At 59.1% G+C, this 57671-nt stretch carries 51 protein-coding genes (1 of these 51 running past the window's edge); 24 read left to right on the top strand and 27 right to left on the bottom strand.

Going from position 1 to position 57671, the window contains the following annotated elements:
• On the bottom strand, positions 1-1649 hold the 5' portion of the coding sequence (locus tag CFB02_RS12650; RefSeq protein WP_088558254.1) for an EAL domain-containing protein. The gene continues 796 nt to the left of window position 1, outside the view; the window shows 1649 of its 2445 coding nt (coding positions 1-1649); its start codon is at positions 1647-1649; the stop codon falls past the left edge of the window.
• Between the two features lie 109 nt (positions 1650-1758).
• Between CFB02_RS12650 and CFB02_RS12645 the strand changes: the two genes are divergently transcribed.
• The 7 genes from CFB02_RS12645 (at position 1759) to CFB02_RS12615 (ending at position 10352) form a co-directional block, all read left to right on the top strand.
• Positions 1759-4617: a class I adenylate cyclase gene (locus tag CFB02_RS12645; protein ID WP_088558253.1), complete on the top strand. Its 2859-nt coding sequence runs from the start codon at positions 1759-1761 to the stop codon at positions 4615-4617.
• 66 nt (positions 4618-4683) lie between these two features.
• Positions 4684-4845, top strand: a complete 162-nt coding sequence (lptM, locus tag CFB02_RS12640; protein ID WP_227519207.1) for an LPS translocon maturation chaperone LptM — start codon at positions 4684-4686, stop codon at positions 4843-4845.
• A gap of 41 nt (positions 4846-4886) precedes the next feature.
• Positions 4887-6137 (top strand): diaminopimelate decarboxylase, encoded by a 1251-nt coding sequence (gene lysA / locus CFB02_RS12635; RefSeq protein WP_088558252.1) that lies wholly within the window; start codon positions 4887-4889, stop codon positions 6135-6137.
• A gap of 14 nt (positions 6138-6151) precedes the next feature.
• Positions 6152-7066, top strand: a complete 915-nt coding sequence (gene dapF, locus CFB02_RS12630; protein WP_008173211.1) for a diaminopimelate epimerase — start codon at positions 6152-6154, stop codon at positions 7064-7066.
• 16 nt (positions 7067-7082) lie between these two features.
• On the top strand, positions 7083-7829 hold the full coding sequence (locus CFB02_RS12625; RefSeq protein WP_088558251.1) for a DUF484 family protein: 747 nt from the start codon (positions 7083-7085) through the stop codon (positions 7827-7829).
• Between the two features lie 28 nt (positions 7830-7857).
• Positions 7858-8790, top strand: coding sequence for a tyrosine recombinase XerC (gene xerC / locus CFB02_RS12620; RefSeq protein ID WP_088559247.1), 933 nt, complete (start codon positions 7858-7860; stop codon positions 8788-8790).
• A 68-nt stretch (positions 8791-8858) separates the two neighbouring features.
• Positions 8859-10352: a GGDEF domain-containing protein gene (locus CFB02_RS12615; protein WP_088558250.1), complete on the top strand. Its 1494-nt coding sequence runs from the start codon at positions 8859-8861 to the stop codon at positions 10350-10352.
• Here the strand turns inward: CFB02_RS12615 and CFB02_RS12610 are convergent.
• The gene (locus CFB02_RS12610) at positions 10346-10579 is read right to left on the bottom strand and encodes a DUF2789 domain-containing protein (RefSeq protein ID WP_008173223.1); all 234 of its coding nucleotides are present in this window, start codon (positions 10577-10579) and stop codon (positions 10346-10348) included. The genes CFB02_RS12615 and CFB02_RS12610 overlap by 7 nt on opposite strands.
• A gap of 96 nt (positions 10580-10675) precedes the next feature.
• On the opposite strand from CFB02_RS12610, the gene CFB02_RS12605 reads away from it, so the two are divergent.
• The gene (locus CFB02_RS12605) at positions 10676-13477 is read left to right on the top strand and encodes an ATP-binding protein (RefSeq protein WP_088558249.1); all 2802 of its coding nucleotides are present in this window, start codon (positions 10676-10678) and stop codon (positions 13475-13477) included.
• Between the two features lie 12 nt (positions 13478-13489).
• Here the strand turns inward: CFB02_RS12605 and CFB02_RS12600 are convergent, their stop codons facing one another.
• On the bottom strand, positions 13490-13855 hold the full coding sequence (locus CFB02_RS12600) for a hypothetical protein (RefSeq protein ID WP_088558248.1): 366 nt from the start codon (positions 13853-13855) through the stop codon (positions 13490-13492).
• A 218-nt stretch (positions 13856-14073) separates the two neighbouring features.
• Here CFB02_RS12600 and CFB02_RS12595 point away from each other — a divergent pair, with 218 nt between their 5' ends.
• Positions 14074-14679, top strand: a complete 606-nt coding sequence (locus CFB02_RS12595; protein WP_088558247.1) for a hypothetical protein — start codon at positions 14074-14076, stop codon at positions 14677-14679.
• Between the two features lie 7 nt (positions 14680-14686).
• On the top strand, positions 14687-16903 hold the full coding sequence (locus CFB02_RS12590; RefSeq protein ID WP_088558246.1) for a patatin-like phospholipase family protein: 2217 nt from the start codon (positions 14687-14689) through the stop codon (positions 16901-16903).
• A gap of 6 nt (positions 16904-16909) precedes the next feature.
• Here the strand turns inward: CFB02_RS12590 and CFB02_RS12585 are convergent, their stop codons facing one another.
• The 3 genes from CFB02_RS12585 to CFB02_RS12575 all read right to left on the bottom strand — a co-directional run bounded on the left by CFB02_RS12585 (position 16910) and on the right by CFB02_RS12575 (position 20177).
• A complete protein-coding gene (locus CFB02_RS12585; RefSeq protein ID WP_088558245.1) occupies positions 16910-17587 on the bottom strand; it encodes a GntR family transcriptional regulator in 678 nt (225 codons plus the stop codon).
• Positions 17588-17670: 83 nt separating this feature from the next.
• Positions 17671-19101, bottom strand: coding sequence for a cardiolipin synthase (cls, locus tag CFB02_RS12580; RefSeq protein ID WP_088558244.1), 1431 nt, complete (start codon positions 19099-19101; stop codon positions 17671-17673).
• A complete protein-coding gene (locus CFB02_RS12575) occupies positions 19101-20177 on the bottom strand; it encodes an AraC family transcriptional regulator (RefSeq protein ID WP_088558243.1) in 1077 nt (358 codons plus the stop codon). The genes cls and CFB02_RS12575 overlap by 1 nt, the downstream gene beginning before the upstream one ends.
• Positions 20178-20566: 389 nt before the next feature.
• Between CFB02_RS12575 and CFB02_RS12570 the strand changes: the two genes are divergently transcribed.
• From CFB02_RS12570 to CFB02_RS12555, 4 genes are all read left to right on the top strand, one after another.
• On the top strand, positions 20567-21364 hold the full coding sequence (locus CFB02_RS12570; protein ID WP_088558242.1) for an alpha/beta fold hydrolase: 798 nt from the start codon (positions 20567-20569) through the stop codon (positions 21362-21364).
• 101 nt (positions 21365-21465) lie between these two features.
• Complete coding sequence (locus CFB02_RS12565) at positions 21466-22551, top strand: SMP-30/gluconolactonase/LRE family protein (protein ID WP_088558241.1); 1086 nt, start codon at positions 21466-21468, stop codon at positions 22549-22551.
• Positions 22551-23012 (top strand): acyl-CoA thioesterase, encoded by a 462-nt coding sequence (locus CFB02_RS12560; protein WP_088558240.1) that lies wholly within the window; start codon positions 22551-22553, stop codon positions 23010-23012. Before CFB02_RS12565 ends, CFB02_RS12560 begins: the two co-directional genes overlap by 1 nt.
• A gap of 81 nt (positions 23013-23093) precedes the next feature.
• Positions 23094-24077 carry an NADP-dependent oxidoreductase gene (locus tag CFB02_RS12555; protein ID WP_088558239.1) on the top strand — a complete coding sequence of 328 codons (984 nt, stop codon included), beginning with the start codon at positions 23094-23096 and terminating at the stop codon, positions 24075-24077.
• Here the strand turns inward: CFB02_RS12555 and CFB02_RS12550 are convergent.
• The 3 genes from CFB02_RS12550 to CFB02_RS12540 form a co-directional block, all read right to left on the bottom strand.
• A complete protein-coding gene (locus CFB02_RS12550; RefSeq protein WP_088558238.1) occupies positions 24063-25940 on the bottom strand; it encodes a cation:proton antiporter in 1878 nt (625 codons plus the stop codon). The genes CFB02_RS12555 and CFB02_RS12550 overlap by 15 nt on opposite strands.
• 21 nt (positions 25941-25961) lie before the next feature.
• Positions 25962-26753 carry a tRNA cyclic N6-threonylcarbamoyladenosine(37) synthase TcdA gene (gene tcdA / locus CFB02_RS12545; protein WP_172835869.1) on the bottom strand — a complete coding sequence of 264 codons (792 nt, stop codon included), beginning with the start codon at positions 26751-26753 and terminating at the stop codon, positions 25962-25964.
• A gap of 272 nt (positions 26754-27025) precedes the next feature.
• Entirely contained in the window at positions 27026-28801 is a 1776-nt protein-coding gene (locus CFB02_RS12540) for an acyl-CoA dehydrogenase C-terminal domain-containing protein (protein WP_088558237.1), read from the bottom strand.
• Between the two features lie 170 nt (positions 28802-28971).
• Here CFB02_RS12540 and CFB02_RS12535 point away from each other — a divergent pair, with 170 nt between their 5' ends.
• Positions 28972-29715: an SDR family oxidoreductase gene (locus CFB02_RS12535; protein ID WP_088558236.1), complete on the top strand. Its 744-nt coding sequence runs from the start codon at positions 28972-28974 to the stop codon at positions 29713-29715.
• Between the two features lie 79 nt (positions 29716-29794).
• On the opposite strand, the gene CFB02_RS12530 is transcribed toward CFB02_RS12535, so the two are convergent.
• Positions 29795-30433: a ChrR family anti-sigma-E factor gene (locus CFB02_RS12530; protein WP_088558235.1), complete on the bottom strand. Its 639-nt coding sequence runs from the start codon at positions 30431-30433 to the stop codon at positions 29795-29797.
• Complete coding sequence (locus CFB02_RS12525) at positions 30430-31029, bottom strand: sigma-70 family RNA polymerase sigma factor (RefSeq protein ID WP_039881993.1); 600 nt, start codon at positions 31027-31029, stop codon at positions 30430-30432. The genes CFB02_RS12530 and CFB02_RS12525 overlap by 4 nt, the downstream gene beginning before the upstream one ends.
• A gap of 239 nt (positions 31030-31268) precedes the next feature.
• On the opposite strand from CFB02_RS12525, the gene CFB02_RS12520 reads away from it, so the two are divergent.
• Positions 31269-32306: an AraC family transcriptional regulator gene (locus CFB02_RS12520; protein WP_088558234.1), complete on the top strand. Its 1038-nt coding sequence runs from the start codon at positions 31269-31271 to the stop codon at positions 32304-32306.
• A 6-nt stretch (positions 32307-32312) separates the two neighbouring features.
• On the opposite strand, the gene speA is transcribed toward CFB02_RS12520, so the two are convergent.
• Entirely contained in the window at positions 32313-34223 is a 1911-nt protein-coding gene (gene speA, locus CFB02_RS12515) for a biosynthetic arginine decarboxylase (RefSeq protein WP_088558233.1), read from the bottom strand.
• Between the two features lie 178 nt (positions 34224-34401).
• Between speA and speE the strand changes: the two genes are divergently transcribed.
• Positions 34402-35283 carry a polyamine aminopropyltransferase gene (gene speE, locus CFB02_RS12510; protein ID WP_088558232.1) on the top strand — a complete coding sequence of 294 codons (882 nt, stop codon included), beginning with the start codon at positions 34402-34404 and terminating at the stop codon, positions 35281-35283.
• Positions 35284-35363: 80 nt separating this feature from the next.
• Here the strand turns inward: speE and CFB02_RS12505 are convergent, their stop codons facing one another.
• A complete protein-coding gene (locus CFB02_RS12505; RefSeq protein ID WP_088558231.1) occupies positions 35364-36644 on the bottom strand; it encodes an ammonium transporter in 1281 nt (426 codons plus the stop codon).
• 73 nt (positions 36645-36717) lie between these two features.
• A complete protein-coding gene (glnK, locus tag CFB02_RS12500; RefSeq protein ID WP_008173268.1) occupies positions 36718-37056 on the bottom strand; it encodes a P-II family nitrogen regulator in 339 nt (112 codons plus the stop codon).
• A 381-nt stretch (positions 37057-37437) separates the two neighbouring features.
• On the opposite strand from glnK, the gene CFB02_RS12495 reads away from it, so the two are divergent.
• The 3 genes from CFB02_RS12495 to trmB all read left to right on the top strand — a co-directional run bounded on the left by CFB02_RS12495 (position 37438) and on the right by trmB (position 40092).
• The gene (locus tag CFB02_RS12495; protein WP_014575880.1) at positions 37438-37692 is read left to right on the top strand and encodes an accessory factor UbiK family protein; all 255 of its coding nucleotides are present in this window, start codon (positions 37438-37440) and stop codon (positions 37690-37692) included.
• 63 nt (positions 37693-37755) lie between these two features.
• Positions 37756-39288, top strand: coding sequence for a YifB family Mg chelatase-like AAA ATPase (locus CFB02_RS12490; protein ID WP_088559245.1), 1533 nt, complete (start codon positions 37756-37758; stop codon positions 39286-39288).
• Between the two features lie 72 nt (positions 39289-39360).
• Entirely contained in the window at positions 39361-40092 is a 732-nt protein-coding gene (gene trmB / locus CFB02_RS12485) for a tRNA (guanosine(46)-N7)-methyltransferase TrmB (protein ID WP_088558230.1), read from the top strand.
• 17 nt (positions 40093-40109) lie between these two features.
• On the opposite strand, the gene CFB02_RS12480 is transcribed toward trmB, so the two are convergent.
• From CFB02_RS12480 to CFB02_RS12435, 10 genes are all read right to left on the bottom strand, one after another.
• Positions 40110-40643, bottom strand: a complete 534-nt coding sequence (locus CFB02_RS12480; protein WP_088558229.1) for a hypothetical protein — start codon at positions 40641-40643, stop codon at positions 40110-40112.
• Positions 40643-41809, bottom strand: coding sequence for a radical SAM family heme chaperone HemW (hemW, locus tag CFB02_RS12475; RefSeq protein ID WP_088558228.1), 1167 nt, complete (start codon positions 41807-41809; stop codon positions 40643-40645). Before hemW ends, CFB02_RS12480 begins: the two co-directional genes overlap by 1 nt.
• 5 nt (positions 41810-41814) lie before the next feature.
• Positions 41815-42414, bottom strand: a complete 600-nt coding sequence (gene rdgB / locus CFB02_RS12470; RefSeq protein ID WP_088558227.1) for an RdgB/HAM1 family non-canonical purine NTP pyrophosphatase — start codon at positions 42412-42414, stop codon at positions 41815-41817.
• 6 nt (positions 42415-42420) lie between these two features.
• Positions 42421-42876: a DUF4426 domain-containing protein gene (locus CFB02_RS12465; protein ID WP_088558226.1), complete on the bottom strand. Its 456-nt coding sequence runs from the start codon at positions 42874-42876 to the stop codon at positions 42421-42423.
• A gap of 2 nt (positions 42877-42878) precedes the next feature.
• Positions 42879-43478: a methionine biosynthesis protein MetW gene (gene metW, locus CFB02_RS12460; protein ID WP_008174176.1), complete on the bottom strand. Its 600-nt coding sequence runs from the start codon at positions 43476-43478 to the stop codon at positions 42879-42881.
• Entirely contained in the window at positions 43475-44623 is a 1149-nt protein-coding gene (gene metX, locus CFB02_RS12455) for a homoserine O-succinyltransferase MetX (protein ID WP_088558225.1), read from the bottom strand. The genes metW and metX overlap by 4 nt, the downstream gene beginning before the upstream one ends.
• 393 nt (positions 44624-45016) lie before the next feature.
• The gene (locus tag CFB02_RS12450) at positions 45017-46981 is read right to left on the bottom strand and encodes a dynamin family protein (protein ID WP_088558224.1); all 1965 of its coding nucleotides are present in this window, start codon (positions 46979-46981) and stop codon (positions 45017-45019) included.
• 243 nt (positions 46982-47224) lie between these two features.
• Complete coding sequence (locus tag CFB02_RS12445; protein WP_088558223.1) at positions 47225-47809, bottom strand: YggT family protein; 585 nt, start codon at positions 47807-47809, stop codon at positions 47225-47227.
• Positions 47810-47831: 22 nt separating this feature from the next.
• Positions 47832-48665 carry a pyrroline-5-carboxylate reductase gene (proC, locus tag CFB02_RS12440; RefSeq protein WP_014575886.1) on the bottom strand — a complete coding sequence of 278 codons (834 nt, stop codon included), beginning with the start codon at positions 48663-48665 and terminating at the stop codon, positions 47832-47834.
• 61 nt (positions 48666-48726) lie between these two features.
• Positions 48727-49431: a YggS family pyridoxal phosphate-dependent enzyme gene (locus tag CFB02_RS12435; protein ID WP_088558222.1), complete on the bottom strand. Its 705-nt coding sequence runs from the start codon at positions 49429-49431 to the stop codon at positions 48727-48729.
• A 140-nt stretch (positions 49432-49571) separates the two neighbouring features.
• On the opposite strand from CFB02_RS12435, the gene CFB02_RS12430 reads away from it, so the two are divergent.
• From CFB02_RS12430 to CFB02_RS12420, 3 genes are all read left to right on the top strand, one after another.
• A complete protein-coding gene (locus tag CFB02_RS12430) occupies positions 49572-50606 on the top strand; it encodes a type IV pilus twitching motility protein PilT (protein WP_008174189.1) in 1035 nt (344 codons plus the stop codon).
• Between the two features lie 42 nt (positions 50607-50648).
• Entirely contained in the window at positions 50649-51770 is a 1122-nt protein-coding gene (locus tag CFB02_RS12425) for a PilT/PilU family type 4a pilus ATPase (protein WP_088558221.1), read from the top strand.
• A 239-nt stretch (positions 51771-52009) separates the two neighbouring features.
• Entirely contained in the window at positions 52010-53293 is a 1284-nt protein-coding gene (locus tag CFB02_RS12420) for an OmpP1/FadL family transporter (protein WP_264753965.1), read from the top strand.
• Positions 53294-53324: 31 nt separating this feature from the next.
• Here CFB02_RS12420 and CFB02_RS12415 read toward each other — a convergent pair whose 3' ends face one another.
• Both CFB02_RS12415 and polA read right to left on the bottom strand, forming a co-directional pair.
• A complete protein-coding gene (locus CFB02_RS12415; protein ID WP_088558220.1) occupies positions 53325-53699 on the bottom strand; it encodes a hypothetical protein in 375 nt (124 codons plus the stop codon).
• Positions 53700-53933: 234 nt separating this feature from the next.
• Positions 53934-56666, bottom strand: coding sequence for a DNA polymerase I (gene polA / locus CFB02_RS12410; protein WP_088558219.1), 2733 nt, complete (start codon positions 56664-56666; stop codon positions 53934-53936).
• Between the two features lie 87 nt (positions 56667-56753).
• Between polA and CFB02_RS12405 the strand changes: the two genes are divergently transcribed.
• Positions 56754-57092, top strand: coding sequence for a DUF2782 domain-containing protein (locus CFB02_RS12405; RefSeq protein WP_008174197.1), 339 nt, complete (start codon positions 56754-56756; stop codon positions 57090-57092).
• Between the two features lie 7 nt (positions 57093-57099).
• Here the strand turns inward: CFB02_RS12405 and CFB02_RS12400 are convergent, their stop codons facing one another.
• Positions 57100-57483 carry a fibronectin type III domain-containing protein gene (locus CFB02_RS12400; protein ID WP_088559243.1) on the bottom strand — a complete coding sequence of 128 codons (384 nt, stop codon included), beginning with the start codon at positions 57481-57483 and terminating at the stop codon, positions 57100-57102.
• Between the last annotated feature and the right edge of the window lie 188 nt (positions 57484-57671).

The raw sequence follows: 57671 nt of genomic DNA, 5'->3' as shown, positions 1-57671 counted from the left end.
ACCGAATCGTCCGTCTGGTTGGCAATGGCCCTGGCCGCGTGAACCCGGTTGCGTCCGGAGGTTTTGGCGGTGTGGCACAGATCCGCAGCCTGGCCCAGAAGCTGCTCCGGATCCGCGGGGACGTCGTTGTCCAGGATCAACAGGCCGCCCGATGCGGTGGTCTGGAGGTTGTGGCCCTGCCAGTCGAAGACAAAGTCGCCGATCAGATCAAGGGTTTCCTGGGCAATCTTGCGGGCCCGCGCTTCCGGGCAGTTCTCGATCAGCAGGGCGAAGGTGTCGCCAGCGAGGCGGGCGAGGGCGTCACGCTGCCGGACGCGCACGCCGAGGTTGCCGGCCAGCTCCCTGAGGTAGCGGTCACAGGTGCCGCTGCCAGCACGATCGTTAAAACGCTCGAATTCATCCAGATCCAGGTAGAGCAGGCTGTCGCAGGATTCCCGATGGGTTTTCTGCTCCAGGGTTCTTAATACCCGAGCGATGAAAGCCTTTCGGTTCATCAGGCCGGTAACCGGATCGTGACGTATCCGGTATTCCTCGCTGGAGGCATGATTCAGCCTGGGCTCAATGCGACGGGCCACGTGCACCGCGCCGCTGATTTCGCCCTGGTCGTTGGTCAAGCGCTGGTAATGGAACTCATGCACTGGTAGCTGGCGCGACTGCTGGGCCATGGGCATCTCGACCACGAAGTTGTCACGTTCAAAGGCCCGGTGCCAGAGCCGTTCCATCAGCCTGCGTTCGTTCGGGAACTCCAGAAGCAGGTCGCTCAGGTTGTCGCCTGCCTCCGGGCGCCCGCCAAAGGTTTCGGCAAACTGCCTGGTCCAGGCGTCATTGAAGTGGAGCAGGTTGAACGAGAGATCGACCGCCACAACCAGATCGGAGCTGGCGCTGGTGATCGCTGCGAGCATGGTGTTTGCGTGCTGGCGAGCCCTGTCGAGTTTCATATCGGCGGTCCGGTCTACCAGGGTGCCGCCGAGCCCGGTAATCCGACCGCCCTGTTTCAGGGCTCGACAACTGAGCGTCACCCGCCGATGGTTCTGTTGCGAGGTGACGATATCGAGGTTGAGGGAGAATGCGTCTCCGGTTCGGAGGCAGCGGCGGAACATGGCCCGGACCCTGGCCTGGCCGGTCTGGCAGTAGAAAAGCGCCTGTTCGGGCGTGATTTCGGCGCCCGGTCTCAGCTCGAGAAGCTGGAACATTCCCTCGGTCCAGGTCATTTCATTCGTGCGGGTGTCCAGTTCCCAGATCCCGAAACCGGCACTGCTCTCCGCTGCTCGCAACAGACGGGAATCCCTGCTTGAGCTGTCGCACAGGGCAATCGTGGCACTCGCCGCCTTGTCAGAATCCCGAACGTCGAGTCGCAGGCTCAGGCAGGCGGTGTAGAAGAAACCTTCCTTGTGCCGGAAGGTCACCAGGACGTTCTGGCCACGCTCGATCCGGTGGCGGTTTGCCGGTGCAAAGGGATCATCCTGGCGAGATGCCAGGATCCGGTGCACCGGCTGGCCTTCCAGTTCACTGCTCTCATAGCCGAGCACCGCCTCGGCCCGTTGGTCAGCGAACAGTACTTTTCCTTCATCGTCGATGCGTAAAACGGTTTGGCGCCCGGAGGTCTCGGACTGGTCCGAACGGTAGCGGCGAATGATGAATTCTTTCACAGCGGGTAAGCCTCGCGTGTCCTGCAGCTTTTATTTTTTTAAAGGTTTTGCCACGATGCCGACATCATACTCATACTGATGCTGAAAAGAACCTCTCTGCGGAGCCGCCTTGACCGCCCACGTTGCCCCGATTTCCCTCGACTTTGAGGAGGGAATAGATCGCAAGACCCTCCGTCGCCTGAGGGACCGGTTTCTGCTGGTCAATCAGCAGCGCTGGAATCGTGCCCACTCGGCCCTGTCCTATCGCCAGCAAATGGTGCTGGAGATTCTGCCTCTGGTTTTTCATCTCAACCATCCGGCCCTGCCCGGTTACCTGGACAGCGATTGCCCCTATGGCCTGAGCAACTATCAGCCGTCACCGGCCACCATCAATGCGGCTCGTCGGCTGGCCCGGACTTTTTCGCTGAAGGATGAAGGCAAGCGCAAACCGGATCTGGACGCCATGTTCCTGATGGGCAGCCCGGGAACCCTTGGCCATTCCGTAGCCAGTGACCTCGACGTCTGGCTCTGTCACCGCAGTGACCTGCCCGAGCGGGGCATCCGCTGTCTTGAGCGCAAAGCCGCGAAGCTGGCCCGCTGGGCGGAATCTTTCGGTGTCGAACTGCACGTATTCGTCTTCTGTGCTTCGGATTGGCGTGCCGGTCGGCAACGGGTAGAGGTGACCGGCGAGAACTGTGGCAGCGCCCAGCATTTCCTGCTGCTGGACGAATTCTACCGGACCAGCATCCATCTGGCCGGTGCCTGGCCCATGTGGTGGCTGATTCCTGCGGAGCGGGAGGAAACCTACGATGACTGCATGCGCAAGCTGGTGGACTACCGGTTTGTGCGCGCCGAGGACTACATCGATTTTGGCCCGGTGCCGGCGATTCCCGAGGAAGAATTCCTTGGTGCGGGCGTCTGGCAGTTGTACAAGGGGATTGATGCGCCCTGGAAATCGATTCTGAAACTGCTTCTGATCGAATGTTATGCGCGGACCACCGGTGAGGCTCTGTTGTCCAGCCAGTTCAAGCGGGCCGTGTTCCGCGGCGAAACCGATGCCGACCGTCTGGACCCTTACGTCATGCTCTACAATCGGCTGGAGGGCTGGCTGACCGGGCCGGAAGTGGCGTCGAGGCTGGACCTGATTCGCCGGAGCCTGTATCTGAAAGCCGGTTTGCCACTGACGCGGTCCGAGGTCTCCGGTGAACAGTGGCGTGCCCGCCTGCTGCGCCAACTGGTGACAGGTTGGGGCTGGAGTGAAAACACGCTGGCGGAGCTGGATGATCGTCAACGCTGGCGGGCAGAGGATGTCACCACCCTGCGTCGCACCATCGTCAACGAATTGACCCACGGTTACCGCCTGCTGTCGAAAATGGCCAGGGAGCATGGCCAACGCGCCGCCATCAGCGCCAACGATATCAATCTCCTCGGCCGCAAGCTTTATGCCGCGTTTCAGCGCAAGGCGGGCAAGATCGAGCAGATCAATCCCGGGCTGGCCCCGTCGCTGGCGGAGGAAAACCTGGCATTTCATCATCAGTCCGAGCAGGGCGGCGACGCCGATGGCTGGCTGCTGTACCGGGACCTCGAAGACCCGGCAGACGCTTTCTGGCAGCCGGTTATCCGTCGCTCCGGCAATCTGGCGGAACTGATGGTCTGGTGTTATTGCAACGGTCTGCTGACCCGCTCGACTCGACTGAATGTGCGGTCGGGCACCAGTATTGCCTCTGTCAGCGAGTTGCGTGAAATGCTTGATGCACTGTCTGCGTTCCTGCCATTTCCGATTGCACCCGCGGAACGGGAAGCGTTGTCCCGGGGTGTGCGGCCATTGAGGAATCTGCTGTTGGTGAACGTCGGCATTGACCCTCAGGCCCACCTCACGGAAAAGGGCCTTCACAAGCTCAGTTCCCGGCACGATTCTCTGGGCTTTAGCGGGGGGCGGGAGAATCTGGTCATCAGTATCGACCAGATTACCTTCAACAGCTGGCATGAAGTCAGTCTCCAGCATTACGCAGCGGGCGATACACTGATCCAGTGCCTGAAGAATGTTCTCGCCTCTGTGGCAGCCAATCCCGACGAATTGCCGGCCGTTCAGGTGCACTGCCACAACCGTGGTCATGGCTCTGCCATTGCCCGCCGGGTTCAGGAGCTGTTTGCCGATGTCCTCCGGCCCTTTTTTGCCGGAGGTGCCGGCCCGCATCCGCTGCGCTATGTGATTGAAATGGATCGTCGCTACTTTCTGCTCCAGTTCAACGGCCTGGAACCGGGGTTTGTGGCGCTCGACAGCTTTGAGGCGCTGATGGAGCATCTGGCGCTGCCCCAGGAGCGGTACCTGCCGGTGGTGTTCGACCGCTACGCGTTGCAGGAGGAGCCGGCCTTGCGGGCGGTTTGCCTGGCCAGCGAACCGGACAACATCCAGGTGTTTTATCGTATTCTCGGCGATCAGGCCCGGCTCTGGGTCGTTGACGAACTGGGTTCTGTGTTCAGCTGGGAACAGGCGGTGACCAGTCGACGGCATTTGCTGGTGCCGGTACTGCGTTTCCTGGATAACCTGATTGAGCGGCGATTGCTGCGCCATACCGATGCCGCCGGCGTTGTGGCCGGTGTCCAGTGCTACGAGATTGTCCGGCGTGGCGGTGCCTGGCGGGCCGAGTACCGGCCGGAGTCGGATTCGGGTGTGCCTCTCCCCGGGTTTGAGGTGCAGGCCGTGGGCATCCACGAGGGCGACAGTCGCCTGCGCTTCGACATTTTCTGTGGTGACCAGGAATTCAGCGTCCAGGAGTACGGTGACCAGTTGATTCCGGCGGTGGCCCACTACATCCGCTCCCTCCGACATAGCGATGAGGTCTACCCGGTGTACCTGACCGATATCCACCTGCCCCACGACCTCGACCCCCGGGTGTACCAGCAGGATATCCAGACCAGCCAATACCTGTATTACCGATCTGTGCTGGAAGATTCCCTGAACCGCCATCTCGCGAGGCCTCGCTGACCTCGCGGCCCGGGGCGGGTGTCAGGTATACTGCTCCCATAGTGAACTCAGGGGTAGGTAGCCGATATGCGAGCGTGGACTCTGTCGATCATGACGTTGATGCTGGCTCTGGTTGTGAGCGGTTGCGGTCAGAAAGGTCCGTTGTACCGTGACAGTCAGGCCGCTTCGATAACGTCCGGGCCGGATTCGGCCCAGAAACAGCCCGATCGCGAAGAAACCCGCGACTAGCGCCATGGCCTCCCGGCCCCGTTAAACGAATCAGGAAACTCATGGATCATTTCAACTACCGCGACGGCGAGCTGTACGCCGAGGATATCCCTGTCTCTGCCATTGCCGATCGTTTTGGCACACCGGCCTACGTGTATTCGCGCGCCACGTTTGAGCGGCATTACCGGGCCTATGATGACGCCCTTCGGGAGCACCCGCATCTGGTGTGCTATGCCGTAAAAGCCAACAGCAATCTGGCGGTGCTGAACGTTCTTGCGCGGCTTGGTGCCGGCTTTGATATCGTGTCGGCCGGGGAGCTGGAGCGGGTACTGCGGGCCGGTGGTGATCCGTCGCGGGTGGTCTTCTCCGGCGTTGGCAAGCAGGAGTGGGAAATGAAGCGGGCCCTTGAAGTGGGCGTGCGCTGCTTCAACGTCGAATCCGATACCGAACTGGACAGGCTCAATGCGGTGGCGGGAGAACTCGGCGTAAAGGCGCCGATCTCTCTGCGGGTGAACCCGGATGTTGATGCCGGTACCCATCCCTATATTTCCACGGGTCTGAAAGAGAACAAGTTCGGGATTGATATTGCCGAAGCGCCGCAGGTCTATGCCCGTGCGGCAGGTATGCCGAATCTTGACGTGAAGGGTGTGGATTGTCACATCGGCTCACAGCTGACGAGCGTGTCCCCGTTCCTCGACGCACTGGACCGGGTGCTGGCCCTGATTGATTCCCTGGCGGACCAGGGCATCCACATCCATCACCTGGATATGGGCGGTGGCCTGGGCGTCACCTACAACCAGGAGCAGCCACCACAGCCGTCGGATTACGTGAAGGCGCTGGCCGAGCGCCTGGGTGACCGAAAACTGGAGCTGATTCTGGAGCCCGGCCGATCCATTGCTGCCAACGCTGGCATTCTGGTTACCAGAGTCGAATTCCTGAAGTGCACCGAGCACCGGAACTTTGCCATCATTGATGCCGCCATGAATGATCTGATCCGGCCGGCCCTTTACAGCGCCTGGCAGGCGATTATCCCGGTCAAGCCACATCAGAATGGTGAGGAAAAGGCCTGGGATCTGGTTGGTCCGGTCTGTGAAACCGGCGACTTCCTGGGCAAGGACCGTCACCTGCGCCTGCAGGCCGGGGATCTGCTTGCGGTTCGCTCTGCCGGAGCCTATGGCTTTGTCATGAGCTCAAACTACAACACGCGGAACCGGCCGCCGGAACTGATGGTCGATGGCGACCAGGTGCATGTGGTCCGCCGCCGTGAAACCCTCGAAGACCAGCTCGCACCCGAGAGCTGCCTTCCGGAATGAGCGGGAGCGAGGAGATGACACAGCAACGACGGACCCAGGGCCCCATGCTTCGATTCACCAAGATGCATGGGCTGGGAAATGATTTTATGGTGGTGGATGCCATCAGCCAGCCTTTTCGTCTGCGCCCCGAGATGATCCGCGAACTGGCCAACCGGAATTTCGGAATTGGCTTTGATCAGTTGCTGGTGGTGGAGCCGCCCGGGCTGCCGGATGTCGATTTCCGCTACCGCATTTTCAATGCGGACGGCTCCGAGGTGGAGCAGTGCGGCAACGGTGCCCGTTGCTTCGCCCGGTTTGTCCGGGACCAGCGACTGACCAATAAAAAGGTCATCCGCGTCCAGACCGCCAAGGGCGTGATCGAGCTCCGTGTCGGCCGGGAAGGCATGGTGATGGTCAATATGGGCGTGCCCGAGTTCAATCCGCCGGCCATTCCGTTCGCCGCAGACCGTCGAAAGGATGTCTACACCGTGGATGTGGACGGCCAGACAGTGGAGCTGAGCGCCTTGTCCATGGGTAACCCCCACGGTGTGCTGCTGGTTGAGGATGTAGACCAGGCGCCGGTAGAAACGCTGGGACCCAAGCTCGAGCGGCATCCCCGCTTCCCGGCACGGGCCAACATCGGGTTTCTCCAGATTCTGGATCGTACCCATGTCCGCCTGCGGGTGTTTGAGCGTGGCTCGGGCGAGACTCTCGCCTGCGGCAGTGGTGCCTGTGCCGCCGTGGTGGCCGGCTGCCTGCGAGGCCTGCTGGATGCCCGCGTGGAAGTGGAATTGCGGGGTGGCCCTCTGGTCATTGAATGGCAGGGTGAAGGGACCCCTGTTATGATGGAAGGGCCCGCAACCAGCGTATTTGAGGGGCAGTTGAGGCTGCCGGGTGATTCTGGTGGTCGTCGACGCAGGAGCGCTCGCCCCCATAAACAACGATCCTGACAGCCAGGAGTACTCCATGACAGAACAAACGGCCCGCCAGAAGGTCGGTGAGCTCACCCGGGAAGAGGTGGCAGATTACCTGCGCGCCAACCCCGATTTCTTTATCGACCAGGACGAGCTGCTGCGCAGCCTGACCCTGCCCCACGACAGTGGCCGGGCCATTTCGCTGGTCGAACGTCAGGTGCATCTGTTCCGGGAGCAGCGGGACACCCTGCGCAGGGAGTTGGTAGAGCTTGTATCCATCGCCCGCCACAACGACCGGTTGTTCGAGAAGAGCAAGCGTTTGCTGATGCAGGTGATTGAAGCGCGGACGCTCAACGATATGGCTGCTGCCATTGATGACAGTATCCGTGGTGATTTCGGTCTCGACGCCGCTTCTGTGTTGTTGTTTACCGATGTTGAGCTGCCTGAGGCCTCGCAGGGCGCCCTGCATGTGGTCAGTCCTTCTGCGGCCCGTGAGCGCCTGGGCAGCCTGCTGGAAGGCGAGAGGGCTGTGTGCGGTCAGTTCCGTGACAGCGAACGGGAGTTCCTGTTTCCGGACCGTGAAGAACCCATTGCCTCGGTAGCCCTGGTGCCGCTGAGGCATGACGAGCTGGTGGGCGTGTTTGCGGTCGGTAGCTGCCAGCCGGGGTACTTTGACCAGAGCATGGGGTCCCTGTTCCTGAGCTACATCAGCGACACACTCAGCCGCCTGCTGCCGCCCATGGTGCAGCGCCACACCGCGGCTGCTCCGGTCACCGACATGGCGACGGAGTCCCGCTAACGTGTCAGAAGTCCCGGAGAGTCCGGCAGTGCCCAATGAGCTGACCGGGCCGCTGACGGAGTTTATCCGGCACCTGGCTTCTGAAAAACGCCATTCTCCAAGAACCTGCGACAGCTACCAGCGGGACCTGCTGCGTCTGGCGGACTGGCTGGGCCGCAGTGGATTCGTTGCCTGGCAACGGGTGACCAACCATGACCTGCGCCGCTATGTGGCGACGCTCAGCCGTGAGGGCCTTTCAGGGCGAAGCATTGCCCGTCATCTCTCGGCGACCCGTCGTTTCTACCAGTTCCTGCTCAGAGAGAAGCTGGCATCGGATAATCCGGCGCTGGATATCCGGGCCCCCAAGAGTGGCCGCCGTCTGCCCCGCGTTGCAGATGTGGATCAACTGAATCATCTCCTGGACGGGCAGCCGGACGATCCCCTGGAAGTGCGGGATCTATGTATGTTCGAGCTGATGTACTCTTCCGGGTTGCGGCTGGCGGAGCTGGCAAGCCTGGATCTGGATACCGTCGATCTGCGCAGTGGTGAGGTTCGCGTGGTGGGTAAGGGTGGCAAGGAGCGCCTGCTGCCCGTCGGACGCAAAGCCATTGCAGCCATTCAGGCCTGGCTGCCGTACAGAGGGGCGCTGGCCAATGACGGTGAGGCTGCCCTGTTTGTCAGCCAGCGGGGCGAGCGGCTCAGCCACCGAAGTATCCAGGCCCGCCTTGGCCGCTGGGGAATCAGCCGTGGTGCCGATCAGAAACTCCATCCACACCTGCTGCGACATTCGTTTGCCAGCCACATGCTTGAATCCAGTGGTGACCTTCGTGCAGTGCAGGAACTTCTGGGGCATGCCGACATTGCCACGACTCAGGTCTATACTCATCTTGATTTTCAACATTTGGCCCGGGTTTATGACCAGAGTCACCCCAGAGCACGACGCGATCGGTATCATGGTAAAACCAGTGACGAGAGTTCCTGAGACCAGCAAGGGTCATCTAGGGGTTTTTCACACATCAACAGTACAGCAAGGCTAGGCGGGAGCGCTCCATGGCATCGGATCAGTCCTGGAAGGAAAAATACCTTCAGGAACTCGAGTCTGCAGACAATCGGGAAAAGCAGTGGAGGGCGGAGCGGAATACCCTTGAACGCATGCTGGTGCGCACCAGTCTCGCCTCCGAAGGCCAGACCCCGGAGCTGGACCGTTTACTGGCTCGCATCCGGAAGGACCTGCGGAAGAACCGGGTAGATGTGGACGCCTGGAAGGACTTGCAGGATCAGATTGATCGCCAGGTTGCCCTTCTTGACGAACGCCAGTCTGCCAACGACCGGAAGCCTTCCTTTTTCTCCCGTCTGGCGCGAGAGCCAGAGCAAGAGCCCCAGCAACAGCAGCAACAGGTCAGCGCGGAACCTTTACCGGAAAGCAGCGAGCAGCCGGAGTCTCTTCCGGATAATGAACAGGATATCGAGGACAACGCCCAGCGTTTGCGCATTGCCCGCCGTGTGGGCCAGCTGTTGGGTCAGATGCTTACCCAGGTCTCCCTTGAGCCTGCCGCCGAGGCCCGGGCCCGGGCGCTGCAGCAATCTCTGCTCGCCAGTAACGACTGGAACGAATTGCGCGAAGGCCTCAACCACGTGGCTGAGCTGGTCATCGCTGCGGTTACCCGGAGCAAGCGCGAGTTCGAAGCCTTTCTCAAACGCCTTGATGAACGTCTGGAGCTGTTGAGGGAACACTTCTCGGCCCAGTCCTCGGCCCAGTCCGGCAGACTGGACGCCTCAGAGCACCTTGATCGTGAGATCCGCGAGGAAATTGAGCGGGTCGGGCAACGTTTGCAGGAGAGCGATGACCTTCAGGATCTCAAACAATCGGTCAGTCGTCATCTTGAGTCCATTGGTCAGGCGGTAGGCCGTTTCCGTACCCAGGAATCCGAGCGCGAGCGTGCGCTCTCCGAGCAGCTTGAGGCCATGCAGGAGAAAGTGGCGGTCATGGAGGCCCATTCCGAGCAGATGCAGGAACAGGTCCGCAAGGAGCGGCTCCGGGCCATGACCGACCTGCTTACCGAGCTGCCCAATCGCGAAGCCTGGCAGGAGCGACTGTCATTCGAGTACAACCGCTGGCAACGCTACAGCCATCCATTGACCATCGGTGTGCTTGATATCGATTTTTTCAAACGGATCAACGACTCCTATGGTCACAAGGCCGGTGACAGGGTGCTGCAGCTGGTTGCGAGGGAGTTCAGGGATCGCTTGCGCACCACGGACTTTGTGGCTCGTTTTGGCGGCGAGGAATTCGTGGTGTTGTTCCCGGAAACCGAACCTTCGGACGCGCGAGCAGTGGTGGACAAGTTGCGGGAACATGTCGGCAGGCTGCCGTTCCACTTCCGCAGCGAGCCGGTCACTGTAACCTTCTCAGCTGGCCTGGCGGGATTCATTGCCGGCGACACCCAGGAGTCGGTGTTTGACCGGGCCGACCGGGCCCTGTATCAGGCCAAGGACGCCGGCCGGGATCAGGTGGTGATCAGCGACAGTGCCGAGGTTCAGTGACGCATCATTGCGTCCAGCTCGTCGATCACCTCCGCCCAGTCGCTGTCTTCCTCCAGGCCTTCTTCCAGGAAGTGAGACTGGCTTTCGGACCAGATGGGAGCATCCTGGATGGCAACCTCGCTCGGCAGGGGCGAGTACCTGGCGACAAAATCCTCAATGCTTTTGGCGTCGGACGCCAAGCCTAGTTGCTCGAACAGAGTACTGAGGGTGTGTTTGCTGGTGTCCATGGACATTCGTCTCCCGTTGGCCGTTTGCCTGAATGAAATCAATGGCGTTTGCAGGTATTGTTCCCTGAAATGTAGCGGAACCCTTAAGGATATCCAGTGAAGGTTACCCTTGCCTTTCTACTATGCTGCCTGTTGGCGCTGTTTCAATCCCCCCTGCGGGCGGAACCGCCGCAAGCGTCACCGGCCCCCGTGCTAGGCAAAGAGGAGCTGACCTGGCTGGAAGGGCAGAACCGGTTTCGTATCGGTCTTCGCAGCGATCAGGTGCCGCTGGTTTTCGATACCGGCAATGGCGTGCTTGCGGGCACCTACATTGATTACCTTGCCCGGCTCTCCGACAAGCTGGGCGTCGCCATGGAGCCCATCGTCCTGGCGACCGGGCAGGATAGCGGCCCGGTCAGAAGTGAGTTGGCAACCGATGCGGTTCTGACCACTCGAATGCCGGGGATGCCGGTGGTGCCAGGCAAGCGTTTCACCGATCCCCTGATGTCTCTTACCTATGGCGTGTTCGTCAGCGCCGGCGACGCGGCTATCCGGACCCTTGCCGATCTTGAGGGCAGGCGGATTGCGGTTATTGCCGGTGACCCCAACCAGTATCCCATGCTGGACTCCGTCGAGAAGTTTACGCCGGTGCCGGTCAGCAACGTCAGCGAAGCCGTCGGCCAGATTCTTTCGGGGCAGGCCGATGCGTTTCTTGCGCCGGTCCCAGTGGTGTCCGATTACCTCCAGTCGGCGATGGTGAATGGTATTGGTCTGTCGGTACTGCTCGATAACAGCCCGGTAGATGTGGTGTTGCGGGTGGATACCGATCGGGACCTGCTTTACCAGGTCTTGAACAAGGCCATTGCCGCAATCGGCCATAACGAGCACCGCACCATCCGCCAGTCGTGGCTGCAGGCCGATCAGCCGTCCCTCGAACGAAGTGGCCTGGAATTGTCAGGATCGGATATGGAGTGGCTCAAGCAGCATCCGGATCTGAAAGTCGCGTTTCGCGCGGACTGGCCGCCGTTCGAATACACCCAGGATGGCCGGCCCACCGGCCTGGTTCCGGATTTGCTGACCCGGCTGGAAACCGAGCTGAACGTGCGGTTTACGCGCTCTGTCGCTGGAAGCCGCATGGATGCTGAAGAGAAGCTGCGTTCGGGCGAGGTGGATATTCTTCCCGGGTTGTCCCGGACGCCGCGCACCGAAGAGGCATTTCTGTTTACCAGGGCCTATCTGACCGTGCCCATCGCCCTTGCCATCCGGGACGACGGTCGCTTTATCGGCGATCTCCGGGAACTCCGCACGGAACGGGTGGGTGTGGTGAACCGGCATGCGGCCCACGATTACCTGTTAATCAATCATCCGAACCTGGATCTTTACCCGATGGACACGGTGGAGGAGGGGCTTCTGGCGCTATCCAACGGCGACCTGGATGTCATGGTTACCCATATTCCGGCGGTCAGTTACACAGTCGCCCGGCTGGGACTGTCGAACCTAAGGATTACCAGCATCACTCCCTACCAGTACGACCTGCGACTGGCCGTACGCAAGGACAACCCTGAGCTGCACCGGGTGCTGAACAAGGCGCTGGGCAGCCTCGAAGCCAGCGAGACAGAATCCATCTACAACAGGTGGATTCACCTGGATATCGAGCAGGAGACCGATTACACCGTGGTGCGGCGGGTGGTGCTGATCGCGATCCTGGTCGTGCTGATCTTCCTGTACTGGAACCGCAAGTTGTCGCGGGAGGTGGATGAGCGTATCCGTTCGGAGAATGCCCTGCGCCGGAGCGAAGACGAGTTGCGGGCCGCCAAGCTCGAAGCCGAGAGGTTGGCCCGGGAGGCGGAGGCCGCCAGCCTGGCCAAGAGTGAGTTCCTGGCCAATATGTCCCACGAAATACGAACGCCGATGAACGCGGTGATCGGCTACAGCGATCTGCTCAGCAACAGTGTTACCGACCCGCAGCAGCGCAATTACCTGGACGCCATCCGGGCGGGAAGTCGAAGTCTGCTGATGCTGATCAACGACATTCTGGACCTGTCCCGAATCGAGGCGGGAAAAATGCGATTGGACTATTCCGCCGTATCGGTCCGTCGTCTCCTGGATGATGTTCGCCACATTTTCGATCTGCGGGCCCGGGAACAGGGCATAACCCTGGAAGTGAGTGTCGACTCGCGAATGCCCGGCGCCATGATGCTGGATGAAACCCGTCTTCGGCAGGTTCTGTTCAATCTGGTCGGCAACGCCATCAAGTTCACCCATGACGGTGGTGTAACAGTTCGGGCAACCGCGAAGCCGCTCAAGAAGCTGTCGGCAGAAGCGGAACAGAACCCGGAAGCGTCAGAACGCCAGTATTACACGTTAACTGTCACGGTCAGCGATAGCGGTATCGGCATCCCGCCGGATCAGGTGGAGCGGATTTTCGATGCCTTTGAGCAGCAAGAGGGGCAGAACACGCGGCGCTACGGTGGAACTGGTCTTGGGCTGGCCATCAGCCGGAAGTTGGCCCGGATGATGGGTGGCGAGCTGGAAGTGGAAAGTGAACCGGGCAATGGTTCGGTGTTCACGGTAACGCTGCCCCGGGTGGAGGCTACCGGTGAGCAGGCGGAAGACGAGGGAGCGCCAAAGGAATCGGAGCGCCTCCTGGCTCAGACCCTTAGCATGCAGGAACGGGGCTGGCTGAGGGAGCAGCTGGCGGCGGACTTCGGTGATGAATGGCGGACGGTGAGAGAAAGTGGTGACCCAGAGCAGATGAAAGACTTTGCACGCCGGGTGCTGGCCTGGGGCCAGCGATTCCGGTCACGCTCCGTTACCCGTTACGGAGAGAACTTGCTTGCGGATGTCGAGGCATTCAACCTGGACTCGGTCAACAGTGCTCTTGAGGCCTTCCCGAAGCTGCTCGGCCGCGAAGAGTAAGAGCCAGGCGGGTTACAGACAATCGAACTGCGAGCGACGGTCGAAAGCGACCGAGACCATGTCGTAACCGGAATCCGAGAGTTGGCGGATCAGGTCGCGGTCTTTCAGCAGAGTCATGCAGACCTTGTGCACACTGGCCTGAAGCTGTTCAGATGCCATGTCGTTAGAAGCCATGCGGAAATCCACGATCAGGTATTTGCGCTCGACCGCCGCGCTGGCGGGGATATCCTGTCGCTCAACGCTTTCGTACCCGATATAGGTCGCCTGGGCTTCCGGAAATACCTGACTCATCAGGATATCAAGATTTTCGGCATGAACAGGCGGTGCCGACAGCAGAAGGGCTGTGGCAGCGAGGCGAAGTGAGCGTGTGATCGTCATTGGAGGCCACTCCCTGGTGACATTCCGGTTAATCTGTAACCAAGTGTAAAGTTTGGTTACTTTTGATTATCGCAGAGTCTGTCGCATTTTGCGTGATATGTGACATTAATTTTTCAATTGTTTGCAGTCTCGATACAGTGACGACCGGGCTTTCGGGCTCCCGGTCCGGTGCACGATCAACTATGATGTGGGTAAGACGGACTTAGAGAGGAAAACGCATGTTTCAGCTTGTCTTTAAAGGGGAATGCGTTCCCGGCACGGATCTGGAAACGGCGCGCAACAATGCCAGAACCCTGTTCAAGGCTTCTCTTGATCAGGTTGATCGCATGTTCAGTGGTCAGCCGGTGGTTATTCGCAACAAGCTGGAAGAGGTTCAGGCTGAAAAATACCGGGCGGTATTGAAAAAGCACGGCCTGGTAGCGTATGTCCAGCCGATGGCTGACGCCCGGCCTGCTGCCAGTGCGGCACCACAGCCAGCCCCGTCGGCCCCCGCAAGTCAGCCCCGTCCGCAGCCGACGCCCTCTGCCCCGCCGGAGGAAGAGCAGCGCCGTGGGGTTCCTGAAACCGAGCCTGGCGATCGTCTGCCGGTGGCGGGCGAGAAGGTGGATACGATACTTTCCGGCTCCGGTCTGAGTCTGGATCCGGTCGGGGTCAACCTGACAGAGAAGACCGAAGTGGAGCCACCGATGTTCCAGCATCTGGACGAGTGGAGCCTGGCTCCAGCTGGCAGTGATCTGGGTGTCGAGCGTGACCTGCCGCCGCCGATGATACCTGACGTATCCCACCTGTCACTGGCGGACGACGACTCCTCCGAGCGGAAATAACTCAATTGTGAGCCAGTGCAACCCCTGGGGCCGGAATGTCCCTCGACTGATCGCTGTCATCATGATTCTTCTGGCACCAATGGCTTCGGCTGAGGAGCGTCCCAAGGTAGGGCTGGTTCTGAGTGGCGGCGGCGCCAAGGGTATGGCCCATGTTGGCGTGCTGCGGGTTCTGGAGGAAATGCGGGTTCCTGTTGATCTGGTGGTGGGCACCAGCGCAGGTTCCGCGGTCGGTGCCCTGTATGCCAGTGGTATGCCGGTCAGTGACATCGAGCAGCGCTTTATCGAGATGGACTGGCTTTCCAGCTTTCGCGACGATCCCGGCCGGGTCTACAAGCCGGTTCGGCGCAAGCAGGATGACTGGCGGTTTCCGGTGGTCCCGGGCATCGGTGTTCGCGCCGATGGCCTGCGTGTCGGCGGCGGGCTGATTGCAGGGCAGAATCTTGGTTTTATCCTCAACGAGCTGACCCGCAACGCCGCCCTGGTTGAAGACTTCGACCGGCTCCCCATTCCCTTCCGGGCTGTTGCCACCGATCTCGAGACCGGTGAGCAGGTCGTCATTGGTGACGGTAACCTGTCCGAGGCCATCCGTGCCAGCATGAGTATTCCCGGGGTATACGCGCCGGCGGAACGTGATGGTCAGTTGCTGGTGGATGGGGGCGTCGCCAACAACCTGCCCATCAGCGTTGCCAGGGATTTGGGCGCCGACATCATCATTGCAGTGGATATTACCGACAGTCTGATGGAAACCGACGAGCTGAGGGGCGCGTTTTCCGTTGTCGGTCAACTCACAACCATCATGACCCGTCGGAACACCGACCAGCAGCTGGATCTGCTCGCCGATGACGATGTTCTGATCCGCCCCGACCTCGAAGGCTACACCTCCGCTGACTTTTACGATGCGCCGGTTCTGTTTGAGCTGGGCGCCAGCTCGGCCCGGGAACACGGCGTCGAACTGCGTCCGTTGGCATTATCCCGAAAGGCCTGGGCCGATTGGCGGGACAGTGTGTCGGCGCAGGACGCGGGTGCGCGTATCGTGTCACGCATCGAGATCGAAGACAGTCGTCGGTTGGCCCGGGACTTCCTCAAGGAACGAATCCGGCAGAGAATCGGAGAGCCACTGGACACCGCCCGCCTGGAAGCCGACCTCAAACGGATCTACGGGCTTGGCTATTACGAGATTGTGTCTTATTCGACCTCGTCTTTGCCTGAGGGAACCGTTCTGACCATCCGCGTCCAGGAGAAGAGCTGGGGACCGAACTACCTGTCTTTCGGTTTGAGTTATGAGGATAACTTTGACGGGGAAACCCGGTTCAATCTTGCCTCTTCCCTTCGAATGACCGAGCTCAATGCCCTGGGCGGGGAGTGGCAGACCGGTGTTCAGCTGGGCACCGAGCCCTGGGTTCGCAGCCAGTGGTATCAGCCGCTGGATTACGGCTATGAGCGGTTTCTGGTGCTCGGTGGCGAGTACTCCCGGGATACCTTCAGCCTGTTTGATGCCGCCGGCACTCGCGTTACGGAGGTGGATGTGACCTTCCGGAAAGCGGATCTGGCACTGGGCATGGAAATCGGCGGCAATGCCGAAGTTCGCCTGATCTATGCGCGGGGCTATGCCACGGTTGACGAGCAGATCGGGCAACCGGTAGCGCCGGAGGGGTCGGTGCACCAGGGTGGGCTGGCCGTGCAACTGGTACACGACTCTCTGGACGATACTTTCTATCCTCGCGACGGTGGCTTTGCCGGCCTTCGTGGACGTTTTGAACGGGAGGGCCTGGGATCCGACCGGGAGTTCGATTCGGTAACCGGCCTGGCGCTGGGAACCGGAAGCTGGAAAGGCCTGACCCTGACCGGACTGGTCTTCGGCCATGCGGTAACCCGGGGCACCGCCGGAATTGAAAATGCCGTCCGCCTGGGTGGATTCCGCCGGCTATCGGCATACGCGCCGGGTGAGATTACCGGAGACAACGCGTTAATGGTTTCAGCCTATGCCAGCCAGACCTTTGGCGGCCCGCTGCTGCCCTGGTTTGTTGGCGCCGGGTTCGAGGCGGGTAATGCCTGGCCCTCTCTGGATGAGGCGAGCTGGGACAGTTCGGTGAAATCGTCCAGCGTATTCGCCGGCGTGGATACCTTCCTCGGCCCCGTTCAGGTGGCCGCGGCGTACAACAACGAAGACAACTGGACGGCCTACCTGAACATTGGTTTCTCGTTCACCCAGCTCTTTTACTGAGTGCCGTCAGGCCGTTGTGCTGCCGGTCTTTTCAATGGCAGTGAGAACCTGCTGGCATTGTTGCAGGGCATAGCGGTGCAGGATGTCTGCCAGGCGATCCTCATCCCGATCCTTGATGGCACTGATTGACTGTTCCATGTGGGACAGGTTGTCCTCAATGACACGATTGCCTCCTTCCTGGAAGGCGACGAAGGCACAGCGCTTTGCCGAAGGCCAGAGGTCATCAATGGCAGAGACAATGAAGTAGTTGTCGGCATAGGCCAGCGATGCCTTGGTGTACTCAATGCCCAGCTCCAGAAACGCCATCAGATCGTTTTTCCTGTAGCAGGCCTGCATTTGCTCATACAGGCTCTCCAGCCGAGCCATGTCCTCGGGCTGCCAGTGACGCACCAGCTTGCGACCGGTGTGGGTGAGATAGAGCTCCAGGGTCTCGTACAGGCTGCGCACGAAGTATTCATCCAGCGGAGTCACGAACGCGCCTTTGCGGGGTACGTTGCGGACCAGATGCCGCTTCTCCAGCAGCAGCAAGCCCTCCCGTATGGATCCATGACTGACGTCCATCTGTTTCGCCATGGCGCCCTCGTAGATCCGTTCACCGGAGCGCAGCTGGCCAAAGGCAATCAGGTTTTCGATGTGGCGTGCGACCTGTTCGGTCAGTGTTTCTCTGGGCTTGAAGGCATTCATGGTGATCTGTCGCTACTGCATACTGGCTGAATCGTCCTGGCATAGTCGCACATCGGCTATTCCGGAGCCAGTGGACGGATGGCCTATAGAAGTGGCGCCAGCAGGCGGACGGCCCGGCAACACAGGCGGAACAGGATCGACCGATCCTTGTAGTCGCTCTCGATCATCAGGCGGGAATTGTCCAGATCGTGTTCCAGCATGGATTCCACACTCCGGATGAAATGCCTTGCGGTGGTTATGGCGGTGATCTCGAAATTCAGTCGCATCGAGCGGTTGTCCATGTTGGCGGTTCCCACCGCCGCGTATCGATCATCCACCAGGATCACTTTCTGATGCATGAAGCCAGGCTGGTAGCGATAGATGCCGATGCCGGTCTTGCAGGCCTGGACGAGGTAAGAGTAAGCCGCGAGGCCAATCAGGCGGCTGTCCGATTTCTCCGGAATCAGGATTCGTACGTCCACGCCCCGAAGCGCCGCCAACTGAAGGGCGTTCATGATCTGGAAATCCGGAACAAAATAGGGCGAGGCGATCCAGAGCCGGGTGCGGGCATTATTGATGCAGTTGAGGAAAAACAGTGTGCAGGTTTCCCAGCTGTCCGCGGGTCCTGTTGGCAGCATCAGCACCTCGTCGTTGCCGGGCTGGTTGTTGACCGGCGCCCAGTCGAGGCTGGGAAAATCGTTGCTGGCCCAGTTCCAGTCTTCCAGCCATGCCAGCTGCAGGCCGGTGACGGCCGGGCCCTCAATCCGGCAGTGGGTATCGCGCCAGGGTTCCTGGTCCATGGCAGTGCCCAGGTATTCGTCTCCCAGGTTGATGCCACCCACAAAGCCGATTTTGCCGTCGCAGACCAGCAGTTTCCGGTGGTTCCGGAAATTGATCTGGAACCGCCTCCGGCGGATGTTGCCGTTACCGAACGAGGCCACGCGGGCGCCGGCGGCGGCGAGCTGGTTCAGGTACTTGCGCGGCAGCCAGACGCTGCCAATGTCGTCATACAGAAACCAGACTTCCACACCCTGGGCCAGTTTGCGCTCGAGAATTGACTTGATCCGGCGGCCAACCCGGTCTGACCGCACGATGTAGAATTCCAGAAGGATATAGTGCTCGGCGTCTTCCATGGCTTCGAACAGGGCCTCGAACGTGGCCTCACCGTCCCTGAGCAGGGTACATCGGTTGCCATCGGTGAACGGCTGCCGGCCCAGTCGGCAGAGCACCTGAAGTTCGTCGGTGAACCGTTCGCTGGCGGGGATGGGTATGGAGGTTGTTTGCTGCTCGAACCGGTTCAGCAGATTGGTCAGGGATTCGTCGCCAAGCCGTCGGGCTCTCACGTAGCCGCCAAACCGATGCCGCCCGAACAGCACGAACATGGGCACGGCCAGGTAGGGCAGGCCGATCAGGGCAATGACCCAGGCAATGGCGCCCTGTGTCGTCCGATAGGTCAGAAGAATACGGTAAATACAGGCAAATGCGCCCAGGTAAACGGCCCCGACCACCAGTGCAACGAGAGACAGCTCGTCCATCAATGCGCTCCCTCATCTGCCCGGTGGCCGTAGGGCCCCGATGTGGCCAGATGCCTTGCCCGGTACTCTGCCGGTGAGGTGCCGGTCCAGCGCTTGAACGCCCGGCTGAAGGCGCTGAGTTCTGAAAAACCCAGCAGAAAAGCAATCTCACCCAGAGCGTACTGGTCGGCCGCAACATACCTGAGCGCCTTGTCCTGGCGAACCTGCTCAACCAGGCCATGGAAGCTCAGGCCTTCCTTCTTGAGCTTGCGGTAGAGCGTCTGACGGCTCATATGGCATTGCCGGGCAAGGCTGTCGGCATCGATTCTTTCGGTCGCCATCTGTTTCGAGATCAGTCGGCGAATCCTGCGGCCGAACGAGCGGCGGCTCTGAAGCCTCGCCAGCAGCGTATTGACCTGCTTCAGTACTGCCGAATACACGTAGGGATTGCGGCGTGGTATCGGGTGCCCCAGATGCCGGCTGTTGAACGCCAGCCGGGTGATACCGCAGTCAAACCGCACCGGACCACCGAGCAGCTTTTCGTACTCTTCGGCGTACACCGGCGCCGGGTGGGCGATCTCCACCCATTCCGCCCGGATGCCCGGATGAATGAAGTGGCGGGTGCGGGTGATGGCCGCAGCGAGGGTCCGGTCCATATCCTGCCGACAGTAATGTTCGGCCATGTCCGGTTGCCAGCAGAGAATGGCCTGGTCGGCGGTCTGTTCGAAGCTCAGGAATACCGACTCGTTGATCAGCCGATGCAGGCGCACGTATTGGGTAACGGCTTCACCCAGGGTGTCACAGTTGAAAAACACATGCCCGACCAGTCCCATCCGCTCGGGATCCACCACTTTTCCGGCGTGCAGCCCGACAGCCGGATCGCCCGTTACCAGCTCGGCGTGTTCCCACAGCCGGTAATGGGCATCGGCGGGCACGCGCCGGTCCGGGTCGGTGAGCTCCGACATGGCCAGCCCGGTCAGCTGTTCCACCCGTGGTGCATTGAGAACACCCTGGCGTTCCAGATAGTGAACCAGCGCCAGCGTGCTGGAGGCAGCGACCAGGGGTGCGCTGGTGGAGTCTGATTGGGCAGATGTCACGTTGATAGTTAACGACCTGTCATGATGACTGATACAAAATGTCAAGTGGGTGCAACCGCCTGTCAAGGGTTACCCGTGGCTTTAACGATAGCATCAAGGTATCAGGTTGAAGCAATGGAAAAGCAATCAGGAGGTGTTTTATGGAACAGGAAATCTTCGTACCTCATACCGAGCTTGAGCGTAAAAACGTGATTGAGCTTGCCGAGTATCTGAACAGCATCTTCTACTGCTGATCCTTCAGACGTCACGTCTATGACCTTCAAGCCGGGCTTTGCCCGGCTTTTTTTCGTCCACGGAAAATGACCGCTAATACCGGCACTTGCTCGCAAGACTGGCAGTGGTAATGTATCCGGTCTGAGAACGCAGACCAATCCGGAGACTAACTGCCCATGACTGTTGCGCTGAACCACCGCATTATTGGCGAAGGCCCGCCCCTGATACTGCTGCACGGGCTGTTCGGCTCCCTGGACAACCTGGGGGGTATCGCCCGCCGTCTGGAAGACCAGTGGCAGATTCACGCACTGGACGAGCGCAACCACGGGAGTTCGCCCCACACGGATACCATGGACTATCCAGCCATGGCCGCCGACGTCATTGCCTACATGGACGCCCAGGCCCTGGACAAGGTGAGCCTGCTGGGTCATTCCATGGGTGGCAAGGTGGCGATGCAGGTTGCCCTCCAGGCGCCGGAGCGTGTGGAAAAACTGATCGTGGCCGACATTGCCCCGGTAAACTACAAACCCCGGCACGATGCTATTCTTGAAGGGCTGACCAGCATGGATCTGAGCGGTGTGCGTTCCCGTCAGGACGCAGACAGGCTGATGGCAGATTTTGTCGAAGAGCCGGGTGTTCGCCAGTTCCTGCTGAAAAACCTGGAACGGATTCCTCGCGAAGACCAGCAGGAGGGCGGGCCAATGTTCCGGTGGCGGCTCAACCTGCCGGTTATCGATGCCTGCTATGAACATCTGGCCAGGGCGCCGGAGGGTGATGGCCCGTTTGATGGTCCTGTGCTGTTTCTGAAGGGCGCGGATTCGGCCTACATCCAGGAAAAACACCGGGATGATATCCAGCGACTGTTCCCACAGGCACAGCTGCGTATTATCCAGGGGACCGGCCACTGGCTGCACGCTGAGAAAGCCGACTCCTTTGCTGCCCTGTGCCGCCGTTTCCTCAGCGCCGATGAATGATGGTGCCCTGCGTAGGGCATTTTCCTGCTCACCGGCCCGTCTGCTAAGGTGGGCTTATCGCTGACACACGGAATGGACACAACAACAGGCGGGCAGAGTGTATGAAATGGCTGATGGTGGGTTTGCTGGTTGTCTTCCTGCTACTTGGCAGTTTCCTGCTGACTCCCTCGCCCGTCGACAGCAAAGCCTGGAACCCGCCATCGCCACCTCCGCTGACCGGTGAGGTCGCGCCAAATGAGCGCCTGAGGCTTGCGGATCTGATCGCCCGGGGTCAGGTATACGGTCCCGAAGACACAGCCGTGAGCGAGGATGGTGTGCTTTATACCGGCACCCAGGATGGCTACATCGTGCGGGTGTTCCCGGATGGCCGGGTTGAAAACTGGTTGTCCACCGATGGTCGGCCCCTGGGCATGGTGTTTGACAGCCGGGGCAATCTGATCGTTGCAGATTCCTGGCGGGGGCTGCTGTCTATCAGTCCTGAGGGCGAGATCACCGTATTGGCCCGCGAGGCGGAGGGAACGCTGTTCCGCTTCACCGATGATGTCGACATTGCCGATGACGGGCGCATTTATTTCACCGACGCCAGCTCCAAGTTCCACCAGCCGGAATACATGCTGGATCTTCTGGAAATGCGTCCCCATGGCCGCCTGCTCCGCTACTCTCCAAAAACCGGCAAGGCCGAGGTTCTCCTGGCCAATCTGCATTTTGCCAATGGTGTTGCGGTATCTCCGGAGGGCGACTATGTGCTGGTTAACGAAACCTGGAAATACCGCATCCTCCGATACTGGATTCACGGGCCCAAAGCCGGCCAGGCGGAAGTCTTTGCCGACAATCTGCCCGGTTTTCCCGATAACCTCGCGGTGGATGATCAGGGGCGCTACTGGGTGGCGTTTCCTACCCTCAGAGATTCGAGGATGGACGCCATGCACCCCCGGCCCTGGCTCAAGGATCTGGTGGCTAAACTCCCGAGCAGCCTGAAACCTGCGCCACAAGAATATGGTCTTGTGATCGCGTTCGACCGGGACGGTGAGGTTATTACCAGTCTCCACGACACTCGGGGGACCCATCTGCAGGAAATCACCTCGGTGAATCCTCACGATGGCAACCTGTACTTTGGTTCACTTCACAATGATCGTATTGGTCGGCTACCGTTGCAGGCCATTCCGGGTCTGGGGGACAGCAACTGATGCAGCAACACGATATTGACTGGGATCTGCCGGCGCCTTTCACGATCGAGATAGCGGTGCGGGCCGAGGATACCGATCGGCTTGGGCACGCCAACAACGTTGTTTACGTGCGCTGGCTGGAAGACGTGAGCTGGGCCCACATAGAAAGCCTGGGTATGACCTGGGAGTTGCACGAGAAAACCGGCAAGGCGATGGCCATTACCCGCACGGAAATCGATTACCTGGCCTCGGCGAACGCCGGCGATCAACTGGTTCTGGGGACCTGGCTCACCGATTATGATGGTCGGTTCCGGTCTGCACGGCAGTTCCAGCTCGTTCGTCCCTCGGATGGCAAGACGCTTGTCAGGGCCGTTTCCACTCACGCCTGTGTTGATCTGAAAAGCCAGCGGCCTGCCCGTGCGCCCAAAGAGTTCGCCAAGATTCTCGGTTCCGCTGTGGTAGCCGGAGGCAAAGGGCTGTAGGTCACCCGAGGCCTTTTGTGCTTTACTTCAGCTAATCTTGTTCAAAGCCAATCCCGTTTAACCTGTTGTCCGGAGATCCTCATGGAAAATACTGCCGATCAGAATGCTGAAGCCACGATGCGCCATGTGATCTACGATCGCTTTGGTGAGCGTGACGTCCTGCAAGTGGTCTCGGCCGATGTGCCAGTCCCCGGAGACGATCAGGTGCTCGTCAGAGTGCACGGTGCCGGGCTCAATCCGATCGACTGGAAAACCCGGAAGGGGCTTGGTTTCGCGGCGCGGCAGATCGAGAATTCGTTGCCATGGACGCCCGGTTACGACGTCGCGGGAGAGGTTGTCGGGGTGGGTGCCAACGTGACCACTCTGGCGCCCGGTGACCGGGTCATGGGCATGGTCGGATTCCCGGCCGGCGGTGGCGGTTATGCGCAGTATGCCCTGGCCGCGGCCGATGAACTGGCCATCGTGCCGGAAGAACTGGACCTGGTGTCTGCAGGTGCCTTGCCCCTGGCGGCACTGACCGCATGGCAGGCTCTGTTCGAGATGGCGAAACTGGAGTCGGGGCAGAAAATCCTGATCCACGCTGGCGCCGGTGGCGTGGGCCATTTTGCGGTGCAGTTTGCATTGGAGCGCGGTGCCCATGTGATTGCAACGGCCTCGGCCAGTAACCGGGATTTCCTGGCGGAACTCGGGGTCCACGAGGTGATTGACTACCGCAACACGGATATCGCCGAAGAGTGCTATGGTCTGGACGTGGTACTGGACCTTGTTGGCGGTGATACCGGCAAACGCTCCCTGCACACCCTCGGCGAACATGGAGTCCTCGTGACCATCCCGACGGTTACCGCCGACGAAATCATCAGTGCTGCCGAGGAAATGGGTTTACGCGCCCATGGCATGACTGTGCGTCCCGACGTATTTCACCTGGATGAGATTGCCGAGCTGATTGAGGACGGCGACGTTAAGGTGCACATCGAAAAGGCGTTCGCGCTGGATGATGTCGCGCAGGCCCACGAACTGCTGGAAGGCGGGCACGTGCGCGGCAAGCTGGTGCTAGATTGTCGATGAGGGTTCCTGATCGGCCGGTTGATCCTGGCTGGCCGATGGTTCCCCTCCCTCTTTCTCCTTGCGTTCCTTGCGGGCCTGGGGCGGTACCAGGCTGATCAGGATCCAGTCGTCTTCCGGTTTCAGGTCTTTCATGCTGCAAACCGGGGCGACGTGTTCCTTGCTGTCGAACGTGAACAGCACCAGAGCCTGGTTCTGGTATTTGCTCAGGAACTCCTCGTAACCGAATTCCTCGCTCAACTGGGTGGTCTTTACGGTGTAGCCCTGGCTCACCAGACTGGCCAGCTTGGCGTAGCTGACGCCATCGAACAGGCCCCGGGTCATCTGTATTTTTTCAGCCGTCTGATGCCGGGCCTTCTGGTCCTGATCACCTTCGGCCAGGCTGAACACGCACTTGTTTCCGAACCAGTCCAGGAAGTGGTACGTGGCCAGTGAGTTCATGTGCTTGTACGGGGAGATCACCAGCAGCTTGCCGATGCCTGTCAGGTCCAGATGGGTCGATGCATGCTCGGAAACCGGGTTGCCGAAGTACACCTGCAGGTTCTCCATGCGCGCCTGACGGACGTTTTCCCAGTTGGTGTCCGCCAGGGTCACGGGCACCTCATACTTTTTCAGGGCCATGCCAATCATACGGGCCACCGGATTGGCGCCCAGGATCAGGAAGCCGTATTCCGCTGGTTCCGCGACCTTCAACAGGCGGGCAACCGGCCGTGCGGTGAGGCTCTGCAGAGTAACGGTGGCGATAATCAGCATAAACACCAGGGGTACCAGGGCGCCGGCACTTTCATAACCCAGCTTCTGCAGCTGGAAGGCGAACAGCGCTGACACCGCGGCGGCGACGATGCCCCGGGGGGCGATCCAGCTCAGAAATAGCTTTTCCCGCAAGTTCAGGTTGGTGCCGATGGCCGACAGGAAAATACTCAGGGGGCGGGCCACCAGCATCAGCAGGGCCAGCACCGCCACCAGGCCCCAACCCAATTCGGCAATCGCCGCAAACTCAACCCGCGCCGCCAGAATAATGAACAGGGCGGAAATCAGCAGAACGCTCAGGGATTCCTTGAATTCCAGGATGCTCTCGATGGGCACCTGCTTCATGTTGGCCATCCAGATGCCCATGACCGTCACGGTCAGCAAGCCAGACTCATGGGCCAGTTCGTTCGAAATGGCGTAGACGCCGAGCATGAAGGTGAGTGTGCCGGCGTTATGCAGGTACTGCGGAATCCAGTGCTTGCGCAACACGATGCCATTGAGATAACCGGCAACGGCACCCATTACAAAGCCCACGGCCAAGGTCTTGCCGAAGATATACAGCGAGTGGCCAAACACGTTGCCCTGGCCCCAGGAGACAATCCCCTCGAACACCAGGACCGCCAGCAGAGCGCCAACGGGGTCAATGATGATGCCTTCCCAGCGCAGTATGTTGGCCAGTTTCGAATCGGGTCGCACGGAGCGCAGCAGCGGCGCGATAACCGTGGGGCCGGTGACAATCGAGATGGCGCCAAACAGCAAGGCGACCGCCCAGGAGACATCCAGAAGCCAGCGGGCAGCCAGGGTTCCGATGATGCAGGTGACAATAGAACCGACCGGAATGAGGTTGCGGACCATTTTGCCATGGCCCCGTATCTCCTCGTAGCGCAGGGTCAGGCTGCCCTCAAACAGGATGATGGCAACGGCCAGGGAAATAACCGGAAACAGCAGATCGCCGAACACCACTTCCGGTGCCAGAAAACCCAGGACAGGCCCGGCGGCAATGCCACCCGCCAGCAGGAACAGGATGGCGGGCATACGCACGCGCCAGGCAAGCCACTGGCAGAACAGTGATAAAACGCCAATGCTGGCAAGAAGCAGGACAGTGCTGACTGGCATAATGGTTTCAGTTCCGTTGATCTATTGGTTGGCGCGCCGGGCAATCCGGTTCAGGAGTCGGGAAGCCGCAAATAAACCGAAGCTGGCGGTCACCGGGCTGGCGGCGCCAAAGCCGGAGGCGCAATCCAGGCGCACCGGGCCGTCGGTGACCGGTTTCTGCAGGCACACTTCCCCGTCTCCGGCAGGATACGTCAGCTGCTCGAGGGAGTATACGGCCTCAATGCCGAAGCGCCGCTTTGGATTCCGGGAAAAGCCATATTCCCGCCGCAGAAGGTTTCGAACCTTGGCCAGCAGTGGGTCCTGGGTTGTTTTGCTGAGGTCTGCCACCTGGATCTGAGTGGGGTCGATCTGTCCGCCTGCGCCGCCGGCACAGACCAGAGGAATTTTCCGGCGCTGGCAGTGGGCAATCAGGGCGGCCTTGGCTTTGACGCTGTCGATGGCGTCGATCACCCCGGTCATGTCTTCGGTGATCAGCTCGCTGACGTTCTTCGTGGTCAGGAAGCCAAAATGCACCCGAATGTCGGCTTCCGGGTTGATCGCCCGCAACCGGTCTGCCATAGCGTCGGTTTTGGTACGGCCGTACTGGCCTTCCAGGGCGTGGAGCTGCCGGTTGGTGTTGGACACACAGACATCGTCCATGTCGATCAGGGTGATGGTACCAACGCCACTTCGGGCCAGGGCTTCAGCGGCCCAGGACCCGACCCCGCCAAGACCGACCACAGCAATATTGGCGTGACGAAAGGCTTCCAGGGCCCGGCGCCCGTAGAGTCGTTCGATGCCACCAAAGCGGAAAGCGTAATCGTCGGCGTTCATGGTGTCCCCGTGCAGGTCCGGTCGCAGACCGGACAGAATCAAAGATCGCAATTGTAACCCAGTGACCGCACAGACAAAAAAGGACCATAAAAAAAGCCACGCAAGGCGTGGCTTTCAAAGTGCCCAGTTCGACGGGGAGCTGGGCGGGACTAGTTCAGAGACACTAATCAACGTGATCATTATCAATGGCCAGTGCATTCACCTGAAGGTCACAAGCTGTCATTGATCGGTCATTTCCGGCCAGGCCGTGGGAGCCCTGGCCGGATAGCGGATCACGCGGCCCAGTGGTCGTCCGAGAACGCCATCAGGCTGTCCTTGCCACTCTGGATGTCGCCCAGCAGCCAGTCGACTTCCGGAAGCAGCTTTTCAAAGTAGAAGCGGGCAGAGACAACCTTGCTCTCGAGCAGGGGCTTGTTGCCTTCGCCGGCGGCAAGCTGCTCGTTGGCAACGTTGGCCATCCGGGACCAGAGGTAACCGATGACCGTCAGCGCCATCAAACGCAGATACGGTGTCGCGGCGGCGCCCGCCTGCTCCGGATCTTTCGGTGCGTTGCTGGCCAGCCACATGGTGGCTGTCTCAAGCGCCTTCATGGCGTTTTTCAGCTCTTCACGGTGCGGCGCTTCCGGGTTGTCCTTCAGATATCCGCTCAGGGTGCCAAAGAGGGTACGCACCAGCTGACCGCCTTTCAGACCCAGCTTGCGGCCCACAAGGTCCATGGCCTGAATACCGTTGGTGCCCTCGTAGATCCTGGCGATCCGGCCGTCACGCACCAGCTGCTCCAGCGGCCAGTCGGTGGTGAAGCCCGAGCCACCCAGTACCTGCAGCCCGGTGTTGGCGTTGTTGAAGCCTTCGTCTGTCAGGAACGACTTCACCACCGGGGTAAGCAGTTGAACCAGATCGTCCGCGGATTCCCGGACGGTCTCGTCTGGATGGGCGACAGAGAGATCCAGTTGGTGGCCAGCAAACAGGGCCAAAGCACGCATGCCCTCGTTCAGAACTTTCTGGCGCATCAGCATACGGCGTACATCCGGATGCACGATGATCGGGTCAGCGGGACCATCGGGATTCTTCGGGCCGCTCAGCGAACGGCTCTGCAGGCGCTCACGGGCAAAGCCGAGGCTTTCCTGGTAGGCCATTTCCGCCAGGCCCAGGCCCTGCATACCAACCATCAGGCGCGCCTCGTTCATCATGGTGAACATGGCACGCATACCATCGTTCGGCTCGCCGACTAGCCAGCCCTTGGCGCCCTCGAAGTTCATGACGCAGGTGGCAGAACCCTTGATGCCCATTTTGTGCTCAAGGCCGCCACAGAAGGCCGGGTTTCGCTCCCCGGATTCCGGCAGGAACTTGGGTACCACAAACAGCGAAATGCCCTTGGTGGTATCCGGAGCTCCGGGCAGTTTTGCCAGAACCAGATGTACGATGTTGTCCACGAGGTCGTGCTCGCCCCCGGTAATCCAGATCTTGGTGCCCTCAAGCGCGTAGCTGCCGTCATCGTTCGGGGTTGCGCGGGTGCGAATCAGGCCCAGGTCGGTGCCGCACTGGGGTTCTGTGAGACACATGGTGCCCGTCCATTCGCCGGAGATCAGCTTCTCCAGGTACGTCTTTTTCAGTTCCTCGGAGCCGTGGGCATGCAGGGCACTGATCGCGCCGTGGGTCAGACCCGGGTACATGCCCAGAGACAGGTTGGTGGAGCAGACCATTTCATCCACCACAAACTTCAGGGTGTGTGGCAAACCCTGTCCGCCGTATTCGAGTGGCGCGTCCAGCGCGGTCCAGCCGCCCTCGACAAACTTCTTGTAGGCGTCCTTGAAACACTCGGGTGTTTTCACAGAGTGGGTTTCAGGATCGTAGGTGCAGCCCTCGCGGTCGCCGGCCTGGTTGGTGGGCTGGATAACCTCGGCAGCCAGTTTGCCGGCCTCATCGATGACCGCGGAAATCAGATCCGGGGTGGCATCGGCGTATTTTTCCAGCTCATGCAGCCGGTCTGCGCCCAATACATCAAACAACAGAAAGCGAAGGTCATTCGCCGGAGCCTGGTATTGCATGGATACTCTCCTAGGTGCGCCGTTTTAACGGGAGCGCTGCAGCATTCGGCAGCGACCCAAAGATCATTTGAACACTGGTTTCATACGCCCGTTTTAATGTGCTGGTTCACCGTTTTGGCAGTCTGGACGATAGAAATTTCGTATGTCCTCCTGAACCAAGGAGGTATCAAATGAAACAAGTCGTGATAGCCGGGGTTTCCGGCGCAATCGGTGGCGCTTTGGCAAGCCGGTTGCTTGAGCGTGATTCTCAAACCAGGGTGGTCGGGTTGTGCCGTGATCCGAAGAATGCGCCGGACGCTTTGCGCGGCCATCAGCGCATCACTCTGCTGCCCTGGGATGCCGAAAGCAGTGCCGCGCCCGGTGCGATTGCCGAGGCACTGGAATCGCTGCTAAACAGGGAGGAGGGGATTGATAGCGTTATTTATGCCGCGGGGTTGCTTCACGGGCCGGATATGTTCCCGGAGAAGCGCCTGGAAGACCTCGATCCGCAGAGTATGGCGCGTGCCTTTGCTGTCAACGCAACCGGTTTCGGATTGCTGACCCAGGCGCTATTGCCATGGCTGCGACATCGGGAATTCAAGCGGGTGGTGGCTATTTCCGCCAAGGTTGGCTCGATAACGGACAACGGGTTTGGCGGCTGGTATGCCTATCGCAGTTCAAAAGCGGCACTGAACATGCTCGTTCGCAACCTGTCCATTGAGTTGCCGCGCCGGTGCAAACCGGTTGCCTGCGTATCCCTGCATCCTGGCACGACCGAATCGGCGTTGAGCGAACCGTTCAGCCAATCTCTCGCCAAGCTTAACGTGCATACTCCAGAGGAGACGGCTACCAACCTTCTGCAGGTGCTCGATGGACTGGGGGAGGACGATAACGGAAAGTTTCTGAACTGGGATGGTACAGAACTGCCCTGGTAGTTCGAGCAACCTTGGTATCGAATACAAAAAAGGGGCGATTTCCATCGCCCCTTTTTCTTGTCCGCCATTCGGTGGAGGGTTACCGAATAAAGGGATTGAGCATCCGAGTAAAGGTGCCCGTAAGCTTCACCGGAGCACTCAACACGGAGAGTGTTATGCAGTCCTCGCAGCCAACCGCCACGGGCTTGTGTTCGTCCTCATCGTTCAGGACCACGAAATCCCACTGGTTAAACACCCCTTTTTGGTCTGCAAACGCACCCTGAAGAACGATGGTCGTTTCCTCCCCGCGATGCGTATGGGCAGGCGCTTTGCCGCCGGCAGCGAGTTTCTGGAGCACAACCTGTTCTTTCTGGCCAGGAAACCGGTCAGTGATGTCCAGCACGCTCACATCGCCCAGCTGACGCTTCCAGGGCAAGCTGTTGAGATCTTCACCCAGAAGCTTCTGCAGGGCGCTGACCCTCAGGAAAACCGGTGCTGCAGATTCAGATGCAGGCTCGCTATCGATCTTCGAAAGAATGCTGTCGAACATACTCTCAGAGACAGTCACCTTTGGCTGCTGCTCCATCATCACAGCCCCAAGACTATCAAGCGTGTCCACACGGCTGCGGCAGTGGGAACACTTGTCCAGGTGGAGCTTGATGCACAGAGCATGGGGCTCGCTCAGGTTACCTGCGCTGTACTCCATCAGGCTCAGGCTGTCGGGATGGTGCCGTGTCATACGTTCTGGTCCTGCAAAATCACTTTCAGTTTATTCAATGCCAGGCGGACCCGGCTTTTCACGGTGCCAAGAGGAATGTCCAACTCGTCCGCAACCATCTGGTGCGACTTGTTTTCCATGTACACCTTGGCTATGACCGTAATCTGTTCTTCCGGCAAATGACTCAGGGATTCCCTGATTCGCCGTTCGGACATGAGACGGTGCAAAGAGGTGACCGGCTCGTTTTCGTTTTCACCCGGAATCTGCCAAAGGTCTTCTGTCTCGACCGGCATCTCAGCACTGGTACGCTGCATCTTCCTCAACATATCGATCCGTTGGTTACGGGCAATGGTGAAAATCCAGGTTGATGCGGCTGCCTTGCGCCAGTCGTAGAGGCATGAGCGCCTCCAGATCGACACGAAAACTTCCTGCACGAGCTCTTCCGCGTGACTCGCCAGACCATTTGCCATGGCGTAGTACTTGATTTGCGGGCCAAAATGCTCGAACAGTGCGTGATACGCTTCCCGATCCTGGTTCTTGCCCACTTTCTGCAGCATTTGGCTCCATTGGTCCTTGCGGCCCTCGGAACTTGCTGGCTTTTGATCCAGTGTGGTCACCGGACGCTCCTTGACAGTCGCATGATTTGAGCTTGTTCTGGTCATCATTCTATGCACTCGTCCCGGGTTTGTCAGTGTCTAGATTTACGGATCGGTGAATCAGGTGGATCAGCCTGTGTGAAAAAAAACACAGCAAGCTGGCATCAGGGACGGTTTTTGATCGTCTCGCAGGTGATTGCCGGAATCGGCAGAGCGGTCTAGTCTGAGCAATAAATCGACTCCGGACGACAAACACTTCCATGAATGCTCCCGGCTTTACCGGAAACCTGCCCGTTATCCGGGCGCACTATGCGGACATCCTCTGCCAGTTGGCGGAGGACCGTGGCCTGCAGCGGACCCGGCTATTGTCGGCTTCCGGTATTCGCCCATCCATGCTTGGTCATCCGGACAATTTCATTACTGTCGAGCAGTTCAGTGCCCTGTGTCGCGAAACGCTTGTCCAGAGTGGTGATCCAGCCCTCGGGCTTGAGTTCGGAAAGCGGCTGAAGTTTACGACCCACGGCTCGCTGGCTCAGGCAGCCATTAGTTGCGATACCCTTGAGCAGGCGCTTACGGTACTGATCAAATATTTCCAGATCCGCTTTGTCTACATGAGCCTTTCGTTCTTCGTGGAGGAACATGAGGCCGTGATCCAGCTGGACTTGGCCCACAGCATTGAGGACCTGTACCGGTTCAATGTTGATGTGGTGATGGCGTCACTGATGGATGTGAATCTCCTGCTTTTTGGCCATCGACTCCTGGATGGCGGGCGATGCCTGCTGGATTTTCCTGAGCCTGACGACCTCTCGGCCTATCGACAGCTGTTTGGAAGGCAGATTGCGTTTGGCAGTGGCGTGAACCAGCTGCGGTTCAAACGGGTTTTTCTCGACTCCCCCATGTCACTGTCGAATCCGGTGACCCGTCGGATTGCCGAAGCCCAGTGTCAGGAGGAAATGCGATTCATCGAGGGTTCCACGTCGGTTTCGGACCGGGTGGTGCGCCTGCTCGAGACGGGGCGAAGCCAGCGGTTACCGGCCCTGGAGGATGTGGCGGAACACCTGAAAATGTCCACCAGGACGCTGCGCAGGCAGTTGGCATCCGAAGGGGTGCGATTCCAGCAACTGCAGGATTCCATTCGCCACCGCCGAGCCCTTGAACTGCTGCGTCGCAATGAGCTGAGCATTGATGAGATAGCCGACGCTCTGGGCTACAGTGACCCCTCCAACTTTGGCCGTGCCTTCCGCAAGTGGGAAGGCGTTTCTCCCAGTGCCTGGCGTCGGGAGCATCAGACACTCTGACGTGAGCTATTCCTCGAGGTAGGTATAACCATCCAGGCCGGCGGCCAGCTCTGCCATTAGCTCGGCCTGCGTTTCCGCTGCAAGGGCGGAGGCGGCAAACTTGCCCCTGTAGGCCTCCATCAGGGCCTCGGGTTCAAAGTTCACATAGCGCAACACCTTGGCGACGGTGTCCCCGGTGATGGGGGCGCTGATCTCGTAACCGCCTTCCGGCGTTAGGCGGACATCCACGGAATGGGTGTCGCCGAACAGGTTGTGCATATCGCCCAGAATTTCCTGATACGCGCCGGTCATGAAAAAGCCCATCAGCAAAGGCTCGCCCGACCGTTCTTCGGGCAGGGGCAGGGTGGTTTCGGTGCCCTGGCCATCGACGTAGCGGTCGATACGCCCGTCCGAATCGCAGGTAATGTCCTGGATAACTGCCCGCCGGTTCAGGGGGCGATCCAGGCCGTTGATCGGCATGACCGGGAAGATCTGATCAATGCCCCAGACATCGGGCAATGACTGGAACAGGGAAAAATTAACGAAGAGTTTTTCCGCCAGTTTCTCATTGAGTTCGTCGATAATTTCCCGGTGAGCCCGGTTGCTGCTGTCCAGCTGATCCCGGAGCAGTCGACAGCAGCGGGTGTACAGGGTTTCAGCATCCGCCCGCTCCTGGAGCGACAGTACGCCGTGGGCGAACTGGGCGTGAACATCGGCCATGGCGTGGAGCACGTCATGGTAGATCTCAGCCAGTGAGCGGGGGGTGTTTGTGTCCTGCAGGCTTTCAAGGTCGCGCCAGAGATCGTGCAGCGGCGCAGAGGCAGTCGCCCCCGGTTGTTGCGGTGTCCGGTTTTCCGGTGCTTCGTGGTCGATCACGTTGGTTACAAGCACGGAGTGATGCGCGGTCAGGGCTCTGCCGGATTCGCTGATCAGATCCGGGTGAGGCGTACCGTGGCGATCACACTCTGCCTGCAAAACATGCACGACATTGTAGGCATACTCGTAAACGCTGTAGTTCATGGAGCAGCTACTGCGTGAGCGAGTGCCCTCGTAATCTACGCCCAGGCCCCCGCCGATGTCTACCGTGCCAATTGGGGCCCCCATCTGGCGCAACTCGCTATAGAAGCGTGCACATTCCCGGAGACCGGTCTGGATGTCACGGATGTTGGCAATCTGGGAGCCAAGATGGAAGTGCAACAGTTGCAGGGTGTCCAGGGCTCCCGCCTCGCGCAGGGTGTCTACGACATCCAGGACCTGGCTGGCAGATAGTCCGAATTTCGACTTTTCACCGCCTGTGTTCTGCCAGTTGCCTTTGCCGATGGTGGCCAGCCGGGCCCGAACTCCGATCAGCGGTGAAACGCCCAGGCTTTTTGCCTCTTCCAGGATGAGTGGCAGTTCTGATTTCTTCTCGACCACGATGAACACCCGGTGGCCGAGAGTCTGCCCAATCAGGGCCAGACGGATGTACTCCCGATCCTTGTAACCATTGCACACAATAACCGATCCGGGTTGCTGCGACATTGCCAGCACCGCCATCAGCTCCGGCTTGCTGCCCGCTTCAAGCCCGATCTGGCCGTTGGCGGCGGCGGGCTCGGCAGCCAGCAGCTCTTCGACCACGCGGCGCTGCTGGTTGACCTTGATGGGGTAAACCGCGGTGTAGCCACCCTGGTAGGCGTGCTCCTCTGCAACCTTGTTGAAGGCATTGCAGAGTTTGTTAACGCGGTCGTGCAGGATGTCAACGAAGCGCACAAGTACCGGCAGCTGGACCCCGGACTCGGTCAGCGTCCGGGTCAGTTCGGGCAGATTGATGCGGGCCGGGCTGTGGCCACGATCCGGGCGGATGAGCACCTGGCCCTGATCATTGACACCGATGTAGCCATCGCTCCAGTGGGCAATGTTGTAGACCTTGTGGGCCGGGGTGGCGCTGGCTTCGCTCATGCTTGCTATCCTGTCAGGAAACACTGGCCGCCATTGTATGGATTCCCATCCCCGGCTAAAAGCATCGGCTGCGGAAAATACATGGCGTTTCACCGCGATTATCGCTTTAGCTCACGGTGGGGCATCCCTACAATACGCCCTTTCAATTCAGCCCATGGCCCACAGCGGGAGGCAAGACATGACAGCACTCAATGACGACTGGTTTACCGAGGTATTCCAGGATCAGGGAACGGCGTTCTCCCTGCAGGTGAAAAAGAAGCTCCACGAGGAGCAGACACCGTTCCAGAAACTGGAAATCTACGAGACCGAGACCTTCGGCAACCTGATGGTGCTGGATGGCTGCGTGATGCTGACCACCCGCGATAACTTTCTTTACCACGAAATGATGACCCATCCGGCTCTGTTTACTCACAGGGATCCCAAAAAAGTGGTGATTGTTGGCGGTGGTGACTGCGGCACTCTGAAAGAGGTGCTCAAACACCCGGGCGTTGAAGAAGCTTGGCAGGTGGAAATCGACGAGCGTGTTACCCGCATGTCGGAAAAGTACTTCCCGGAACTTTGCGAAGCGAACAGCGACCCGCGCGCCAACTTCTTCTTTGGGGATGGCATTCAGTGGATGCGAGACATTGAGCCGAACAGTGTTGACCTTATCATCATCGACAGCACCGATCCGGTCGGTCCGGCTGAAGGCCTGTTTGCCCTGGATTTCTATCGGGATGCCATGCTGGCCCTGCGTGAGGGTGGCATTATTGTCCAACAGAGTGAGTCGCCGCTGCTGCACACTGACAGTATCATCAAGGGAATTCACGAGGATATGCGAAAGGCGGGGTTCGAGCACGTGCAGACGTTGCCATTTCCTCAGCCGGTTTACCCGACGGGCTGGTGGAGTTGCACCATGGCCAGCAAGGAAAATCCGATCAAGTACTTCCGGGAGGAAGACGCCAACAGCCGACCCTTCGTTACCCGCTATTACAATGCCGGCGTGCATCGGGGTGCGTTGGCCATGCCCCAGTTCATGTTGGATGCGCTGGAAGATCAGGTGCTCCCTGGGGAAGGCTGAGGCTTTGTTCAGTTCAAGATCATGCCATAAAAAAGGGCGCCCCGAGGGGCGCCCTTTTTGATCATGCCAGCCGGCGATCATTACTTCTGGCTGACAAACTCCGGATAGGCTTCCATACCACACTCGGACAGATCCACACCTTCGTACTCTTCTTCTTCCGAGACCCTGATGCCCATGACGGCTTTCAGGATGCCCCAGACGATCAGACTGGTGACGAATACCCAGATGAAGATGGTGAGCATGCCGACCAGCTGGCCCATGAAGGTAGCGTCTGAGTTGGACAGGAGGACCGCAAAGATACCCCAGATGCCGACCACACCGTGAACAGAGATGGCACCGACCGGGTCGTCAATGCGTAGCTTGTCCATGGTTACGATGGAGAACACAACCAGGGTGCCACCAATGGCGCCGATGATGGTGGCCAGCAGGGGAGACGGATTCGCCGGTTCTGCAGTGATCGCAACCAGGCCAGCCAGAGCGCCGTTCAGGGCCATGGTCAGGTCCGCTTTGCCGAACATCAGGCGTGCCACGATCAGGGCAGCGATCAAGCCGCCGGCTGCAGCCGCGTTGGTGTTCAGGAAGACGTTGGCCACTTCGTTGGCGACACCGATACCACCCAGTTTCAGGGTTGAACCACCGTTGAAGCCGAACCAGCCCATCCACAGGATGAAGGTACCAAGCGTTGCCAGGGGCAGGTTGGCGCCCGGGAACGCGCGGATTTCACCTTTGGCGCCGTATTTACCCTTACGGGCACCGAGCAGAAGAACGCCTGCCAGGGCTGCTGCTGCGCCGGCCATGTGGACGATACCGGAACCGGCGTAGTCGCTGTAGCTCAGCTCGTACATGCCGAATACCGCGTCGCCGTTCCAGGTCCAGGAACCCTGCATCGGGTAGATGAAGCCACACATAACAACGGCAAAGCCGAGGAAGGCCCAGAGCTTCATACGCTCAGCCACGGCACCGGAAACGATGGACATGGCGGTTGCAACGAAGACAACCTGGAAGAAGAAGTCAGAAGCGCCGCTGTATTCGCCCATGTCGCCGAAGCCGGCTTCAGTGGAGGCTGCAATAACGCCGGCAATCGCTGCGTCGTCCATCTCGGCAACAGTTGTTACACCGCTCAGGAAGATACCGCCGTCGTACATGATGTCGTAGCCGACAATCAGGTACATGGTACAGGCGACCGCAAACAGGGCCACGTTCTTGGTCAGGATTTCGGTGGTGTTCTTGGCACGCACCAGGCCGGCTTCCAGCATGGCAAAGCCAGCGGCCATCCACATGACCAGGGCACCGCAAATCAGGAAGTAAAAGGTATCCAGCGCATACTGGAGTTCAAAGATGTGATTAAGATTGCTTTCCATATGAAGCCCTCCGCACGAGGCTTTTCAGGTTATAAATTTTTTTGCGTTGGCTGATCGAAAAATCAGAGCTGGTTCAGACCGCTTCTTCGCCGGTTTCGCCAGTCCGGATCCGGATGGCTTGAGCCAGTTCAGTCACGAAGATCTTGCCGTCACCGATCTTGCCGGTGTTGGCCGCCTTGGTGATGGACTCGATAACCTGGTCCAGAAGGTTGTCGCCGATAGCAACTTCCACCTTCACCTTGGGCAGGAAATCCACCACGTATTCCGCGCCACGATAGAGTTCTGTGTGGCCTTTTTGCCGCCCGAAGCCTTTGACTTCAGTGACGGTTACGCCTTGTACGCCAATCTCGGATAGTGCCTCACGGACATCATCCAATTTGAAAGGCTTGATGATCGCTGTCACAAGTTTCATTGCTTTCTCCTTGGTAAAGCCGTCTCAACAGTGAGGGCCCGTCGGCCGGTTGTTGAGCTCGGGATGCTGCCACCTCGCACACCAATTGTGCGGATTGCCTACGAGAGCTTTAGCATCGTGTATGCCAACGCAAAAAAATAGTTCAAAAACAATAAGCTACGATATCAGCGTACCAGAATGGCGCAAACTTGTGCACCAAAATAGAGCGGGTAGCCGGCCAGTGAGCCAATTTGGAGCGGGCTCCCTGGCTCTTCGCCACTTATCATAGGGTCGACCACCTACAGTATGGCAGGGGCTGCGGTGTGATACACTCCCGCTAACCGGCAACCGGCCCTGTCTTTTAGTCGAAGCCGGATATTTCAGGAATTTGTGAGGTGACGTGTGAAAGGTCCACAGGATATTTTTTCCCAGCTGCAGGGCCAGTTTGGCCAGTTTGTTCCCGACATGGCTCGCGCTGCACGGGAAGATTTTGAAACCCAGGCCCGGGCCACCGTGATGGCCGTTCTGTCTCGCCTGGAGTTGGTAACCCGGGAGGAGTTTGACGCTCAGCAGGCAGTCCTGCTGAAGACCCGTGAAAAGGTGGACGCGCTCGAGAAGCGGGTGGCCGAACTGGAAAATTCCCTGCAGAAACAATAAATCCCGGACACGTCCGGCAGGATGCCGGGCAAACAGTTCCGGTTATTACCATGGATGGTTGTCATGCTTGCTATTGTTCATTCCCGCGCCGCCATTGGCGTGTCAGCGCCTGCCGTTACCGTTGAAGTTCATCTCTCGGGCGGCTTGCCCGCGCTCTCGATCGTGGGCTTGCCGGAAACCGGTGTAAGGGAGAGCAAGGAGCGCGTCCGAAGCGCGCTTCTTAACGCCGGTTTCGAATTTCCCGCCCGAAGAATTACCATCAATCTCGCCCCCGCTGATCTGCCAAAAGAGGGTGGCCGGTTCGATCTTCCCATCGCCCTGGGCATTCTGGCAGCGTCTGGTCAGATCCCGGTCGACAGCCTTTCCGACTGCGAATTCGTCGGCGAATTGTCCCTTGATGGTGCACTGCGCCCTCTGAAAGGTGTTCTGCCGGCCGTGTTGGCCGCACGAGAGGATGGTCGGGCCTTACTGGTTCCCCACGCCAACTCCGAGGAAGCGGCACTGGCAAGCCAGGGTGACCTTCTGGCCGCCGGCCACCTGCTGACCGTGTGCGAACATCTGAGTGGTCGAGCCCGTCTTGTGCCGGTGCCCAGGTCTCCCCTGGACGAAGCGCCGGGCGGCACCCGTGAGGTGCCCGATCTGTCGGATGTCCGCGGCCAGCAGGTCCCGCGACGCACGCTGGAGGTGGCGGCAGCGGGTGGGCACAATCTTCTGTTCTTCGGTCCCCCGGGAACCGGCAAGAGCATGCTTGCCAGTCGCTTGCCCGGAATCCTGCCTGGGCTGGATGATGCGGCGGCCATGGAAGTGGCGAGCGTGCATTCGGTGGCGGGTCTGCCGGTTCGGGCCGGTGGCTGGCGTCAGCCGCCTTTCAGATCGCCTCATCATACTGCATCGGCGGTTGCTCTGGTGGGCGGCGGAAGCAGCCCGAGGCCGGGGGAAATCTCCCTGGCACATCGGGGCGTACTGTTTCTCGACGAGTTGCCGGAGTTCGAACGACGGGTGCTGGAAGTGCTCCGGGAGCCGATGGAAACCGGGGAGATCTCGATCAGCCGGGCGGCGCGTCAGGTCAATTTTCCCGCGCGCTTTCAGGTTGTTGGCGCGATGAACCCGTGCCCTTGCGGTTACAGCGGTCATCCCGGCATCGAGTGTCAGTGTACGCCGCAACAGGTTGCCCGCTACCGGTCGAAGATCTCCGGGCCTTTGCTCGACAGGTTTGATTTGCACGTTGAGGTGCCGGTACAGGGCGGCGACGTGCTGATGCGCCAGGGTGGGGACGGCGAGGACAGCGCCACAGTCCGGGAGCGTGTTCGGGCTGCCAGAGCCCGACAGTCAGAGCGGGGTTGCCTGAACGCCGCGCTGTCTGGTCGGGAATTACAGGCTGCATGCCGACTGGACGCACAGGGTGAGCAACTGCTTACCGGTGCCATGGAGAAGCTGGGGCTTTCAGCCCGGGCGTTGCATCGCATCCTTCGGGTGGCCCGCACGCTGGCGGATCTGGAAGGCTGCGAGGAACTGCGGCAAAGCCATCTGGTTGAAGCGCTGGGCTACCGGCAGCTGGACCGACAGCAGGGCCGTAACTCGGTGGTCTCCGCCTGAGCCGGGACACTCTGGTAAACTAGTGGCAAATCCCGTTAAACATGACCCGCTGCCTGCGGTTAAGGATTGCAGATGACAGACCAGAAAGAACCGCAAGATCCCAAAGAGGCCGCCGATTCGCCGGTCACCACCCGTCGCGGTGTGCGCAGCTTTGTTTTGCGCCAGGGCCGGATGACGGAAGGCCAGAAAAAGGCGTTCGAGCGGAGCTGGCCCAAGTACGGGCTGACCCGTGAAGACGGAATGATTGATCCCAGGGAAGTGTTCGGCCGCGACAACATGCTGAACCTGGAAATCGGTTTCGGTATGGGCCGGTCCCTGGCCGAGATGGCTGAGGCCGCTCCCGAACAGGATTTTATCGGGGTTGAAGTTCATCAGCCCGGTGTTGGCGCGTTGCTCAAGGAGATTGAGGACCGTGGCCTGGAAAACGTCCGGATTTACAGTATTGATGCCAACGATGTGATTGACCTCTGCCTTCCGGATGCGTGCCTGGATCGCGTGATGGTGTTCTTCCCCGATCCCTGGCACAAGAAAAAGCATCACAAGCGCCGGCTGATCCAGCACGAGTTTGTCCAGCGGGTTCGTCACAAGTTGAGGGTAGGCGGCATTCTGCACCTGGCGACCGACTGGGAGAATTATGCCGAGCATATGCTCGAGGTGATGAGCGAGTCCGAGGGCTTTGCCAACACCCAGGAGACCGGTGGCTATTCGCCGCGCCCTGACGATCGTCCAATCACCAAGTTTGAGAAGCGGGGCGAAACCCTCGGTCACGGTGTCTGGGACCTGTTGTTCTATCGCACCAATTAAGAGGTGTTGATCGGGGGTCAGTGATGCGCGAGCGGGTGGCGCCGTGACGCCCGGATGATGACCAGCCCGGCGATGCCGAGCGTGAGCGCGGTGAACTTGATAAGAGCGCATAGGGTTGCGGACAGGCTCATTTCATCGGTGGGTGGGTTGAAGTTGTTCATGAGCAGAAAGTTCTCTGCGCCATCGCTCAGGCCAGCAGTAACAAACAGCGCACGTATCCACCGTGCAACCATCCGCTCCCTGACTCCAGGCCGGTCGCGGGTGAAATGCCTGGTGAGATGAATCAGGGCCAGCATGTAGGCAGGGATGAACAGGAAGTCCAGCCACAGTGAAACCTTCGCCCAGGCAACCCCTTCGCTTCCCCAGCTGCGAAAAATGGCGTGGGCCTGATCGGCGGTCCCGGCCAGTTGATAGCTCACGATACCCTGGGGTGCTGATGCCGTCTGCAGAGGCTGGTTGACCATAAGCAAAGCGAACAGCAGCACGGCAGCCACCACCAGGCTGGCTTTCAGGCTTTTGGGAAATGCTGCCACTCCGTGTGCAGGGTCCATTACAGAAAACGCTCCAACAGGCTGTTAAGGTATCTCTGGCCCAGGTCGGTTGCCTGGAGTCGATCGCTTACCAGCAGCTTTTCATTCCGCAGTTGTTCAAGTTTTACCCCAACTGTTGTCAGGGGTAAACCCGTTCGGTCAGAAAAAAGGCTTTCATCCACTCCTTCTTTCAGTCTGAGGGCGTTCATCAGGAATTCCAGCGGCAGATCGTCCACGGCGATCGCATCAGAACCGGCCGTTCGGCTGCCGATCCGGTTCAGGTAAGCTTCAGGCTGCCGGGTCTTCCAGTATCGCCTGATATTCCCGTCGGCCAGGCTGATCTTGCCATGGGCCCCAGCCCCAAGTGCCAGATAGTCCCCGAATGTCCAGTAGTTCAGATTGTGACGGGAGGCGCTTCCCTGGAGGCTCCAGGCCGAGACTTCGTAATCCTCGTAGCCTTGTTCATGCAGGTAATCGGAACCCCGGCGATAGATGTCCCAGAGATGATCGTCGTCGGGCAGTTCTGGCGGACGGCTGTAAAACTCGGTATTGGGCTCGAGGGTCAACTGGTACCAGGAGAGATGCGGTGGTTTGTAGTCCAGGGCAGTCTGTATGTCCTCAAGTGCCTGCCCGGGTGTCTGGTCCGGCAGGCCGTGCATCAGGTCGATGTTGAAGTTATCGAAGCCGGCGCGGCGAGCGGCGCGTATGGCCCGGTGGGCGGCATCGGAGTCGTGAATACGCCCCAGGGCTTTAAGATGGTCGGAGTTGAAACTCTGGACCCCGATGGAGAGACGGTTTATTCCCGCTGCCCGAAAAGCGTCGAAGCGGCCGGCTTCGAGTGTGCCGGGATTGGCTTCCAGGGTAATTTCGGCATCTGTCGCGAAAGTAAGACGCGCCCGCAGTTCCCGGAACAGGCGATCGTAGAAGTCGCCGCTCATCAGGGACGGAGTGCCGCCTCCGATGAACACGGTCTCTATTGGTCGATCGGTGGCAAAGGCCAGGTCCTGGTCGAGATCTTCGAGCAGAGCCTGCAGATAGGCGGATTCGGGGATTGTCCCGGTGAAAGCGTGGGAGTTGAAGTCGCAGTAGGGGCACTTCCGCACGCACCAGGGTACGTGAATATAGAGGCTCAACGGCGGCCTAACCGCCGCTGGCTGCTGATCGTCCCCGGGGCTGGTATTACTCAACTGTTTCAGGCCTCGGCCTTCAACTGATCCAGCAGAATCTTCAGGGCGCGTCCGCGGTGGCTGATGCTGCCCTTTTCGGCGCGAGACAGTTCCGCCGCACTGCAGCCGTGCTCTGGTGCCAGGAACACCGGGTCATAACCGAAGCCGCCATCGCCCTGAGGGGATCTGAGGATCGAGCCCGGCCAGCGGCCATGGCAGATGATCGGGGTCGGGTCTTCGGGATGGCGCAGGTATACCAGCACACAGTGAAACTGGGCGCCCCGTTGCCCGTCCGGCACGCCCGCCATGGCGTCGAGCAGCGCGTCCACATTGTCCTGATCGGTTGCATCATCGCCGGCAAAGCGGGCAGAGCGCACGCCCGGACGGCCCTCAAGCGCGTCCACCGCCAGACCACTGTCGTCAGCGAGGGCTGGCAGCCCGGTTTCCCGGGCAGCGTGGCGCGCCTTGAGAATCGCGTTTTCTACAAAGGTAACCGCGGGCTCCTCGGCTTCACCGACGCCCAGATCGCCCTGGGCAACCGGCGTCATCCCTAAAGGCGAGAGCAGTTCGGTCAACTCGGCGATTTTGCCTCTGTTATTGCTGGCGATGACAAGTCGGTTGGTCATATAGGCTTAATCGCTGAACAGTGTGTGAGCAAACCGTACCGCCAGGTCCTGCTGGTGTCCGGTAGGGCGTGCGGTAATGTTGAAAGTCATCAGTTCGCCGGAGGAATACTGATACTCGGCAATAAAGTACACTGAGTCGCCCTCCTGGATGCGGCGGAACGCCAGGAAGCGCACCTGCTGGACATCGTTGGTTACCTTGCCTTCCACCTGGCCGCTCACCGGGGACATTGAGCCATCCTCGTTTTCTTCCATGATTGCGATATTGACGATGCCTATGCCCTTGCTCCGCTGAAGATTATTGGCTTGGGCGACTTCCGGAGCCAGGAAGGTGCTGGGCAGGACACTCCAGAGTACCTTGTAGTCTCCGAAATCCTTGGAGCCGGCCTGTGCCTGCAGGCTGAACAGGCCAATCAGCGTGATTGCCAGCAGCGTACGGAATGTGGAAAAGGTTTTTGCGATCATTGCTAGGTCTCCCGTGTGATTCGGTAAATGGCAATTTCGCCCAACAAGTTCGGCCAGAGACGAGCCAGCCAGCTGTTCTGGTGCTGGCCGTCAACCACCCGGCGGCTTTTGATCCTGATGCCTTTCTGACGGCACAGTGCCTCAAAATCCTTGAAGGTGCACAACCTTATGTTGGGCGTGTTATACCATTTATACGGCAGTGCCTCGGATTCGGGCATACGACCGCTCAAAGTCAGTCCCCAGCGCAATCGCCAATGGGCAAAGTTGGGGAAGGTCACGATGCCTTCGCTGCCAACCCGCAGCATTTCATCCAGTACCCTGTCAGGACGCCGGACCGCCTGAAGCGCCTGGGTCATCAGAACAATATCGAAACTGCCATCTTCAAAGTTCCCCAGCCCCTGGGTGTCCAGGTTCTGTTCGATAACCGCCACTCCACGGCCCATGCAGGCGGTGATGTGGTCCGGGTTTATCTCCAGGCCGAAGCCACTGGCACCCCGTTCCCGCTGGAGGAAATCAAGAAGAGTGCCATCGCCACAGCCCAGGTCCAGAACATGGTGGCCGGGCTGAACCCACTGCTGGATGATTTCGAGATCCGGTCTCATGCGCCGACCTCCCGTGCTACCCGGTCCATATAGGCGTTAAAGATGTCAGTGTAACGCGGGGTCGGAATCAGAAACGCGTCGTGTCCCCAGGGTGCGTCCACCTCGGCGTAGCTGACCTTCCTGCGCGCGCCAATCATGGCATTGACCATTTCTTCCGAGCGGGCCGGCGTGAAGCGCCAGTCGGTGCTGAATGACAACACCAGGTATTCGCAACTGGCCGCTGCCAGTGCTTTCGAGAGGTCGCCGCCAAATTCGTAGGCCGGATCAAAGTAGTCCAGGGCACGGGTCATCAGCAGGTAGGTGTTGGCGTCAAACGATTCGGAAAAGCGCTCGCCCTGATAGCGGAGGTAGCTTTCGACCTGGAACTCCGCGTCATAACCAAACTTATAAGCCTGGTCACGGAGTTCGCGGCCAAATTTCTCGCCCATGGAGGCATCAGACAGGTACGTGATATGGCCAACCATCCGCGCCAGCATAAGACCACGCCTGGGAACCGTATTAAAGTCGTAATAGCGCCCGTCGTGAAACTCCCGATCAGAGGTTATTGCCTGGCGTGCCACTTCATTGAAGGCAATATTCTGGGCGGTCAATCGCGGAGTGGACGCAATCACCACCGCATGCCGAAGGCGATCGGGGTAGTCCAGGCTCCACTGCAGGGCCTGCATGCCGCCGAGGGAACCGCCAACAACGGCGGCCCAGCATTGAATGCCGAGCCGATCTGCCAGCAGCGCCTGACTCTTGACCCAGTCGCCGACGGTGATAACCGGAAACTCCGGGCCAAAGGACTTTCCGGTTTCGGGATTGATGCTGTTGGGGCCGGTGCTGCCGTGGCAGCCGCCCAGATTGTTCAGGCTGACAACGAAAAAACGATCGGTATCGATGGGTTTCCCGGGGCCGATACAGCTGTCCCACCAGCCGGGTTTGCGATCCTCGGCAGAGTGGTAGCCGGCAGCGTGGTGGTGGCCGCTCAAGGCATGGCAGATAAGAACGGCATTGCTGGCGTCGGCATTCAGGGTGCCGTAGGTTTCCACCACCAGGTCATAGTTTTCCAGGGACTGGCCGCAGGCCAGATCGATGGGAGCGTCGAAATGATAGGTCTGCGGGGAGACAATCCCGACAGAATCCGCAGGCAGGGTATCAGGCATCGGCGCGAATGGTTCCTGGTTCGATCCGTAAGTGTCTGGAAAAGCAATGACAAAGCCATCGCCAGCCCAGCAGTTTAAAGCCGGGGCGTGATGGCTGCAACCGCCTGAATGGTCGCGCTTGCTGGGCTTAGTGTCCCGTATGGCTCATGCCTTAATCTACTGCTTGCCTCTGAGAATTCTGAGCTAGGCGCCAGTCTGCAGATGTGGTGGTTCCACATCAAAGGCTGGCAACGCAGATTCAGAGTTCTCAGAGGCAAGCCCTTCGGGAGCATCTGAAAAGCCGAATGGCGTCGTTCTGCTGTCTCGATTTGGAACCACCAAATCTTCACCAGTACGCCTAGCCCTTCGGCTTTTCAGAAGCTCAGTAGGTTAAGGCATGAGCCAGACGGGACACTACACGGCGCCGGAGATGTTCACCACTTTTTGCTGGATCAGGGTGGGGGCCGGTTTGCGGATCTGGCGCTGCATCGCGTCGGCCAGTTCCAGTTGCCTGCGCAGGTCGGCAATGGTGTTGGTCAGGCGCAGGCGCTCGGTGCGGCTGTCCTTGTCGTTGCGGACCATATCGCGAAGGCGCCGGATCTGGTGCTCCAGAAGCTGCTTCTGCTCCATGGAATACTGCATGATCGGTAGCAGGGCTTCCGATGGCCAGCGCTCAACGTCCTGGCGTACACGGGCATGCAGGGTGCGGGCTTCGCCCACCATGACATTGAAAAAACGGCGAACCAGAACCGACTGCTCGGTGAGCAAATTCTTCGGACTGATGCGGAAGCGTCTCGCTTTCTTGCGCAACTCGCGGATGGCAATGACATGGCGCCCGGCCCGCAGCGGGATGGGCTCAAGGTGACGGGCCCGGTTGTCTTCGTTATAGCGACGGTAAATCGCGCCCACCATTTTTTCGGCCAGGTGCCCTTCGCTCAGAAGGTTGGTCAAGTCGCTTTCAAGCAGTTCGAAAAACTGATCCATGGCGCGGTTCATCCCGGCAGTGGTCCAGCTCTTCGACATACTGGTACGTACATGTTCCGCATGGGCTTCGAAGCGGTCTTCGCTCACCAGCTTCTTCAGCAGGTCGCCCTGGGAGTCCATGAGGCGACGGCTGGAGCGCAGGGTTATCAGCTTCTTGTAGTAAAAGTCGTAGTCTTTCTGGGCGCGTTCTGCGAGGCGGCCCAGCGCTGCCTTGTCCATGGTAACGCCCGCGCACGCCTGGAGTTCTTCCTCCAGGGATTCGAGGCGGTACTGCATGGCTGCCTGGCTGTTCTGGAGCATGCCCAGCAGGTCGTTGATCAGACTCTGGGTGATCAGCTGTTCCTTGTGCATGAGGATGCGCTGGATGATCAGCTGCTCAAGCTGATTGATATTGGAACGCTCAAACAGGTCGTTGTCTTTCTTCACCCTTGCGACCAGCCCCTGCTTGGCAGAAACCGGGATAACATCGTGCTGGCGCATGCCCAGGTGGTCGGCCGTGTAACCGCGCACCCGCTCAATCGCCTCGTTGGTGTGGCGCTCGCCCTGGAGGTCATCCCAGAGCACGTCGATCTTGTTCAGCACGGCAAAGCGGCCGGCGCGATGATCGGCGTGCTGGGTGTCGATGTGCTCTTTCCAGATGGTCATGTCGCTGGCGGTCACACCGGTGTCGGCACTCAGCACGAAGATCACCGCATGGGCGCGGGGCAGCATGCTGATGGTCAGTTCCGGCTCGGAGCCAAGGGCATTCAGGCCCGGCGTATCGAGGATCCGCAGGCCGCGCTCGAACAGGGGGTGACGAATGCTGATCTGGGCATTCCGCCAGGCTGGCACCAGAACGTTACCGGGGTTGTTGCGGTCATGCTCCAGCATATCTTCGTCGAAGCCGAGCTTCCGCGCCTCATCCGGCGGTACGCTCTTAACTCGCGCAACTTCGGCCAGCACCTCCCGCATGATTTCCGGGTCGCGCTCATCCAGTTCATGTTTAACCCAGCGTTCCGGCTGCTTGCGCAATTGCTGCAGGGACAGGTCGCCGTTTCGGGTCTCGATGGGGAGCAGGAGCAGGTAGTTTTCATTGGCGCTGCGATCGAAGAACAGCTCGGTGGGGCACATGGTCGTGCGCCCCGCCTGGGACGGCAGCATGCGCTGGCCATACTCGGAGAAGAACAGGGCGTTGATCAGTTCGGTTTTACCGCGGGAGTATTCGCCGACAAACGCAATGGTCAGTTCATCCTCAATGAGCAGCTCCAGCCCGTGGCGTATGCGGGTGCTGACATCGTCGGAGAACAGATTGTTGTCCTGCAGCCACAACCGATACCTGCCGATCTGGCGGATCAGCTCTTTTTTCCAGTTGTGATAAGCCTCTACCTGCTGCGACAGAGTTCCCTGTTGGTTCATCGGATTTTCCTTCTGCGCGACTTCCTGGTATCCCGGTCAGAACGGGGTGCTCACGGGTGACGGATTAATTACCGGTAATACTATCCTGTTATTTATAAGTTTGTGGCTGGGCTGGCGTGGAGGAAATGGCCAAACTTGCCGGAAATTCAATAAAAAAGCTGCAAAATCAGTCACATGACTTTGCAGCTCGGGAATGATGGATTTCGTGGCTAAGTGTTACAAAGTGTATATTTGAGACGGGGTTTACATACCGAGCCCGATAGAGCCGAGACCTGCCGCCATTTTCATGTGTTCAATCACCACTGAGATCACGTTCAGAATCAGGAAAACGATGATGGGTGACAGGTCCAGGCCGCCCATGGAGGGCATGATGTTGCGCACCGGGCGCATGACCGGCTCGGTGATCTGGGCGACCAGCTGGATGGCCGGATGGCCGCTGCCCGGCGCGATCCAACTGACAACCACCACTGCAATCACCGACCAGAAATAGATCTTCACGATCAGGTCCAGTACGTTCAGTACCGCCCACACCACCAGCGTAATCGGATTTATGGCCGGAATGCCGCCGTTCAGCGCCACCAGAATCAGGAAGAAGGTGATGGCCTGAATGATGACTGCAAGAACCAGCGAAGCTCCATCGAAACCGCCCAGGCCAGGAATAACACGCTGTAGCGGGCGTAGTGGTGGATTGGTGGCCTTGACCACGAATTGAGTGATGGGATTGTAGAAGTCGGCCCTGGCCAGTTGAAGCAGGAACCGAAGCAGCACAATGGTCAGGTAAAAGGTGGATGCGATGAGCAGGATGGTAATCAGAATATCTGCCAGCATGAAGCCGTGTCTCCGTTATCGGTTACTGTTTGCCTGCCAGTTCTTTGGCCATTTCTTCCGAACGCTTGAAGGCGGCCTTGTACGCTTTGGCTACCAGATCGCGCATACCACCTTCCTCGAACGTGTTGATGGCCTGTTCGGTGGTTCCACCAGGAGACATCACATTACGCTTGAGCTGGCCGGGATCGTGCTCGCTTCGACCGGCCATTTCCGCGGCTCCGGCCATGGTCTGGATAGCCAGTTCCCTCGCGGTTCCGGCGGCGATGCCGGCTTCGGTGGCCGCTTCCTCAAGCGCCTCAAGCATCAGGAAGAAATAGGCGGGGCCGCTGCCGGAGAGAGCGGTAACCGCGTGCAGCAGGTTTTCGTCCTCAACCCACAGTGCTGACCCGATGCTTTCGAACACCGATTCCACCATCTTCTTCTGCTTGTCTTTCACTTCTTTGTTGGCGAACAGGCCTGCAGCCCCTTTGCCCACCAGGGACGGTGTATTGGGCATTACCCGGACCATCGGCAGGCCGCCACCAAGCCAACCGTCGAGGGTATCCGCTGTCAGGCCGGCGGCGATGGATACCATCAGCGGGCGAGTGTTCTGGACCACTGGTGCAATGTCGCGACAGACATCGGCCATGACCTGGGGTTTCACCGCCAGAACTACCATGTCAGCCTGCTGGGCGCAGTACCGGTTGTCTGTGGTGACGCTAACGCCAAAGCGCTTGCGGATTGTCTGCAGGTGCGCGTCATCCGGCGCGCTGACCCAAATATTGCCGGCCTTATAGCCGTTATCCAGCATACCGCCAATGATGGCGCTGGCCATGTTGCCGGCGCCAATAAAAGAAATGGTTGGTGATGTGCTCAAGGTTAACTCCCCGGTTGATCGGTTAAACGTCCGGCCCTGATCATAGCAGGAACCGGCCGGTTCAGCTCTTTACTGGGCGTTTGCCGAATAGGGCGGTGCCGACCCGTACCCAAGTGGCGCCTTCCGCAATCGCGACTTCCAGATCGCCGGACATGCCTATCGACAGTGTGTCGAGTGGGCCGGCGTCGGGATGGTCTGACCGCAGCTGTTTCAGAGTATTGGCAAGTTTCCGGAAACTGGCTCTCAATCCTGCTTCGGGCTGATCCGGATCCGGAATGGCCATGAGGCCTCGCAAGCTAAGGTTCGGCAAATCGCCTATTTCGGCCACCAGATCCGGCAGTTCATCCAGAGTGCAGCCGGATTTGCTCTCTTCCTCATTAATATTGACCTGAAGACAGATATTCAATGGCGGCAGCGCAGGATCGCGCTGTTCGCTCAGGCGACGGGCAATCTTGAGGCGGTCGACGCTGTGCACCCATGAAAAGGCGGAGGCCATCTGTCGCGTCTTGTTGGACTGGATCGGCCCGATGAAATGCCAGTCGACGCCCTCGAGATCTGCAAGCGCCTCCATCTTCTCGAGGGCCTCCTGCAGGTAGTTCTCACCGAAGGCCCGCTGCCCGGCAGCGAAGGCTTCCCGCAGGTCTTCCGGTGGTCGGGTTTTGCTGACGGCGAGCAAATGCACAGACCCGGGCGCACGGCCTGCCTGCAATGTTGCTTTTTGTATGCGTCGGGTTACGCTCCCGATGTTGTCTGCTATGCTGCTCATAGTGTGAGAATGCCACGCTCGGTCTGTCACTTGTACGGTGACACGTTACCCGCAGGTCACTGAAATGCCAAGTGAACCGCGCCGGGGCCCCGCCGGGCGGAAGCTACCGGGATAAAAGAAAAAGCCTTCCGAGGATTCCTATGGATATTACTGAACTGCTTGCCTTTTCGGCGAAACAGGGTGCGTCTGACTTGCACCTCTCTGCCGGTTTGCCCCCGATGATTCGTGTTGATGGTGATGTACGCCGCATCAACCTGCCGCCCATGGAGCACAAAGAAGTCCACGGGCTCATCTACGACATCATGAATGACAAGCAGCGTAAGGACTACGAGGAATTCCTGGAAACCGACTTCTCCTTCGAAGTTCCGGGTGTCGCCCGTTTCCGTGTTAACGCTTTTAACCAGAACCGTGGCGCAGGCGCCGTGTTCCGGACCATCCCTTCCAAAGTACTGACCATGGAAGATCTGGGTATGGGGCAGGTGTTCAAGGACGTGTCTTCAGTGCCTCGTGGTCTGGTACTGGTGACCGGCCCGACGGGCTCGGGTAAGTCCACCACGCTGGCGGCGATGATCGATTACATCAACGACACCCGCTACGAACACGTTCTTACGATTGAAGACCCCATCGAATTCGTACATGACTCAAAGAAATGCCTGGTGAACCAGCGGGAAGTGCACCGGGATACTCTGGGCTTCAACGAAGCACTGCGCTCGGCCCTGCGGGAAGACCCCGACATCATCCTGGTTGGTGAGCTCCGGGATCTGGAAACCATCCGTCTGGCGCTGACAGCGGCTGAGACCGGCCACCTTGTATTCGGCACCCTGCACACCACCTCCGCGGCCAAAACCATTGACCGTGTGGTCGACGTTTTCCCGGCAGAGGAAAAGTCCATGGTGCGGTCGATGCTGTCTGAATCCCTGCAGGCGGTTATTTCCCAGACCCTGATGAAGAAAATGGGTGGCGGCCGTATTGCCGCGCACGAGATCATGATCGGTACGTCTGCGATCCGGAATCTGATTCGGGAAGACAAGATCGCGCAGATGTATTCGTCGATCCAGACTGGCGGTTCCCTCGGCATGCAGACATTGGATCAGTGCCTTGAGCGGCTGCTGCAAAAAGGGCTTATCTCCCGCGAAGCGGCGCGGGCCAAGGCCAAGATGCCGGATAACTTCTGACACGGTGCGTTCGGCGCCGAACAATGAAAATTAGGTAGAAAAATGGAATTCGAAAAACTGCTTCGTTTGATGGTGGAAAAAGGTGGTTCGGACCTGTTTATTACAGCGGGTGTGCCGCCAAGCATGAAGGTGAACGGGAAGGTTCTGCCGGTCACCAAGAACGCGTTGACGCCGGAGCAGACCAGGGAGTTCGTTTACGGCGCCATGAACGACAAGCAGCGCGCTGAATTCGAGGAAACCCATGAGTGTAACTTTGCAATCAGTGCCCGTGGCATTGGCCGTTTCCGGGTTTCTGCCTTTTTCCAGCGCAACCTGTGCGGCATGGTGCTGCGTCGGATCGAGGTAAAGATTCCGCAAATCGACGATCTGTCGTTGCCGGAGGTAATCAAGGAACTGGCCATGACCAAGCGTGGCCTGATCATGTTCGTGGGCGCTACCGGTACCGGTAAGTCGACGTCCCTGGCGGCCATGCTCGGGCATCGCAACCGCAACAGCCGTGGCCACATCATTTCCATCGAAGACCCGATCGAATTCGTGCACCAGCATCAGGGTTGTATCGTCACCCAGCGCGAGGTGGGCATTGATACCGAGAGCTTCGAAGTAGCCCTCAAGAACACCCTGCGCCAGGCACCAGACGTTATTCTGATTGGTGAGGTTCGTACCCGGCAGACCATGGAATATTCCGTGCAATTCGCCGAGACCGGTCACCTGTGTCTGGCCACCCTGCACGCCAACAACGCCAACCAGGCGCTGGACCGGATCATCCAGTTCTTCCCGCCGGAACAGCACAACCAGATCTGGATGGACCTGTCCCTGAACCTCAAGGCGATCGTCGCCCAGCAGCTGGTGCCAACGCCAGACGGCAAGGGCCGCAAGGCGGTTATTGAGGTGCTGATCAATACCCCTCTGGTGTCAGACCTGATTCGTAAAGGTGAGGTGCATCGTTTGAAGGAACTGATGGCCAAATCCAACGAATCCGGCATGCAGACCTTTGACCAGGCGCTTTATCACCTGTACGCGGAGGGTTCGATTACCTACGAGGATGCCCTGGCTCATGCTGATTCTGCCAACGATCTGCGCCTGATGATCAAGCTGGGTGCTGACGCCCAGGGAGCCGACAAGCTCTCGTCTTCCGTCGACAAGCTTTCCATTCAGGATGACTGAGTACCGGCTCAGAATAAGACGTTGGTCGTAGAAAGTTAGGGCCCCGAACCGTTAGGGATGGCATTTGAGGCCAGTAAGGGGTGGTGCGTATACTCCGCGCGATTCGATAAGGAGATACCATGCACCACCGTTCCTCAACGCTTGCACGAGCTATACGTCTTACCACCCTCGCGGCGCTCGCCGCACCTGCCTCTACCCTGGCAGGCGGCTTCTCCCTCAATGAGCAGAGCGCCAGTGCGATGGGCACCGCTAACGCCGGTGCCGCCGCCAACCCCGAAAATGCGACCACGGTTCTTTTTAACCCCGCCGGTATGAGCCAGTTGTCGGGCACAAATATTTCGTTTGGTGCTGCGGTTCTGGATATTGACGCTGAGGCCAAGGAAAGTAGTATCCGGACCTCCAGAAACAATCCCTCGGTGCCTGTAAGCCCGGCCAGTAGCGGAGGGGATATTGCAGACCCTGCGGTGCTGCCGAATTTTTATCTAAGTCACGAAGTCAACGAGTCGATAGATGTCGGTTTTGGCATCCATGCGCCCTATGGTTTGGCGGCGGATTACGATAACGACTTTGCAGGGCGTTTTTTCGCTGACAAAACAGAGCTCACGGCGATTGCATTCACGCCCTCAATTTCTCTCAACAATGGCCAGGGCCTTTCAATGGGTGTTGGTTTGAATGTCCTATACGCGGAAGGACGCTTGAGCCGCTACCAGGACATCAGTGCTCAAGCAGGGACAGCGGCGCTTGCACTTGAGGAGCCTTATGCGGATGCAGAGGGTGACGATGTTGGCATGACGTTCCGTGTTGGCTTTCTTTATGAGCTGACCAGCGCTACTCAGATTGGCCTCACGCTTCAGACGGGTACGGAACTCGAGCTGGAGGGTGACCTGGAAATCTCTGGCATAACCAATCCGTCCAACCCGATGGGGCCGACGCTGTCCGCCTCAGAGAGTATCAAGGTGCCTCTGGCGATTCCTGAGAGCGCGACCCTGGGGCTTCTTCACAGCCTTACCGATAACGTGACTCTTCTGGCTGGAGCAACTTACGCTCGTTGGAGCCGATTCGAGGAGCTTGATATCGTCAGCACCGAAGCTGGTGGTGCCATTAGTGGTGCGCCGCAAGAGGGCGCCGTGATTTCTCATGTTACCGAACAATGGAAAAACAGCTGGCAGATCAACGCTGGTGCTATCTGGCAGGCTTCGCCTGAATGGGCGTTTAAAGCCGGATATGCCTGGGATGAGTCGCCCGTGAATCAGTATGTTACCGCCCGAATTCCCTCCAGTGATCGTCACTGGCTGACTCTCGGTGCCCAATGGGCTGACGCCCAAAGTGGCTGGACGGTTGACGTAGCGGTTGGAACGCTCTTGTTCACGGACGATCCACGAGTCAACGATCGGAATTACCAGCATGAAAACCCGAACGAGATCGCGCAACTGGCGCCAGGTGTTGAGGATCCAAGCCTTTACGCTGCCGAGTACGATCTGAGCGCCTGGAGCGCTGCGTTCGAGGTAAGCAAGTCCTTCTAAAATCTGGAGAATCTGGCCGGCTGCAGGCCGGTCAGCCAACCACCTGGCCACGATAGATGACTTTTTTCTTCCGTGGCGGGTCGATCTGTCCCTCCTCGTCCTGTTCCGTTGATGCGGGCGGAGCATCGGCAATGACCTGGCCTCTGTAGTTACGCTTGAGGCCGTCATCTTCTTCCTCGGGCTCAATATTGAGCTGTGGAACCCGTTCTTTAAGGGTCTCCCAGACACGGGTCAACTGAGTGGAGCGGGTTTTCCGCGCGTAATCGGCCAGTTGTTGTTCCAGATGCTCTTCCGTGAGGTGCAGTTTGACGCCGAATTCCGTGTGAATCAGGCGGCGGCACTGGTGAACCAGTTTCAGCACGCTGGGGTCCAGCAGCCAGCTACGTTCAGATGCCAGAGAAGTCATGGTATGAGCCTCGGAGATGAAATGTCACAACCTGGCGCAGCCCGGAGTGTCTGATGGGGCGTCGCCGACTCTGGAATCGTAGCGAATATCGTGCCGTAAAGGCGATAGAATTGGCCGGCCTTGGCGCCTCCGCGGCCTGGCGGCAAGCCGCGAAAGCTGAGGGCAGGTTCAGTGTTTGAAAGTATGAGCGTTTTCGGTGCGTGCAAGGGCGCCCATGCCCTGTTTTGGGGAGCGTCAGTGTGCTTCGTCCCAGTTGTCGCCGACGCCGGCTTCCACCAGCAGGGGAACGTCCAGCTCGGCCGCTGCCGACATGCGCTTCTCAAGTCCTGATCGGATCTTGTCGAGTGCCGATTCTTTGACCTCAAGAATCAGTTCATCATGAACCTGCATGGTCATGCGAGCTTCATCGGCGTGCTCCGTGAGCAGCCAGTTCTCCACATCCACCATGGCCCGCTTGATGATATCCGCCGCAGTACCCTGCATGGGGGCATTGATTGCGGTGCGCTCGGCTGCCTGCTGCAGCTGCTTGTTGCGGGCGTTGATCTCGGGTAGATAAAGCCGACGGCCGAACAGGGTTTCGACAAAACCATCGTCGTGGGCCTGTTTGCGGATGTTGTCCATGTATTTGAGAACGCCGGGGTAGCGTTCGAAATAACGGTCGATGTATTCCTGGGCGAGTTTGCGCTCAACGTCCAGTTGCCGGGACAGGCCAAAGGCTGACATCCCGTAGATCAGGCCGAAGTTGATGGCCTTGGCACTTCGGCGCTGGTTCGAGGACACGTTGTCCAGGCTGACGCCAAATACTTCCGATGCCGTTGCCTTGTGAATATCTTCGCCCTTCTCAAAGGCCTTTAGCAGGCCTTTGTCACCGGAGAGGTGGGCCATGATCCGCAGCTCGATCTGGGAGTAGTCGGCAGCAACGAGCTTGTATCCCTCGGGTGCGATAAAGGCCTGCCGTATACGGCGCCCCTGCTCGCTGCGAATAGGGATATTCTGAAGGTTGGGTTCCGACGAGGACAGTCGACCGGTAGCAGTGACAGCCTGATGGTAGGACGTGTGTACCCGGCCGGTACGATGGTGAATCAGCTCCGGCAGCGTGTCGGTGTAGGTCGACTTCAGCTTGCTCAGGCTTCGGTGCTCAAGAATCAGTCGCGGCAGTTCGTGTTCGTGGGCCAGTTCCTGTAGCACCGGCTCCGCTGTTGACGGCGCGCCCTTTGGGGTTTTCTTGATGATCGGCAGCCCCATCTTGTCGTAGAAGATCGCCTGCAGTTGCTTGGTGGAGCCCAGGTTGAAGGTTTCCCCGGCCACTTCATGGGCCTCTTTTTCCAGCTCCGCCATGCGCTCCGCCAGTTCCTGGCTGTGCTGGCGCAGAGTACTCGCGCTGATGAGGGTGCCACGCTGCTCCATTCGCGACAGTACAGGCACCAGGGGTAAATCGATATCTTCGTACACAGCGGCCAGTTTTCCGGTCTCTTTCAGCTTCGGTCGCAGGGTCTGGTGAAGGCGCAGGGTAATGTCCGCATCTTCGGCGGCGTAGGGCGCCGCTTTTTCGAGGTCAATCTGGTTGAAAGTGAGCTGTTTCGCGCCTTTCCCGGCAATGGACTCGAAGCTGATGGTCTTCTCGCCGAGGTAGTACATGGCGAGGCTGTCCATATCGTGCCGCGTGGCCACAGAGTTCAGAACGTAGGATTCCAGCATGGTGTCTTCGGCAATGCCCTCCAGGGTAATGCCGTGGTTGGCCAGTACGTTTTTGTCGTACTTCAGATTCTGGCCGACCTTTGCCAGGTCGGGGTTCTCCAGCAGTGGTTTAAGCTGGTCCAGCACCTGATCACGATCCAGCTGCTCGGGCGCGCCCATATAGTCGTGCCCCAGCGGGACATAGGCGGCTTCGCCCGGCTTTACGGCAAAGGAGACACCGACGATTTCGGCGTCCATGTAGCGAAGGCTGGTGGTCTCTGTGTCGAAGGCAAACAGCTCCGCCGCTCTCAGGCGCTCCAGCCACTGATCCAGTTCTTTCTGGTCGGTAATGATGCTGTAGACTTTGTTGCCGGTTTCCGGTTTGGGGTTCTCATCGCCGGCTCTGGCATTGCTGGAAGAGAAACTTTCGTCCTCTTCGAGTTCGGCGATCCAGCTTCGGAATTCATATTCCCTGAATAGCTCAAGCAATTGCTGGTCGTCCTGCTCCCGGAGTTTCAGGTCTTCCAGGCCGAAATCCAGTTCCACGTCAGTGCGGATGGTTGCCAGTTCACGGCTCAGGGGCAGGGTCTCCGTTGCGTCCCGCAGGTATTCACCGATCTTGCCTTTGATTTCGTCGGCGTGTTCGATGACGTTGTCCAGGTTGTTGTAGCTCTGAAGCCATTTGACCGCGGTTTTCGGTCCGCACTTGTTGACGCCGGGGATGTTGTCCACCTTATCGCCCACCAGGGCCAGGTAATCGACAATCTGCTCCGGAGTAACGCCGAATTTCTCTACCACGCCGTCCCGGTCCATCCGGGTCTCGGTCATGGTGTTAATCAGCGTAACGTGATCGCTGACCAGTTGCGCCATGTCCTTGTCGCCGGTGGATACCACCACATCGATGCCTTTGCTGGTTGCTTCGTTGGCGAGGGTGCCGATCACGTCGTCGGCCTCAACGCCTGTCACCGTTAGCAGCGGCAGCCCCATGGCCTTTACGATCTCGTGAATAGGCTCGATCTGGCAGGCGAGATCCTCCGGCATGGGAGGTCGGTTGGCCTTGTACTCTTCATAAAGATCATGCCGGAAGGTTTTGCCCTTGGCGTCGAACACCACCACCATCTTGGACCCGGGAAAATCCTGTTCCAGGCGGCGGAGCATGCTGATCACGCCCTTGATGGCTCCGGTCGGATGATCCTTGCTTGTGGTGAGTGGTGGAAGTGCATGATAAGCACGGAAAAGATAGGACGATCCGTCCACAAGAACCACAGGTGGTGTGTTTTTGCTGGTCATGTCAAAACAGGTCCGGAATCTGATTGAAGCGTGGGTTGGCTTATGCAACTCTGTACTGAAATCGATGGACGAAAGGGTATCACGAAAATGAAACGAATCGCCTGCCCGGCTTTGTTGCTCGCTTGTCTGCCTTTGGCCGCTCTGGCCCAGGAAGAAGGCGCTCTGGATGAGACGCCGGTGACAACTCCCGACGAGCCAGTGGTGATCTCGGATTACCAGCCTGCAAGCCAGGGCCCCGAGATTGTTATTCGCCCGGGTGAGCAGGAAGTGTTCTATGAATACCGGGTCAACGGACAGCTGATGGAAATCAAGGTTGTACCGGAAGTCGGACCGGAGTATTACCTGGTGCCAGCGGATGGCGGCGGTTGGATCCGGGAAACCGAGTCCGACATGTTGGTGCCTAGCTGGGTGATTTTCCGCTGGTAAGTGCCAATCAGATCAGATCGACGGCGACCGGCGTCGAGCGCCTGCTTTCCAAGCCTTCAATATCTACCGTGGTTATGGCGAACTCGTAAGCGCCTTGAGCCATCTGTTCCAGCGAAAGCCTGGTTGTAGATGGGTTGTCAATGCGGATTACCTTAAAGTCCTCCTGGTGCCTGAGGCGATAGTAAACCCTGAATTCCGCAATCTCTCCAGGTTTCAGTGAGGAGCCATCTTCACGTGTCAGCGGAGCTGTCCACCTTAGCTCTCTTGCCTCGGTTGCAGAATATCCGGATTCGCGGGAATCTTCCTGGCAGGCAGCAAGGAGGAAAGAGGCGGCAATCACTGGTAAAAGGAATGAGGAGAAATGCGGTTGTCGGGTTTTGCTGGTGGTCATGGTTACTCGCATACGGGCCTGATCGAGGCCTTTGTTGATTAAGCGTATGGAGCCTGAATAAAACGGGGAGACGGGCTTCTGTGACAGCTCGGCATTATGCCAGCCGGGTTTTCAGGATCAAGTGAATAATCCGTAAAAGCCCTTATTCGTTCACTTCCTGCTTTTAGTATGAACATTCTAATTTTAGA

The sequence above is a fragment of the Marinobacter sp. es.042 genome, assembly GCF_900188315.1.
Classification (GTDB): Bacteria; Pseudomonadota; Gammaproteobacteria; order Pseudomonadales; family Oleiphilaceae; genus Marinobacter.
Note: the sequence above shows the minus strand (reverse complement) of the source record. Positions and strands in the feature narration are given on the sequence as shown.

Excerpts from the sequence above, each read along its gene's own strand:
- lptM (WP_227519207.1), top strand. The coding sequence starts at position 4,684 with ATGCGAGCGTGGACTCTGTCGATCATGACGTTGATGCTGGCTCTGGTT.
- dapF (WP_008173211.1), top strand. The coding sequence starts at position 6,152 with ATGACACAGCAACGACGGACCCAGGGCCCCATGCTTCGATTCACCAAG.
- CFB02_RS12450 (WP_088558224.1), bottom strand. The coding sequence starts at position 46,981 with ATGAACCAACAGGGAACTCTGTCGCAGCAGGTAGAGGCTTATCACAAC.
- CFB02_RS12625 (WP_088558251.1), top strand. The coding sequence starts at position 7,083 with ATGACAGAACAAACGGCCCGCCAGAAGGTCGGTGAGCTCACCCGGGAA.
- CFB02_RS12560 (WP_088558240.1), top strand. The coding sequence starts at position 22,551 with ATGCAGCAACACGATATTGACTGGGATCTGCCGGCGCCTTTCACGATC.
- CFB02_RS12415 (WP_088558220.1), bottom strand. The coding sequence starts at position 53,699 with ATGACTTCTCTGGCATCTGAACGTAGCTGGCTGCTGGACCCCAGCGTG.
- lysA (WP_088558252.1), top strand. The coding sequence starts at position 4,887 with ATGGATCATTTCAACTACCGCGACGGCGAGCTGTACGCCGAGGATATC.
- speE (WP_088558232.1), top strand. The coding sequence starts at position 34,402 with ATGACAGCACTCAATGACGACTGGTTTACCGAGGTATTCCAGGATCAG.
- CFB02_RS12550 (WP_088558238.1), bottom strand. The coding sequence starts at position 25,940 with ATGCCAGTCAGCACTGTCCTGCTTCTTGCCAGCATTGGCGTTTTATCA.
- CFB02_RS12565 (WP_088558241.1), top strand. The coding sequence starts at position 21,466 with ATGAAATGGCTGATGGTGGGTTTGCTGGTTGTCTTCCTGCTACTTGGC.
- metW (WP_008174176.1), bottom strand. The coding sequence starts at position 43,478 with ATGAGACCGGATCTCGAAATCATCCAGCAGTGGGTTCAGCCCGGCCAC.
- CFB02_RS12405 (WP_008174197.1), top strand. The coding sequence starts at position 56,754 with ATGAAACGAATCGCCTGCCCGGCTTTGTTGCTCGCTTGTCTGCCTTTG.
- CFB02_RS12555 (WP_088558239.1), top strand. The coding sequence starts at position 23,094 with ATGGAAAATACTGCCGATCAGAATGCTGAAGCCACGATGCGCCATGTG.
- glnK (WP_008173268.1), bottom strand. The coding sequence starts at position 37,056 with ATGAAACTTGTGACAGCGATCATCAAGCCTTTCAAATTGGATGATGTC.
- CFB02_RS12595 (WP_088558247.1), top strand. The coding sequence starts at position 14,074 with ATGTTTCAGCTTGTCTTTAAAGGGGAATGCGTTCCCGGCACGGATCTG.
- CFB02_RS12420 (WP_264753965.1), top strand. The coding sequence starts at position 52,010 with ATGGGCACCGCTAACGCCGGTGCCGCCGCCAACCCCGAAAATGCGACC.
- CFB02_RS12445 (WP_088558223.1), bottom strand. The coding sequence starts at position 47,809 with ATGCTGGCAGATATTCTGATTACCATCCTGCTCATCGCATCCACCTTT.
- cls (WP_088558244.1), bottom strand. The coding sequence starts at position 19,101 with ATGGACGAGCTGTCTCTCGTTGCACTGGTGGTCGGGGCCGTTTACCTG.
- CFB02_RS12570 (WP_088558242.1), top strand. The coding sequence starts at position 20,567 with ATGACTGTTGCGCTGAACCACCGCATTATTGGCGAAGGCCCGCCCCTG.
- CFB02_RS12490 (WP_088559245.1), top strand. The coding sequence starts at position 37,756 with ATGCTTGCTATTGTTCATTCCCGCGCCGCCATTGGCGTGTCAGCGCCT.
- CFB02_RS12600 (WP_088558248.1), bottom strand. The coding sequence starts at position 13,855 with ATGACGATCACACGCTCACTTCGCCTCGCTGCCACAGCCCTTCTGCTG.
- CFB02_RS12530 (WP_088558235.1), bottom strand. The coding sequence starts at position 30,433 with ATGACACGGCACCATCCCGACAGCCTGAGCCTGATGGAGTACAGCGCA.
- CFB02_RS12430 (WP_008174189.1), top strand. The coding sequence starts at position 49,572 with ATGGATATTACTGAACTGCTTGCCTTTTCGGCGAAACAGGGTGCGTCT.
- rdgB (WP_088558227.1), bottom strand. The coding sequence starts at position 42,414 with ATGACCAACCGACTTGTCATCGCCAGCAATAACAGAGGCAAAATCGCC.
- CFB02_RS12535 (WP_088558236.1), top strand. The coding sequence starts at position 28,972 with ATGAAACAAGTCGTGATAGCCGGGGTTTCCGGCGCAATCGGTGGCGCT.
- CFB02_RS12585 (WP_088558245.1), bottom strand. The coding sequence starts at position 17,587 with ATGAATGCCTTCAAGCCCAGAGAAACACTGACCGAACAGGTCGCACGC.
- CFB02_RS12435 (WP_088558222.1), bottom strand. The coding sequence starts at position 49,431 with ATGAGCAGCATAGCAGACAACATCGGGAGCGTAACCCGACGCATACAA.
- tcdA (WP_172835869.1), bottom strand. The coding sequence starts at position 26,753 with ATGAACGCCGACGATTACGCTTTCCGCTTTGGTGGCATCGAACGACTC.
- trmB (WP_088558230.1), top strand. The coding sequence starts at position 39,361 with ATGACAGACCAGAAAGAACCGCAAGATCCCAAAGAGGCCGCCGATTCG.
- CFB02_RS12400 (WP_088559243.1), bottom strand. The coding sequence starts at position 57,483 with ATGACCACCAGCAAAACCCGACAACCGCATTTCTCCTCATTCCTTTTA.
- CFB02_RS12610 (WP_008173223.1), bottom strand. The coding sequence starts at position 10,579 with ATGGACACCAGCAAACACACCCTCAGTACTCTGTTCGAGCAACTAGGC.
- CFB02_RS12520 (WP_088558234.1), top strand. The coding sequence starts at position 31,269 with ATGAATGCTCCCGGCTTTACCGGAAACCTGCCCGTTATCCGGGCGCAC.
- metX (WP_088558225.1), bottom strand. The coding sequence starts at position 44,623 with ATGCCTGATACCCTGCCTGCGGATTCTGTCGGGATTGTCTCCCCGCAG.
- CFB02_RS12505 (WP_088558231.1), bottom strand. The coding sequence starts at position 36,644 with ATGGAAAGCAATCTTAATCACATCTTTGAACTCCAGTATGCGCTGGAT.
- CFB02_RS12615 (WP_088558250.1), top strand. The coding sequence starts at position 8,859 with ATGGCATCGGATCAGTCCTGGAAGGAAAAATACCTTCAGGAACTCGAG.
- CFB02_RS12540 (WP_088558237.1), bottom strand. The coding sequence starts at position 28,801 with ATGCAATACCAGGCTCCGGCGAATGACCTTCGCTTTCTGTTGTTTGAT.
- CFB02_RS12480 (WP_088558229.1), bottom strand. The coding sequence starts at position 40,643 with ATGGACCCTGCACACGGAGTGGCAGCATTTCCCAAAAGCCTGAAAGCC.
- polA (WP_088558219.1), bottom strand. The coding sequence starts at position 56,666 with ATGACCAGCAAAAACACACCACCTGTGGTTCTTGTGGACGGATCGTCC.
- CFB02_RS12425 (WP_088558221.1), top strand. The coding sequence starts at position 50,649 with ATGGAATTCGAAAAACTGCTTCGTTTGATGGTGGAAAAAGGTGGTTCG.
- speA (WP_088558233.1), bottom strand. The coding sequence starts at position 34,223 with ATGAGCGAAGCCAGCGCCACCCCGGCCCACAAGGTCTACAACATTGCC.
- CFB02_RS12465 (WP_088558226.1), bottom strand. The coding sequence starts at position 42,876 with ATGATCGCAAAAACCTTTTCCACATTCCGTACGCTGCTGGCAATCACG.